Annotated in this window: 50 protein-coding genes and 8 pseudogenes (1 of these 58 running past the window's edge); 30 read left to right on the forward strand and 28 right to left on the reverse strand. The window is 63.7% G+C overall.

Annotation, left to right across the window (positions count from 1 at the left end):
* From gshB to ABIF91_RS15695, 5 genes are all read left to right on the forward strand, one after another.
* On the forward strand, positions 1–97 hold the 3' portion of the coding sequence (gshB, locus tag ABIF91_RS15675) for a glutathione synthase (protein WP_028178953.1). Its footprint begins 848 nt before the window's first position; the window shows 97 of its 945 coding nt (coding positions 849–945); its start codon lies beyond the left edge, outside the window; its stop codon occupies positions 95–97.
* Between the two features lie 366 nt (positions 98–463).
* Positions 464–1,282, forward strand: coding sequence for a Flp pilus assembly protein CpaB (cpaB, locus tag ABIF91_RS15680; protein WP_028178954.1), 819 nt, complete (start codon positions 464–466; stop codon positions 1,280–1,282).
* Between the two features lie 10 nt (positions 1,283–1,292).
* Entirely contained in the window at positions 1,293–2,810 is a 1,518-nt protein-coding gene (locus ABIF91_RS15685) for a type II and III secretion system protein family protein (RefSeq protein WP_028178955.1), read from the forward strand.
* A 56-nt stretch (positions 2,811–2,866) separates the two neighbouring features.
* Complete coding sequence (locus tag ABIF91_RS15690) at positions 2,867–3,601, forward strand: CpaD family pilus assembly protein (protein WP_028178956.1); 735 nt, start codon at positions 2,867–2,869, stop codon at positions 3,599–3,601.
* A complete protein-coding gene (locus tag ABIF91_RS15695; protein WP_028178957.1) occupies positions 3,598–4,887 on the forward strand; it encodes an AAA family ATPase in 1,290 nt (429 codons plus the stop codon). Before ABIF91_RS15690 ends, ABIF91_RS15695 begins: the two co-directional genes overlap by 4 nt.
* A 79-nt stretch (positions 4,888–4,966) precedes the next feature.
* Here the strand turns inward: ABIF91_RS15695 and ABIF91_RS15700 are convergent.
* Positions 4,967–5,737: pseudogene (locus ABIF91_RS15700) on the reverse strand (tetratricopeptide repeat protein).
* Between the two features lie 131 nt (positions 5,738–5,868).
* Complete coding sequence (locus tag ABIF91_RS15705; protein ID WP_018644993.1) at positions 5,869–6,114, reverse strand: PilZ domain-containing protein; 246 nt, start codon at positions 6,112–6,114, stop codon at positions 5,869–5,871.
* A 228-nt stretch (positions 6,115–6,342) separates the two neighbouring features.
* Here ABIF91_RS15705 and ABIF91_RS15710 point away from each other — a divergent pair.
* The 3 genes and pseudogenes from ABIF91_RS15710 to ABIF91_RS15720 all read left to right on the forward strand — a co-directional run.
* Positions 6,343–6,987, forward strand: a pseudogene (locus ABIF91_RS15710) (magnesium chelatase domain-containing protein); the annotation flags it as partial.
* A gap of 45 nt (positions 6,988–7,032) precedes the next feature.
* Positions 7,033–7,206 (forward strand): hypothetical protein, encoded by a 174-nt coding sequence (locus ABIF91_RS15715; RefSeq protein WP_018644991.1) that lies wholly within the window; start codon positions 7,033–7,035, stop codon positions 7,204–7,206.
* 9 nt (positions 7,207–7,215) lie between these two features.
* Positions 7,216–8,061, forward strand: a complete 846-nt coding sequence (locus tag ABIF91_RS15720; protein WP_051393909.1) for a recombinase family protein — start codon at positions 7,216–7,218, stop codon at positions 8,059–8,061.
* A gap of 76 nt (positions 8,062–8,137) precedes the next feature.
* Here ABIF91_RS15720 and istB (ABIF91_RS15725) read toward each other — a convergent pair whose 3' ends face one another.
* From istB (ABIF91_RS15725) to ABIF91_RS15735, 3 genes and pseudogenes are all read right to left on the reverse strand, one after another.
* The gene (istB, locus tag ABIF91_RS15725) at positions 8,138–8,899 is read right to left on the reverse strand and encodes an IS21-like element ISFK1 family helper ATPase IstB (RefSeq protein ID WP_011090937.1); all 762 of its coding nucleotides are present in this window, start codon (positions 8,897–8,899) and stop codon (positions 8,138–8,140) included.
* Between the two features lie 18 nt (positions 8,900–8,917).
* A pseudogene (istA, locus tag ABIF91_RS15730) lies at positions 8,918–9,829 on the reverse strand (IS21-like element ISFK1 family transposase); the annotation flags it as partial.
* A 168-nt stretch (positions 9,830–9,997) separates the two neighbouring features.
* Positions 9,998–11,106, reverse strand: a pseudogene (locus ABIF91_RS15735) (IS3-like element ISRj2 family transposase); the annotation flags it as partial.
* Between ABIF91_RS15735 and ABIF91_RS15740 the strand changes: the two are divergent.
* From ABIF91_RS15740 to ABIF91_RS15755, 4 genes and pseudogenes are all read left to right on the forward strand, one after another.
* Positions 11,070–11,474, forward strand: a complete 405-nt coding sequence (locus ABIF91_RS15740; RefSeq protein ID WP_424579232.1) for a transposase — start codon at positions 11,070–11,072, stop codon at positions 11,472–11,474. The pseudogene ABIF91_RS15735 and the gene ABIF91_RS15740 overlap by 37 nt on opposite strands.
* A complete protein-coding gene (gene tnpB, locus ABIF91_RS15745; RefSeq protein ID WP_018273742.1) occupies positions 11,471–11,827 on the forward strand; it encodes an IS66 family insertion sequence element accessory protein TnpB in 357 nt (118 codons plus the stop codon). Before ABIF91_RS15740 ends, tnpB begins: the two co-directional genes overlap by 4 nt.
* A 50-nt stretch (positions 11,828–11,877) precedes the next feature.
* A pseudogene (gene tnpC, locus ABIF91_RS15750) lies at positions 11,878–13,433 on the forward strand (IS66 family transposase).
* Entirely contained in the window at positions 13,430–14,080 is a 651-nt protein-coding gene (locus tag ABIF91_RS15755) for a UPF0149 family protein (RefSeq protein ID WP_063712394.1), read from the forward strand. Before tnpC ends, ABIF91_RS15755 begins: the two are co-directional and overlap by 4 nt.
* 246 nt (positions 14,081–14,326) lie before the next feature.
* On the opposite strand, the gene ABIF91_RS15760 is transcribed toward ABIF91_RS15755, so the two are convergent.
* The 5 genes from ABIF91_RS15760 to ABIF91_RS15780 all read right to left on the reverse strand — a co-directional run bounded on the left by ABIF91_RS15760 (position 14,327) and on the right by ABIF91_RS15780 (position 18,119).
* Positions 14,327–14,515, reverse strand: coding sequence for a hypothetical protein (locus ABIF91_RS15760; protein ID WP_424579233.1), 189 nt, complete (start codon positions 14,513–14,515; stop codon positions 14,327–14,329).
* Between the two features lie 211 nt (positions 14,516–14,726).
* Positions 14,727–16,070: an IS1380-like element ISBdi2 family transposase gene (locus ABIF91_RS15765; protein WP_208086440.1), complete on the reverse strand. Its 1,344-nt coding sequence runs from the start codon at positions 16,068–16,070 to the stop codon at positions 14,727–14,729.
* Positions 16,071–16,476: 406 nt separating this feature from the next.
* A complete protein-coding gene (locus ABIF91_RS15770) occupies positions 16,477–16,950 on the reverse strand; it encodes a hypothetical protein (protein ID WP_424579234.1) in 474 nt (157 codons plus the stop codon).
* Positions 16,951–17,022: 72 nt separating this feature from the next.
* Positions 17,023–17,783 (reverse strand): IS5 family transposase gene (locus tag ABIF91_RS15775; protein ID WP_110115998.1). Its coding sequence is split into 2 segments (ribosomal slippage): positions 17,023–17,444 and positions 17,444–17,783, totalling 762 coding nucleotides; the frame shifts between segments, so codons are not numbered across the junction.
* A gap of 45 nt (positions 17,784–17,828) precedes the next feature.
* Entirely contained in the window at positions 17,829–18,119 is a 291-nt protein-coding gene (locus tag ABIF91_RS15780; RefSeq protein ID WP_424579235.1) for an AIPR family protein, read from the reverse strand.
* 143 nt (positions 18,120–18,262) lie between these two features.
* Between ABIF91_RS15780 and ABIF91_RS15785 the strand changes: the two genes are divergently transcribed.
* The gene (locus ABIF91_RS15785; RefSeq protein WP_038952271.1) at positions 18,263–19,531 is read left to right on the forward strand and encodes an IS256 family transposase; all 1,269 of its coding nucleotides are present in this window, start codon (positions 18,263–18,265) and stop codon (positions 19,529–19,531) included.
* A 20-nt stretch (positions 19,532–19,551) separates the two neighbouring features.
* Here ABIF91_RS15785 and ABIF91_RS15790 read toward each other — a convergent pair whose 3' ends face one another.
* From ABIF91_RS15790 to ABIF91_RS15800, 3 genes and pseudogenes are all read right to left on the reverse strand, one after another.
* Complete coding sequence (locus ABIF91_RS15790; protein ID WP_424579236.1) at positions 19,552–20,334, reverse strand: hypothetical protein; 783 nt, start codon at positions 20,332–20,334, stop codon at positions 19,552–19,554.
* 305 nt (positions 20,335–20,639) lie between these two features.
* The gene (locus tag ABIF91_RS15795; RefSeq protein WP_424579237.1) at positions 20,640–21,908 is read right to left on the reverse strand and encodes an IS256 family transposase; all 1,269 of its coding nucleotides are present in this window, start codon (positions 21,906–21,908) and stop codon (positions 20,640–20,642) included.
* 133 nt (positions 21,909–22,041) lie between these two features.
* Positions 22,042–22,984: pseudogene (locus ABIF91_RS15800) on the reverse strand (IS630 family transposase).
* Positions 22,985–23,280: 296 nt separating this feature from the next.
* On the opposite strand from ABIF91_RS15800, the gene ABIF91_RS15805 reads away from it, so the two are divergent.
* From ABIF91_RS15805 to ABIF91_RS15840, 8 genes and pseudogenes are all read left to right on the forward strand, one after another.
* Entirely contained in the window at positions 23,281–24,624 is a 1,344-nt protein-coding gene (locus ABIF91_RS15805; RefSeq protein ID WP_424579238.1) for an IS1380 family transposase, read from the forward strand.
* Between the two features lie 380 nt (positions 24,625–25,004).
* Positions 25,005–27,554 carry a Ulp1 family isopeptidase gene (locus ABIF91_RS15810; RefSeq protein WP_245285600.1) on the forward strand — a complete coding sequence of 850 codons (2,550 nt, stop codon included), beginning with the start codon at positions 25,005–25,007 and terminating at the stop codon, positions 27,552–27,554.
* A 450-nt stretch (positions 27,555–28,004) separates the two neighbouring features.
* The gene (locus tag ABIF91_RS15815; RefSeq protein ID WP_424579239.1) at positions 28,005–29,348 is read left to right on the forward strand and encodes an IS1380 family transposase; all 1,344 of its coding nucleotides are present in this window, start codon (positions 28,005–28,007) and stop codon (positions 29,346–29,348) included.
* A gap of 407 nt (positions 29,349–29,755) precedes the next feature.
* Positions 29,756–30,658 (forward strand): annotated as a pseudogene (locus tag ABIF91_RS15820) (YifB family Mg chelatase-like AAA ATPase); the annotation flags it as partial.
* Positions 30,659–30,768: 110 nt separating this feature from the next.
* A complete protein-coding gene (locus ABIF91_RS15825; protein ID WP_028180737.1) occupies positions 30,769–31,236 on the forward strand; it encodes a hypothetical protein in 468 nt (155 codons plus the stop codon).
* Between the two features lie 125 nt (positions 31,237–31,361).
* Positions 31,362–33,624 (forward strand): annotated as a pseudogene (locus tag ABIF91_RS15830) (ATP-binding protein).
* 62 nt (positions 33,625–33,686) lie between these two features.
* Entirely contained in the window at positions 33,687–34,316 is a 630-nt protein-coding gene (locus ABIF91_RS15835) for a histidine phosphatase family protein (protein ID WP_028180738.1), read from the forward strand.
* A 233-nt stretch (positions 34,317–34,549) separates the two neighbouring features.
* Positions 34,550–35,575 carry an AI-2E family transporter gene (locus ABIF91_RS15840; protein WP_424579240.1) on the forward strand — a complete coding sequence of 342 codons (1,026 nt, stop codon included), beginning with the start codon at positions 34,550–34,552 and terminating at the stop codon, positions 35,573–35,575.
* Positions 35,576–35,661: 86 nt separating this feature from the next.
* On the opposite strand, the gene ABIF91_RS15845 is transcribed toward ABIF91_RS15840, so the two are convergent.
* From ABIF91_RS15845 to hisB, 8 genes are all read right to left on the reverse strand, one after another.
* Positions 35,662–35,901 carry a hypothetical protein gene (locus ABIF91_RS15845; RefSeq protein WP_028180740.1) on the reverse strand — a complete coding sequence of 80 codons (240 nt, stop codon included), beginning with the start codon at positions 35,899–35,901 and terminating at the stop codon, positions 35,662–35,664.
* 105 nt (positions 35,902–36,006) lie between these two features.
* Positions 36,007–36,963: a type I pantothenate kinase gene (gene coaA, locus ABIF91_RS15850; RefSeq protein WP_028180741.1), complete on the reverse strand. Its 957-nt coding sequence runs from the start codon at positions 36,961–36,963 to the stop codon at positions 36,007–36,009.
* Between the two features lie 105 nt (positions 36,964–37,068).
* Complete coding sequence (locus ABIF91_RS15855) at positions 37,069–37,395, reverse strand: phosphoribosyl-ATP diphosphatase (protein WP_028180742.1); 327 nt, start codon at positions 37,393–37,395, stop codon at positions 37,069–37,071.
* Between the two features lie 77 nt (positions 37,396–37,472).
* Complete coding sequence (gene hisF / locus ABIF91_RS15860; RefSeq protein ID WP_028180743.1) at positions 37,473–38,246, reverse strand: imidazole glycerol phosphate synthase subunit HisF; 774 nt, start codon at positions 38,244–38,246, stop codon at positions 37,473–37,475.
* Between the two features lie 10 nt (positions 38,247–38,256).
* A complete protein-coding gene (gene hisA / locus ABIF91_RS15865; RefSeq protein ID WP_035668992.1) occupies positions 38,257–38,991 on the reverse strand; it encodes a 1-(5-phosphoribosyl)-5-[(5-phosphoribosylamino)methylideneamino]imidazole-4-carboxamide isomerase in 735 nt (244 codons plus the stop codon).
* Positions 38,988–39,638 carry an imidazole glycerol phosphate synthase subunit HisH gene (gene hisH, locus ABIF91_RS15870; RefSeq protein WP_028180745.1) on the reverse strand — a complete coding sequence of 217 codons (651 nt, stop codon included), beginning with the start codon at positions 39,636–39,638 and terminating at the stop codon, positions 38,988–38,990. The genes hisA and hisH overlap by 4 nt, the downstream gene beginning before the upstream one ends.
* Positions 39,635–40,165, reverse strand: a complete 531-nt coding sequence (locus tag ABIF91_RS15875; protein WP_028180746.1) for a DUF2628 domain-containing protein — start codon at positions 40,163–40,165, stop codon at positions 39,635–39,637. Before ABIF91_RS15875 ends, hisH begins: the two co-directional genes overlap by 4 nt.
* Before the next feature lie 65 nt (positions 40,166–40,230).
* On the reverse strand, positions 40,231–40,824 hold the full coding sequence (gene hisB, locus ABIF91_RS15880) for an imidazoleglycerol-phosphate dehydratase HisB (protein WP_028180747.1): 594 nt from the start codon (positions 40,822–40,824) through the stop codon (positions 40,231–40,233).
* Positions 40,825–41,022: 198 nt separating this feature from the next.
* Here hisB and hslV point away from each other — a divergent pair, with 198 nt between their 5' ends.
* The 5 genes from hslV to ABIF91_RS15905 all read left to right on the forward strand — a co-directional run bounded on the left by hslV (position 41,023) and on the right by ABIF91_RS15905 (position 45,162).
* Positions 41,023–41,583 (forward strand): ATP-dependent protease subunit HslV, encoded by a 561-nt coding sequence (gene hslV, locus ABIF91_RS15885; protein ID WP_028180748.1) that lies wholly within the window; start codon positions 41,023–41,025, stop codon positions 41,581–41,583.
* Between the two features lie 3 nt (positions 41,584–41,586).
* A complete protein-coding gene (locus ABIF91_RS15890; protein WP_028180749.1) occupies positions 41,587–42,069 on the forward strand; it encodes a GNAT family N-acetyltransferase in 483 nt (160 codons plus the stop codon).
* Entirely contained in the window at positions 42,066–42,683 is a 618-nt protein-coding gene (locus tag ABIF91_RS15895) for a DUF2585 domain-containing protein (protein WP_028180750.1), read from the forward strand. Before ABIF91_RS15890 ends, ABIF91_RS15895 begins: the two co-directional genes overlap by 4 nt.
* A gap of 49 nt (positions 42,684–42,732) precedes the next feature.
* A complete protein-coding gene (gene hslU / locus ABIF91_RS15900) occupies positions 42,733–44,037 on the forward strand; it encodes an ATP-dependent protease ATPase subunit HslU (protein WP_028180751.1) in 1,305 nt (434 codons plus the stop codon).
* Between the two features lie 192 nt (positions 44,038–44,229).
* Positions 44,230–45,162, forward strand: a complete 933-nt coding sequence (locus ABIF91_RS15905) for a hypothetical protein (RefSeq protein ID WP_245285500.1) — start codon at positions 44,230–44,232, stop codon at positions 45,160–45,162.
* On the opposite strand, the gene istB (ABIF91_RS15910) is transcribed toward ABIF91_RS15905, so the two are convergent.
* Both istB (ABIF91_RS15910) and istA (ABIF91_RS15915) read right to left on the reverse strand, forming a co-directional pair.
* The gene (gene istB, locus ABIF91_RS15910) at positions 45,159–45,926 is read right to left on the reverse strand and encodes an IS21-like element IS1631 family helper ATPase IstB (RefSeq protein ID WP_038952109.1); all 768 of its coding nucleotides are present in this window, start codon (positions 45,924–45,926) and stop codon (positions 45,159–45,161) included. The two genes, ABIF91_RS15905 and istB (ABIF91_RS15910), sit on opposite strands and share 4 nt — an antisense overlap.
* Positions 45,927–45,930: 4 nt before the next feature.
* On the reverse strand, positions 45,931–47,688 hold the full coding sequence (gene istA, locus ABIF91_RS15915) for an IS21-like element IS1631 family transposase (protein WP_424579105.1): 1,758 nt from the start codon (positions 47,686–47,688) through the stop codon (positions 45,931–45,933).
* A gap of 147 nt (positions 47,689–47,835) precedes the next feature.
* On the opposite strand from istA (ABIF91_RS15915), the gene ABIF91_RS15920 reads away from it, so the two are divergent.
* The 3 genes from ABIF91_RS15920 to ABIF91_RS15930 all read left to right on the forward strand — a co-directional run bounded on the left by ABIF91_RS15920 (position 47,836) and on the right by ABIF91_RS15930 (position 50,236).
* The gene (locus ABIF91_RS15920; RefSeq protein WP_245285430.1) at positions 47,836–48,972 is read left to right on the forward strand and encodes a divergent polysaccharide deacetylase family protein; all 1,137 of its coding nucleotides are present in this window, start codon (positions 47,836–47,838) and stop codon (positions 48,970–48,972) included.
* Between the two features lie 76 nt (positions 48,973–49,048).
* Complete coding sequence (locus ABIF91_RS15925) at positions 49,049–49,555, forward strand: RNA pyrophosphohydrolase (protein WP_028177714.1); 507 nt, start codon at positions 49,049–49,051, stop codon at positions 49,553–49,555.
* A gap of 180 nt (positions 49,556–49,735) precedes the next feature.
* Positions 49,736–50,236 (forward strand): RNA pyrophosphohydrolase, encoded by a 501-nt coding sequence (locus tag ABIF91_RS15930; RefSeq protein ID WP_028177715.1) that lies wholly within the window; start codon positions 49,736–49,738, stop codon positions 50,234–50,236.
* A 171-nt stretch (positions 50,237–50,407) separates the two neighbouring features.
* Here ABIF91_RS15930 and ABIF91_RS15935 read toward each other — a convergent pair whose 3' ends face one another.
* From ABIF91_RS15935 to ABIF91_RS15955, 5 genes are all read right to left on the reverse strand, one after another.
* Positions 50,408–50,815 carry a F0F1 ATP synthase subunit epsilon gene (locus ABIF91_RS15935; RefSeq protein ID WP_028177716.1) on the reverse strand — a complete coding sequence of 136 codons (408 nt, stop codon included), beginning with the start codon at positions 50,813–50,815 and terminating at the stop codon, positions 50,408–50,410.
* An 87-nt stretch (positions 50,816–50,902) separates the two neighbouring features.
* Positions 50,903–52,336, reverse strand: a complete 1,434-nt coding sequence (gene atpD, locus ABIF91_RS15940; protein ID WP_028177717.1) for a F0F1 ATP synthase subunit beta — start codon at positions 52,334–52,336, stop codon at positions 50,903–50,905.
* A gap of 167 nt (positions 52,337–52,503) precedes the next feature.
* Positions 52,504–53,376, reverse strand: a complete 873-nt coding sequence (locus ABIF91_RS15945; RefSeq protein WP_028177718.1) for a F0F1 ATP synthase subunit gamma — start codon at positions 53,374–53,376, stop codon at positions 52,504–52,506.
* 150 nt (positions 53,377–53,526) lie between these two features.
* The gene (gene atpA / locus ABIF91_RS15950; protein WP_028177719.1) at positions 53,527–55,056 is read right to left on the reverse strand and encodes a F0F1 ATP synthase subunit alpha; all 1,530 of its coding nucleotides are present in this window, start codon (positions 55,054–55,056) and stop codon (positions 53,527–53,529) included.
* Positions 55,056–55,616 (reverse strand): F0F1 ATP synthase subunit delta, encoded by a 561-nt coding sequence (locus tag ABIF91_RS15955; RefSeq protein WP_028177720.1) that lies wholly within the window; start codon positions 55,614–55,616, stop codon positions 55,056–55,058. The genes atpA and ABIF91_RS15955 overlap by 1 nt, the downstream gene beginning before the upstream one ends.
* 650 nt (positions 55,617–56,266) lie before the next feature.
* Between ABIF91_RS15955 and ABIF91_RS15960 the strand changes: the two genes are divergently transcribed.
* Positions 56,267–56,767: a septal ring lytic transglycosylase RlpA family protein gene (locus ABIF91_RS15960; RefSeq protein WP_028177721.1), complete on the forward strand. Its 501-nt coding sequence runs from the start codon at positions 56,267–56,269 to the stop codon at positions 56,765–56,767.
* Positions 56,768–56,800 lie beyond the last annotated feature (33 nt).

The raw sequence follows: 56,800 nt of genomic DNA on the forward strand, positions 1-56,800 counted from the left end.
CACCTCGCCGACCGGCATCCGCGCCATCTCGCGGCTCGGCGGCCCTGACGTCGCAGCGAAGATCTGGGACGTGATCGAGCGGAAGCGGACGAAGTAGCGCTTTGCGATGATTGCGTTGGGGAGCGCACGAACTCTCCTCAACGTTGTCCCGGCGTTCGCCGGGACGACACCGATGTTGTGGGGCGTTGCTGCGATCCGTTGGCGCGCCATCACGCGCGCGTCGCTAACCACCCATTCACCATGAAGCCGCCCGCGTTCGTTCGAACGCAGGGGACGCACTGCGTGAAACTACGGAGCCGCTGGCGGATCGAATAACGCCACGTTCACCATCCGCCTAAAACCAGCATCGCGGCCGGCCATCGCATTCGGCCTCGCAACACCCCTTATACTTTTGCTCCCTACTCATCGACGCGGGGGAACACGCAAAGTGCAGTTCGAGTGCCCCGCGTAAGAGTAGAGGCGCATGAACACCGCACGCATCGTCGTTCTCGTCATCGCACTGGGCGCCGGCGGCGTCGCTGCGTATCTGGCGAGCGGCTTCGACAACAATCCCGCGCCTGCCCTTCCCGTCGCCGAGAAGCTGCCGACGGTCGAGGTGCTCGTCGCGAAGAACGATATCCAGCTCGGCCAGGCCGTGAAGCCCGACGACCTGCAATGGCAGGCCTGGCCGGCCGCGACGGCGAGCAGCGCCTTCATCCGCCGCGACGGCAGGCCCGACGCGCAGACCCAGATCGCCGGCTCGATCGCACGCGTGCCATTGATGCAGGGCGAGCCGATCCGTGAGCAGAAGCTGGTCAGGGCCGAAGGCTCCGGTTTCATGGCCGCGATCCTGCCGTCCGGGATGCGCGCCGTCTCCACCGAGATTTCAGCCGAAACGGGCGCCGGCGGCTTCATCCTTCCGAACGACCGCGTCGACATCATCCTGACCCGCCGCCTGAAGAATCCCGACGGCAACAGCGATGGCCCGACCGGCGGCAACGACCTCATCCTGTCCGAGGTCATTCTCACCAACATCCGCGTGCTCGCGATCGACCAGGCGCCGAAGGAAAAGGACGGCCAGAACGCCGTGCTCGGCAAGACCGTCACGCTCGAGCTCCGACCCGACCAGGTCGCAACGCTCTCGGCCGCACGCCAGGGCGGCACGCTGACGCTCGCGCTGCGCAGCATCGTCGATGCCAACGCATTCGAGGGCACGCCCGAGGACCAGGCGGTCAAGCGCCCGGGCGGCGTGAACGTGATCCGTTACGGCGTGCAGGCACGACAACTGACGTCACAGAAGTGATGGGGATAGCATGAGTTACGGGGGTGATCGGACGAGCCTGCGCATTCGGGGGAAGCGCGCGCGCTCGTTCCTGGCGGGGACGATGTTGATGCTGGGGCTGCTCGCAGCCTTCGACGCCGTCAGCGCTGCGGATGCGCCGGTTGGCGACCAGGCGCCGATGCAAGCGCCCGACCTCGGCGTGTCGCCGGTCTCGACGGTCGCAGCGGCGAGGACGCGATTCCTGTCGCTCGGCGTCGGCAAATCCGTCGTCATCGACCTGCCGCGCGAGGTCAAGGACGTGCTCGTGGCCGACCCCAAGATCGCCAACGCGGTGATCCGCTCGGCGCAGCGCGCCTATATCATCGGCGGCCAGGTCGGCCAGACCAACGTCGTGTTCTTCAGCGCCGACGGCCAGCAGGTCGCCTCCTACGACATCGCCGTGAAGCGCGATCTCAACGGCATGCGCGCTGCGCTGCGCCAGTCCTTGCCGGGCGTACAGGTCGAAGGCGTCGGCGACAGCGTGATGCTGACCGGCTCGGTGTCGAGCCCGGTCGAGGCTCAGCAAGCCGGTGACGTCGCCGCCAAGCTCGTCGGCAGCGCCGAGAAAGTCGTCAACAACATCATCGTGCGCGGCCGCGACCAGGTGATGCTCAAGGTCGTCGTCGGCGAAGTGCGCCGCGACATCGTCAAGCAGCTCGGCGTCGATCTCAGCGCCAGCCTGAATGCCGGCACCGCGGTGGTGAATTTCAATAACTCCAACCCGTTCTCGGTCTCCGGCGGCCCGCTCGTCAGCAGCAACGGGCTCGGTGTCACCGGACTCGCAAAAGGCGTGGCCACGGTCAACGCCACGATGCGCGCGATGGAAAGCGCCGGCGTCATGCGGACCCTGGCCGAGTCCAGCCTGACGGCGATCTCCGGCGAGTCCGCCACTTTCATTGCCGGCGGCGAATTCCCGATCCCTGCGGGCTATTCCTGCGATCCGGTCACCCATGTCTGTACCACCCAGATCACCTACAAGAAGTTCGGCATCTCCCTGAACTTCACGCCGGTCGTGCTCAGCGAGGGACGTATCAGCCTGCGCGTGATGACCGAAGTCTCGGAGCTGTCGAGTCAGAACGCCATCTCCGTGACGCAAGCGGTGTCCGCGGGCCAGACCAGCTCGATCACCATCCCGTCGATCCAGACCCGCCGCGCCGAGACCACGCTGGAAATTCCCTCGGGCGGGTCGATGGCCATGGCCGGCCTGATCCAGCAGCAGACCAAGCAGGCGATCAACGGCCTGCCCGGCGTCGACCAGCTGCCGATCATCGGCGCGCTGTTCCGCAGCCAGGACTTCGTCAACAACGAGACGGAGCTGATGGTGATCGTGACGCCCTATGTGGTCCGCGCGGTCGCCCAGAAGGAATTGTCGCGGCCCGACGACGGCTTTGCGCCGGCCTCGGATGCGCAGACGGCGCTGCTCGGCCGCATGAACCGCCTCTACGGCATCGCGCGCCGCGTCGATCCGATCAGCGGCACGCCGGGTGATTTCGGCTTCATCATCGACTGAGACGAACGCGCGGCGTGGGGACCGGTGCAGGAATTGGGGCAGGAGGGGATGAGGCGATGACGAAGACGACAGCCGATCGACGTCGCAATCTGGGCGTGGTGCTGGCACTGGCGGGGATCTCCGTCATGCTGGGCGCCTGCAACACCACCGGCGAGATCGTTACCCAGACGGTGCCGACCGATTATCGCCAGCGTCACCCGATCGCGGTGCAGGAGGGCAAGCGCTCGATCGTGATCTTCGTCGGCAAGGCGAGAGGCGGCCTCTCGGCCGCCCAGCACTCGGACGTCGCGGGCATCGCGCGGGACTGGGCGCGCGAAGGCACCGGCTCCGTCGTCGTCGACGTGCCTGTCGACACCCCCAATTCGCGCGCGGCTGCTGCGACCTACCAGGAAATCCGGTCCGTGCTGGCGTCGGGCGGCGTGCCGTCGCGTGCCATCGTCCAGCATCCCTATCGCCCTGAGGATCCCGGGCTGCTGCCCACCATCCGCCTGAGCTATTCGAAGATCGCGGCCGTCGCCGGCCCCTGCGGGCTGTGGCCGGAAGACGTCGGCCCCTCCATCCTCGACCCCGGCTACAACGAGAACCGGCCCTATTTCAATCTGGGCTGCGCCACCCAGCGCAATCTCGCGGCCATGATCGACAACCCGGCCGATCTCGAGCAACCGCGCGCCGAGACGCCCGCCTATACCGCACGGCGCAACATCGCGTTCGAACGCTATCGCAAGGGCACGACGACCACGACCGCCTATCCCGAATCCGACAAGGCCAAACTCAGCGACACCGGCCAATGACAAACTTCGACGACGAAGAAGCGGACGATCCGCGGCACCCCGAGGAACACATTGCACCGGTTCCTCGCATTTCCGTGCAAGCCTTTTGCGAGACCGAGCAGACGTTCAAGGCGATGACCGCGGCGGGCGAGGATCGCCGGCTCGCCAAGGCCCACCTCACCGTCAAGGACGGTGGCCTCGCCGCGGCGATCGAGGTCTATGAATCGATGCCGACGCCGAACGTGATCGTCATCGAGTCCGACGGCACGCGCGACATCCTCGAGGGCCTGGACGACCTCGCCGGCGTCTGTGATCCCGGCACCCGCGTGGTCGTGATCGGCAATCCCAACGACACCGCGCCCTATCGCGAGCTGGTGCGCCGCGGCGTCAACGACTACGTGGTCGGCCCGGTCGAAACACTCGATGTCGTTCGCTCGATCTGCAGCCTGTTCTCGGCTTCCGAGGCCATCATCACCGGCCGCGTCATCGCCGTGGTCGGCGCCAAGGGCGGCGTCGGTGCGTCCACCGTCGCGCACAATGTGGCCTGGACCATCGCCCGGGACCTTGCGCTCGATTCCGTCGTGATCGATCTCGACCTCGCCTTCGGCACGGCGAGCCTCGACTACAACCAGGATCCGGTGCAGGGCATCGCCAATGCGGTGCTGTCGCAGGACCGGCCGGACACGGCGCTGATGGAGCGCCTGCTCGCCAAATGCACCGATCGCCTCAGCCTGCTGGCGGCGCCGGCTGCGCTCGACCGGGTCTATGATTTCGGTGCCGAAGCCTTCGATGCGGTGTTCGACACGCTGCGCATGACCACGCCCTGCATCGTGCTCGACGTTCCCCATCAATGGTCCGGCTGGACGCGGCGCGCGCTGGTCAACGCCGACGACATCGTGATCGTGGCCGAGCCCGATCTCGCGAACCTGCGCAACACCAAGAACATGCTGACCGTGCTGAAGGCGGCACGCCCCAATGATCGCCCGCCGCTGTACTGCCTCAACCAGGTCGGCATGCACAAGCGCGCGGAGATCGAGGTCAAGGCGTTTGCCAAGACCATGGAGAGTCAGCCGATCGCGGTGATCCCGTTCGATTCGAAGTTGTTCTCGACCGCGGCCAATAACGGCCAGATGATCGCGGAGGTCTCCAAGACCCACCGCACCACCCTTCTGTTCCAGAACATGGCGAACCGCCTCGCCGGCCGCGGCGAGGTGAAGAAGCCGAAGCGCTCGCTGCTCGAGCCGCTCCTGAAGAAGCTGAAGGGCAGGTCGGGGCGCGGGTCAGCCCCGCATCGCAAGGCGTCGTAGGGACCAGAGGCGTTTTCGACGAAGTGGATGCCGGTTGCGTCACGAAAACGCGTCAGGATAACAATCCGGAAAGAGCGAGCTACTTGTCCGCCCGCTGCTGCTTCCGCGCCAGCAGCTGCCGCAACGCGGTGACCTTGGCTGCCGCCTGATCGGGCGGCAGATCGGCCTTCACGATGGCCTCGGCCTCGGCCTGCTTTCCTTCCAGCCCCAGCACGAGCGCAAGATTGGCGCGCACGCGGGAATCGGCGGGATTGCGCTCATGCGCGCGACGCAAGGTTTCCGCGGCCCGCGGCAGATTGTTCTGGAGCATGTAGGACAGGCCGAGATTGGACAGCACCTGCGGCTCGTCGGGCACGATCTACAAGGCGCTGGCGTAATATTGCTGCGCCTCCTCGTTGCGGCCGAGCTGATCGAGCGCCGCGCCCTGCGCCGACAGGATGCGCCAGTCCGGATGCTCAGGCGTATGCGCACGGCCGAGGACGTCGAACGCCTGCTGGAAATTGCCGTTGTCGGCGAGCGCGCGGCCATAGCCGGCGAGCAGCGCCTTGTTGCTGGGATGGCCGAGCACGGCCTGCTCCAGCACTGCGACGGCCTGCGCGCGCTGACCGGTCTCGCGCAGCGCCTTGCCATAGGCGAGCGCAACGCCGGGATCGCCGGGCCTGGCGCGATAGCGCTCGCGAAGCGCGTCCATATCCGGTTTGGCCTCGGCCTTGCCGGCCGGCTCCGACCTGACGCCGAGCGCGCCGGTGACATCCTCGATGCCATTGGTTTGACAACCGCCGAGGCCGAGCACCAGGAGCGCGGGAAGCAGGAATCTCGCCGGGGAGGCGAGGGACGAACGCTTGGACATACTCTGATCACTCGGCAACTGATCAGAGATGCTGACCCATTAACGCTAAAGTCCCGTTAAGGGACGCGGGTCGCTCTATCCTTTGCGCATGATCTTTTCGGAAAGCCGCTGCGCAGCTTTTCCGGATCACCCTAGTCGACGAATTCGGCGCCGAACTCGCAGCCGATGCGCCAGCGCAGGCGGCATTGGCGGGAATAGTCGGGCGCGAAGATGATGGTGAATTGCGGCGGCACTTCCAGGAATTCCGCCACCACCTTCACACCCCCATCCGAAATATCCGTGATCGTGCAGTCCCGCGGCAGCGAGCCCGCGCCAAAATGAATCTTGGCGAGCCGGCTGCACACCCGACGTTCGCTTCTCCGGCGATTTGCAAGCATTTGAACTGTTCACCCGTTAGACCACGGCCCATCCCGCAGGCCCAGGAGTAACGGACATTCGTTGGAATGTGCTGAGGACAGAAGCGAGCATTCGAGACGTAGTCTCCGCGTCGCGTTTACGACTGGTTAGGGTCTGCGCAGGCGTCGGGCAGTGTTCCCGTATTGTTCTTGCGGAAACAGCCGCCCTCTGCTACCCTCGATTGAGCAAAGGGGCAGGCTGGTTCGAGCATGGTTCAGCGGGTTTCTACCGTCGCCTTTGAGGGGATCGAGGCCCGTGCGGTCGATGTGCAGGTGCAGGTCGCCCCTGGCCTGCCGGCCTTCGCCATCGTCGGCCTTCCGGACAAGGCGGCGTCGGAGGCGCGCGAGCGGGTGCGCTCGGCGCTGATCGCCTCGGGGCTGGCGCTGCCGGCGCGGCGGATCATCGTCAATCTGGCACCGGCCGACCTGCCGAAGGAAGGCAGCCATTACGACCTGCCGATCGCGCTCGGGCTGATGGCGGCGATCGGCGCGATCCCGCCGGATGCGCTGACCGGCATCACCGTTCTCGGCGAGCTCGGCCTCGACGGCTCGATCGCCCCGGTGGCCGGCGTTCTTCCCGCCGCGATCGGCGCCAATGCGCGCGAGGAAGGGCTGATCTGCCCGGCGGCCTGCGGCTCCGAAGCGGCCTGGGCGAGCCCGGACATCCAGATCGTCGCGGCGAGTTCGCTGATCCAGATCGCCAACCATTTCAAGGGCACGCAGGTGCTGTCGCGGCCCTCGCCGAAGGTGCACGAGGCCGCCGCCTCCACGCTCGACCTGCGCGACATCAAGGGCCAGGAGAGCGCCAAGCGCGCGCTGGAGATCGCAGCCGCCGGCGGGCATCACCTGCTCATGTGATCTTCCCAATGCCCAAAGTGGGCGCTATAGGGAAGACCAGACATGAACCGCATCACCACCGCAGCCATCAAGTTCAGTTGGGCCGTACAGATCCCAGGGGAGCGCAAGCAAGCCCTTGGGGAACGCGTGGAGGCGTGGGCGCACCGCTTAGCCGTCCGGTGGGGTTGCGTCGATACCGTACTCGCCACGGTCACACGCGAAGCTCTGAGCCGCTGAGGGAAGCCCATGGACACGCAGCGGCTCCCGAGGGCGTACAGCTACGTTCGGTTCAGCACACCTGAGCAGGCCAAGGGCCATTCGCTCCAGCGTCAGACCGATGCAGCGCGGGCGTGGGCCGCTGCAACCAAGGTCACCTTGGATGACGAGCTGACTTTTCAAGATAAGGGCGTCTCGGGCTTCACAGGGGCCAATAGAGAGACCGGGGAACTCGGGGTGTTCCTTGAGCGCGTCAAGGACGGGACGATACCGCACGGCTCTTGGCTCTTGGTCGAGAGCCTTGACCGCATCAGCAGGCAAGCAGCGCGACGGGCGGTGCGGGTCATTGAAGACATCATCGAGCATGGGATCACCGTTGTGGACCTGTCCGATGGAGGACGGGAGTACAGCGCCGAGACGCTCGAAAAGGACCCGTTCCTCTTCATGATGATGGTGCTCAAATTCATCCGCGCCAACGAAGAGAGCGCCACCAAGGGCGTTCGTGTGGCCAAGGCGCACGCCGCCAGACGGGAGAAGTTCAGGGGGCAGGAGAAGCTCACCAAGCCCTACACCCTGAAGCTCCCCGCGTGGATCCGCTGGAACACCCAGACAGCAAGCTATGAGCTGATTGAACACCGAGCGAAGTTGCTGCGGTGGATGTTCGAGATGTCTGACGACGGAACGGGGGCTCACAGCATCGCTGCGCACCTCAACGATACCAAGGAGGACACATGGGGCGCGGGGAAGTGGAAGGCCAAGTATTGGCACCGCTCCTACATCCGCAAGCTCCTGACCAACAAGGCCGCCATTGGGGTCTTTGTGCCGCACACGGTGCGGAAGATTGATGGCAAGCGCTGCGGATTTCACGGATCGTGAGCATCGATTTCGCGCGATCGTGAGCACTGAATTCAGACGATCGTGAGCAGCCCGCTACGGCCGATGGGAGATAGAGTCAGTGTTCTGGTTGGCCGTCAAGGGTGATGGTTTTGGCGCTGCGTTTTCGCATGCTTTCTCCGGTGAGCTGGAGGCGGTGGGCGTTGTGGACGAGGCGATCGAGAATGGCGTCGGCGACCGTGGGGTCCCCAATGGCTCCATGCCAGGTGTCCACGGGGAGCTGACTTGTGACGATGGTGGATGCGCGGCCATGGCGGTCCTCGAGGATTTCGAGCAGATCGCGGCGTTCCGCGGCGGTGAGCACCGATAGTCCCCAATCATCCAAAATCAGAAGCTGAGCGCGGCCGAGGCTTTTGAGGAGCCGGGCGTAACGTCCGTCTCCGCGCGCGAGCGCGAGCGCCTCGAACAGCCTTGGAACGCGATGATAGAGGACTGATCGGTTGTCGCGGCAGGCCTTGTGGCCGAGCGCGCAGGCTAACCAACTTTTGCCCAGGCCGGTTGCCCCGGTGACGAGCAAATTCTCGTGGCGATCGATCCAGCGACCTTCGACGAGTTTGGCGAAAACGGCGCGGTCGATGCCCCGCGGGGTGCGCAGATCGACGTCCTCGACGCAAGCAGTCTGGCGCAGTGCGGCGATCTTGAGGCGCGTGGTGAGCCGCCTGGTGTCGCGTTCGGCGGCTTCGCGGTCGACCAACAGGCCGATGCGATCTTCGAACGGCAGGGCTTCGAGATCGGGCGATCGGCGCTGCTCCTCGAAGGCCTTGGCCATTCCGGTCAGGCCAAGCTCGATCAGCCGTTCGTGGGTTGGGTGGTTAAGCATGCCGGGTCTCTCCTTGCTTCAGTGGAAGTAGTCGCGTCCGCGGATGTTGCCGTGGCGCAGGGGCTGGTGCTCGAAAGATTCGTCGAAGAACGTGCGATCGAGGCCGTTCTGGAGGATCGATCTAATCGAGGCGACGGAGCGCGCCTTGATGAGGATGCCCCTCCGGCAGGCTGCGTCGAGGCGTTCGGCGCCGTAGCTTTTGACGAGCGCCAGAATGCCAAGGCAGGTTCGAAAGCCTTGTTCTGGATGGGGGCGGGCGTCGATCACGGCCTGGAAAAACGCTGCTGTCGAAGGACCGATCCGCTCGCCGGCGGCGATCACCGCGGCGGGGGTCCATTTGCCGTAGCGGCGATGGGCGCTGGGCATGTGGTCGGCGATGGTGGTGTGTCCGCGTCGGTTGGGCGCGCGGGCATGGCTGGCGATCCGCTGGCCCTTGTGGAAGATCTCGACCGTCCGATCGTCGATACGGGCATCGACCAGCTCGCCAATCAGACGATACGGCGCGGAGTACCAATGGCCGTCGACCTCGACATGATAATCGGGAGCGAGGCGGCAGCGCTTCCAGCGTGCGAAGGCATAAGGCTGATCTGGCAGCGGGGTTAGCTTGGGTTTGTCGAGTTCGGCAAACAGTTCGGCGCGGCTTGAGCCGAAGCCACGCATTTGACGAGCATTGAGTTCGTCGACGAGTGTCTTGATGGCGGCGTTGAGCTCGGCCCGGGAAAAGAAGCGCTGATTGCGCAGCCGGGCCAGAATCCAGCGCTGGGCGATTTGCACCGCGACCTCGACCTTCGCCTTGTCTTTTGGGCGCCGCGGCCGTGCGGCGAGAATGGCCGTGCCGTAATGGCTCGCCATCTCGGCATAAGTGCGATTGAGGCCGGGATCGTAGCGGTCGGGGTTGCTGACGGCGGCTTTGAGGTTGTCGCAGACCACAGAGCTGGCCCCGGTTGTTTGGACAGCGCCCCGCTGGATTTAAGTGGATTCCTGCCGGGTTATGCTGAACGCGGGGCTTTACGGTTTTGTCGTTGCGTCGGGAGGGCGTAGCCCGACCAGAGCGACGACAAAAACCGTCGGCGACGGCCATGCGGCCATCACCATAGCTTGCGTGCCGAAGTAAGCCTCGTCGGGCGTGCGCCCGTCAAGGCTCGAGTGAGGGCGTCCCTGATTGTAGAAGGCCAGATACTTGGCAATTGACGCTCGCGCCTCGGACACGCTGTCGTAGGCGCGGAGATATACTTCTTCGTATTTGACCGTGCGCCAGAGCCGCTCGACAAACACGTTGTCGCGCCAGGCGCCCTTGCCGTCCATGCTGATGGCGATCTTCGCGTCCAGCAGCACATCGGTGAACTCGAGGCTGGTGAACTGGCTGCCCTGATCCGTGTTGAAAATCTCGGGCCTGCCGTGCTTCGCCAACGCCTCCTGGACCGCTTCGACGCAGAAGGCCGCCTCCATTGTGATCGAGACGCGATGGGCCAGGACCCGTCGGCTGAACACATCGACGACCGCCGCGAGATAGACGAAGCCACGCCGCATCGGAATGTAGGTGATGTCCATTGCCCACGCATGGTCGGGCCGCTCGATCTTCAATCCGCGCAACAGGTACGGGTAGATCTTGTGACCCGGAGCCGGCTTGCTCGTGTTCGGGCGACGATAGACCGCCTCGATCCCCATGCGCTTCATCAGCGTCGCGATGTGGCGGCGACCGGCGTATACGCCCTCCCGCCGCAGCAACGATCGCAGCATACGCGCTCCCGCGAAGGGATAATCGAGATGCAGCTCATCGAGCCGACGCATCAAGGCAAGGTCCTCGGCCGAAACTGGCCGAGGTTCATAGTAGACCGTGCTGCGAGCCAGCTTCAGGACCTTCGCCTGGCGCACGATAGAAAGATCATGATCGCGGTCGATCATCGCTTTGCGCTCAGCAGGCCCGCCTTGGTGAGCGCGCCGGACAAAAAATCGTTTTCCAACGCCAGCTCGCCGATCTTGGCATGTAACGCCTTCAAATCGACCGGCGTCTCGGCCGATGTCTTGTCATGCCCAAACACGCCGGCGGCGCCTTCCAGGAGCTGGTTTTTCCAGATCGTGATCTGGTTCGGATGAACATCAAACAGTTGCGCCAGCTCCGCCAGTGTCTTGTCGCCTTTGACCGCAGCCAAAGCAACCTTCGCCTTGAATGCCGGAGAATGCGTCCGGCGGCTCTTCTTCGTCATCTTCGCTCCTGATTCGCAGCAAGAATCCTCGCCGCTGTCAGGCAGAAAATCCACTCAAGCTACTGTCCGAATTTGCGGGGCCAGCTCTCATTTCCGAGGTGGCTCGACGCAACGGGGTGAACCGGGGACTGCTCAGTGTGTGGCGGCGCCAGGCGCGGCTCGCGTCGAGCGAAGCGCCGCAGTTCGTGCAAGTCAGGCTCCAGGCCGCCGTCGAGGCGCAGCCGAACGCGATCGATAAGGCGCATGTTCTGACGGATCCGGCCGAGCGGATCGAGGTGATGATCGCGGGCGCGACGGTGCGCGTGCCCGTCGGCGTCGACGCCGCGACGCTGGAGCGCGTGCTGGCGGCGGTGAGATCGACGCGATGATCTCTTTCGGTCCAATGGTCCGTGTGTTCGTCGCGACGCAGCCGATTGACTTTCGTAAAGGCGTTCATGGCCTTGTCGCGCTGGTAGCGGAGGGATTAGGCGGCAAGCCCTACAGCGGTGACGTTTATGTCTTCCGATCGAAGCGATCGGATCGTTTGAAGCTACTGGTTTTTGACGGCTCGGGAATGGTTCTAGCGACGAAGTGGCTGGAGAATGGGGGCTTTGCCTGGCCACCTGTTCGCGAGGGTACGATGCCGGTGACGGGGGCGCAACTGGCGATGCTGATTGAAGGTCTTGCGGAGTGGTCGCGTGTGGTCCCGAAGGTGACGAAGCGGCCGACGAAGGTTGCCTGAAGCGTCTTGTTTTGCTGGCGATTGCGAGTGCGTTCGTGTAGCTCTGCGATATGGCGCTTCGCCCCGAAGATCTCCCCTCTGACCCTGCGGCTCTTGCCGAGATGGTGCTGGCTTTCGAAGGCGAGAACGATGATCTGCGCGCAGAGATCGCCACGTTGAAGAGCCTGATCTTCGGCGCACGATCGGAGCGCGCGGCGATCGTCTGCGCCGAACAGATCGCGTTTGATCTGGAACGGACCGCCGGCTCACAGCTCCCGGCCAATGACGACAAACCGGACGCGCCGCGGCCGGAGCGGCGCAAAGCGAAGCGCAACATCGGCGCGCTGCCGGCGCATCTGCCTCGGGTCGAGCGGGTGATCGAGCCGGCGTCCACGCTGTGCCCGTGCTGCACGGGTCAGATGCATCGGATCGGCGAGGAGAGCAGCGAAGCGCTCGATCGGGTTCCCGCGTGGCTGCGCGTGCTCCGCACGATCCGTCCAAAATACGCCTGCCGCTCCTGTGAGGGCCCGATTGTCCAGGCCCCGGCACCGGCGCGGCGCGGCTCGTCGAGGGCGGCATGGCAACGACGGCGCTGATCGCGCATATCGCCGCGGCCAAATATGCCTGGCAATCGACGCTCTATCGCCAGACGCAGATCCTGGCGGGTCAGGGTGTCGTCGTCGACCGTCAGACGCTGGCGCGCTGGATGGGGAGCGCGGCGTGGCTGGTCAGGGGCCTCTACGATCTGCAACTGAAGACTATGCACGGCTTCGAGCGGCTGTTCTGCGACGAGACGCCGATGCCAGTGCTCGATCCGGGACGCGGCCGCACGAGGATCTGCCAGTTCTGGGCGCACGCGACGGACGATCGGGCGTGGAAGGGGCCGGCGCCGCCGGCGGTCGCCTACGTGTTCGCAGGTGGTCGCGGCAAAAAGGAGATCGTGGCGCAGTTAGCCGGCTTCGAAGGCGTGCTGCAAGTCGACGGCTATGCCGCCTACGCCTCGCTGGCGGGCGATGCGATGATGTCGGGCCAGATCCAGCTGGCGTATTGTCTCGTTCACGCGCGCCGCAACTTCGTGAGGGTGCACAAGACGACGAACTCACCCTTCGCCGCGGAGGTCATCGAGCGCATTGCGGCCGTCTACGCGATCGAGGAGAGGATCCGCGGTCTCGATGCTGGGGAACGCCGCGCGACGCGACAGGCCGAGACGAAGCCGCTGATGGAGGCGTTGAGGGCCCGTCTGATCGCGGTGAAGGACGGGATCTCCCGCCGCTCGACGCTCATCAAGGCGATCGACTACATGCTCGAACGCTGGCAGGGCCTGACGACGTTCCTGGATGACGGGCGGCTCGAGCCGGACACCAACACGGTCGAACGATCGATCAGGCCAATTGCGATCGGAAAAAAGAACTCGTTGTTCAGTGGTGACGAAGGCGGGGGCGAGACCTGGGCGATACTCGCTTCGCTTCTTAACACAGCGAAATTGAATGGCCTCGACCCCGAGGCGTATCTCGTCGACGTTCTCGATCGCATGGTGAGCGGCGCCACGAAGACCAACCAGCTTCACGAACTTCTGGCCTGGAACTGGAAGGCCGCACGCGAAGCCGAAAAGCGGGCCGTGGCATGACGAAGCCGAAGCAAGGGCGGGGAACGCGAAAAGCACGCAAGACGACGATGGCGGACTATGCCATGTCGTTCGAACGGCTCGGGCAATGGATCAGCAAGCGCGCCAGGTCGCCGACGCTTCGGCATCCGCGGGCGACGTCGCTCTCCATGCTCGATGGCGCGGTGGCCGCGGTCGTCGCCGGGCCGGTCTCGATGGCGTCCGAGGAATGGGTGTGCCCGCTCCTCGGCGTAGATCCCGACGCCTTCAATCACGACACCGAGGAGTTCTCGGCAATCGCCGCCACGCTGATGCGCCACAACGCTATCAGCGAGACGCTGTCGACGAGACCGGAGAGCTTCGAGCCGCTGTTCGTGCGATCACCGGACGGCGAAGTCGACCCGCAGCCCTGGTGCATGGGCTTCTACGCCGTCATGAAGCTTCGGCTTCTCGTCTGGTCGCGGCTTCTCCCCCCGAATGGAACCGAACACCTTATGCTGCGGCCGATCTTGGTCCATTGCATCGACGACGCCGGTCGACCCTTGCTACCCCCGGCCCGGCGCACGCTGGGAACGCAGCCCATCATCCAAAACGCCTGGCGCAACATTCCAGCAACCGTCGAGGCCCTCCGGCAGTTCTGGATGCCTATACGCTTCAAGCGCGGTGCGTAGGCCGTCCGCACCAAGTCCGTGGCTCCGTGGGCCTCTCGTACCGTTTACGATCCATCCGGGGCGGGCTCTCCGCCATCAGAACGGCAGGAGCCGCATCGACCAGAGCATCGGCGGAAACAACCAGCCAAGGAACACGTCAAGGCGGCCCTGAAATCCGGCCGGGGCTTGAGGCCAAAAAGGGTACCCGCCGAACGAGGCTCAGCGATAGGAGACCCGCTGCACTACGAGAGGGATCCACCGCGGCGATTAATGGGCGGATCCTGCGGCAGCGCGGCCCTTTGCGACGCCGGCCACGTATGCCGTTATGTGATTGAAAAACGCGTTGCTCTTTAGCAGCACGGGCCAGCTCTTATCGGCCTTGTCTTTGTTGTTCTTGGCAAAGTCGATGATATGGAGCAAGTGCGCGCGAATTAGCTCGTCTGCCTCCATGCTCACGATTTTAGAGATGTCCTTTAGAGCCGTCTTTCTAATCTCAACTAGCCCGTCCTATTCGTGAGAGTGCGGCTTTTGGGCCCGATTGATGCGGCCGCACATCTTGTCTGACGAGGCGCACAGGATTGCCTTCGGCTTTTCGCCGCCTGACGACCGGTACTTTGCAACGCGCTTGAGGGATGGGTTGGGCGAACGGGGGCGGACGCCCCGCCGGTCAAGGACCGAGCGGCAGCAGCGCGCCGGGCAAGCCGCAGATCAGGTCGGCTTCGGGACATGCCGCGGCAAACGCAAGGCGAATGCGGCTCGTGGTCTCGACGACACGGGCGGCGATTTTCAAGAGCCGAAGACGCAGCGTCGCGAACTCGGCAGCGGCCAATTCCCGGGCTTTGGGAATGGCGTCGCGCACGGTCAGCATCAGCCAATAAGCGGCCGTATGGAGCACGAGACGGACCTGGTTGGCGAGCGCCGAACGGCAGCTGGTGCGATCGGAGGCGAGCTGCGTCTTATGCAGCTTGATCAGATTCTCGGCTTGGCCGCGCGCGCAATACAGGCTGTCGTAGATCCACTCGGCCGAGCCGACATCGAGGCTGGTGACGACGAAGCGGATGTCGAGGCCGAGCATCGTCGCCTCAATACGGGCGACAGTGCGCCGTTCGCGATCCCAGGACTTTGCCTTGTGGCGCGTCTCGGTATAGCCACGCAGAACCGGCAGGTTCTCGATGGCGCGTCGCGTGCGGATGTCGTCGGCGACCTCGTCGACTTTTCTGGCGAGAGGCTTGGTGCCGGACAGACCGAAGATGTAGTCGATGCCGTTGGTCTCGCACCACGCCATTGCCTCCGGCCGGGCATAGTGCCCGTCGCCACGGAACGTAATTTGCGTGTTGTGCCATCGCGTCCGGATATGCCGTACCAGGCGGCGCAGATGGGCACGCACCTCGACGCCGCCCGGCGTCTTGCCGGGCCGCAGCACGACGGCCACGGGCCGGCTCTTCTCCGTGTCGTAGACGTGGATCGGCAGGAAGCAGCGTTCGTCATAATGAGCGTTGAACAGCGAGAGCTGCTGATGGCCGTGGACGACGTCGCAGGTATCATCGATGTCGAGCGTGACGGATGCCGGCTCGCGCGGGTAGCTATCCATCCATGCGTCGACCAAAGTGTAGGTCAGCCGGATCACGTCGCGCAGGCGCGGAGCATTCTCCAGCCGCGACAGCGTCGGCTGGGAACACAAATCCCGGCCCGTGTCCGGTAGGCGACCGCAGGCCAGTTTGAATGCCGGATCGGACCTCAGATGATCGAGGTCGTCGGCGTCCTCGTAGCCGCAGCAGATCGCGAACATGCGAGCGCGGAACATATCGACCAGGCTGTGCACGACCCGCGTCGGATCGCGCCGATCCGGGAACACCCGGGCCAGATTGTTGGCCAAACCGAGACGCCGCTCGGCCATCGCCAGAAGCATCACGCCCCCGTTCGAGGTTAGGCGCCCACCATCGAAGGCAGCTGTGACTTTCTTGGCGTGAACGGCTGGAAACGAGAAGGGCGGAATCGTATCGTCGGTCATGGCGGGCGTGGCGTTCGCGGTTGGAGGTGATGGGGTTGGCTTCGCAACCGAATCCTACGCCGCATCAGCGCTTTACCCCTCAGGCGCACTCTTACGAATAAGACGGGTTAAGTTGAAGAAAGATTGAGTGACTCCCGATCATTTCTGTGCCGAAACGTGGAGTCGCGGTCGTGCCGCGTCCAAAGAAACCGGCGCGAGCGGCCTATTAGACGCGGTAGGTGCTCAGCCTCCGAAACGAGACTATCAAGCATGAAGAGATCGAGCGCGAGGCAGAGGTTTTATTTGTGTTGAATTCTTGCTTCTCGATAGTGGTCTGAAATCGTATCATCGGTCATGGCGGGCGTGGCGTTCGCGGTTGAAGGTGATGGGGTGGCTTCGCAACCGAATCCTACGCCGCATCAGCGCTTTACACCACGCTCGCCAGCCTCTCAGGCGCCCTCTCGCGAATAAGACGGGCTAGTTCCCTGTAGATTGTGCCGCAGATGAACAACGAGCATTGCGGGATCACTTGGTGCATCACGTCGCTGTGTTTCTGCGCTAGAGGCTCTCCTAGAATGGGTTCATAAACAGTCTTCAAGTTAGTCGAAGCCTGCGCTTTCCGCCTGATTGCGGTGAACCGCTTCACAAAATCGTCAAGCCTTTGCTTCAGGTCGTGAGCGATCACGATTTTCTCTGCGGTCATGTCACCGGAAAAGATGCGCTCGTAGTAACCGCCATCTTCGACCGAGAGGAAAATCTTCTTCACGTTCTTCTTCGCGATTTCCGGCTGGCCGTAAAATGTAGCGGTGTAGGCTTGCGCGCCGTCCTTTAGGCGAATGATGCGGCCGTCAAGATGATGGCCAATACGCCGCTCAAGAGCCACCCGCTCGGTGTCCGTCAAGCTAGTCAGTTCTCCCTCTCGCCGTTCCAGCAACCACCCAAGCGAGGCAAGCGCATGATCTAGGGTCCAGACTCAATTGAGCCAATATGCGACGAGAGCGGCGAGATGAACAGCGGCCAAAAAATTACGGGCGAGCTTGTCATATCGCGTGGCGATGCGCCGGAAGTCCTTGAGCCTGCAAAAGCAGCGTTCGATGACATTTCGTCCTTTGTAGGCGCGTTTGTTGAAGCGATGGATGACGACACGGTTAGATTTATTGGGGATTACGGGCTTGGCGCCACGACGAATGATTTCGCCGCGAAGCTTGTCGCCATCATACCCTTTGTCGGCGAGGAGCACGCTCATGGGTGGCGCGAGCGCCAGGACATCGGGAGCCGCAGCGATATCGGCATCCTGGCCTGGAGTCAGATGCAGGACGACCGGCCGGCAGAGCGGATCGCTCAGCGCATGGATTTTTGTCGTGCGGCCTCCGCGCGAGCGGCCGATTGCTTGATTGTGCTCCCCCCTTTTCCGCCGGAGGCACACCGGTGAGCTTTAATCGAGGTCGAGTCGAGCGACAGTACGACGCCGTCTTCGCCAGGCTTGGCCAGCGCTTCGAAGATTGCGCACCATCGTCCTCGCTTGGCCCAGCGATTGAAGCGATTGTAGATCGTCGTGTAAGGGCCGTATTCACGTGGACAATCACGCCATCGTGCACCCGATTGCAGCATGTGAATGATGCCGCTGACGATGCGTCGGTCGTCGTCCCGATCCGGCCCCGTCAGTCCCCTCGGCAGATGCGGTTCGATACGCGCCCATTGCCTGTCGTTCAGCCAAAACAAACCAGCGCGCATTCTCTCGCCCCCGAATCAACACGTAGGCAAGAGAATCACGTGGCGCTATTTAGGTACAGACCCTAGTTGAACGACGCGCTGATCGTTCGACCGCAGGAAGCCGGTGCCAACTTGGTTTTGGTTGTTTTGATTGACTGCGACATCGTTAGCGAAGTCCTTGTGACCACTTGACGTAATTGCTCTCGCTGGAACGATAACGTCTGACTTCAGCTTCCTTTTTTCGAGGGCTCGATGCAGCGCACGGATCGTTTGGCCACCGTTTACGACCTGAGCCCTCTCCAAGGTCAAGGTCTTTTGGAAAACGTCATAGAACGCTTTCTCACACAGGAACGTCACACCATTATTGAAGTGAAGGAAGTTAACAGAACCATCGCCCGTACACGAGCTATGGCGGAATCTGGGTGATGACGGTGTGAGGAAGGCGGCGTATCGAGGCGGGTGACGAGCCTGCCAGAACCTCTCGAGGAGAGCGATACGCCATGACCGAGACTACCAATGTTCTTGCTTTCCGTCAGCCGTCCGCGGTTGATGATCCACTGACCGATATCGTTCGTGCCGGCGCGCGGGACCTGCTTGCCAGGGCGATCGAGATCGAGGTTGGCGCGTTTCTGGCCAGCACGGCCAATCTGACGCTGCCCGACGGTCGAGCGCGCCTGGTCCGACATGGGCACGGTCCGGTGCGCGAGATTGCGACCGGCATCGGTCCGGTGGAGGTCGCTCGTCCCAAGGTCCGCGACCGCGGAGCGAGCGGGCCAGGCGACCGCCTCCGCTTCAGTTCGGCAATCCTGCCGCTATGGGCGCGGCGGACGAAGAGCCTGGATGCCTTGATCCCGGTCCTCTATTTGCGCGGCATCTCGACCGGCGACTTCCAGGAGGCGCTCTCGGCGCTGCTCGGCAAGGATGCGCCGAACCTGTCGCCTTCGGTGATCGCCGGCCTGAAGGCCGATTGGCAGGTCGAGTACGAACGCTGGCAGAGACGCGATCTGTCGGCGCGTCGCTATGTCTACATCTGGGCCGATGGCGTGTACCTGCAGGCCCGCATGGAAGATCACAGCGAATGCATGCTGGTGCTGATTGGCACCACGCCGGAAGGCAAGAAGGAGCTGATCGGCTTCCAGGTCGGCGTGCGCGAGAGCGCGCAGAGCTGGCGCGAACTCCTGATCGACCTGCGGCAACGCGGGTTACGGATTGCCCCGCAACTCGCCATCGGCGACGGCGCCCTCGGCTTCTGGAAGGCACTGGACGAGGCCTTTCCCGGCACGCGGCACCAACGATGCTGGTGCCATAAAGTGAGCAACGTACTCGACAAGGTCGCCAAATCCGTGCAGGGCCCCATGAAGAACGACCTGCGGAACATCTATCTGGCCCCACACCGGGCCGAAGCTGAAACCGCGATCGACGTCTTCGTCGAGAAATACCACGTCAAATACGGACGTGCGGTGGAGTGCCTGATCAAGGATCGCCATGCGCTGCTCGCCTTCTTCGACTTCCCTGCTGAGCACTGGATCCACCTACGCAGCTCGAACCCGATCGAGAGCGTCTTCGCCACGGTGCGCCACCGAACGGTGCGGACCAAGGGATCGCTGTCGCAACAAACTGCGAAGCTGATGGTGTTCAAGCTCATCGACGCCGCATCGAAGACCTGGCGGCGATTGAAGAGCACGAACCAGTTGCCGAAAGTCATCGCCGGTGTAAAGTTCATCGACGGAATCGAAGTCATTCCGAACACTGAAAGCCACGCCGCCTGATCAGGCCGCGTCACCCAAAATCAGCCATAGCTCCCCGTACACGTAGCCTCGATTGATCTGTTGGTAGCCGTATCGCGTTGATCAACCCGGATATTCCTCTGTAGCAATCCCTCTCCGTGTTGCGCGTACAGTTCGGCCAACGTGTTTCCAGGAATAGAGAACAGGTAGCAATCCGCAATGCCGGATCGTTGGGTGTAGGGAGTTACAGGAACGTCAAGTCGCAGCGGATCCTTAACAGCCGGAAGGGAGTGCTGGTAGAAGCGCTCTTGAAGGATTTCGATAGGTTGTTCATCCCACTCAATAAAGCTATCGGCGGCACGGCCCTTTAACGCCGTGACGAATGTGTCAAGTTTGAGCTTTGCCTCGGGAGCCAGCCCAGCGCCACTGCTAACGAAGTGAATGCGGTAACCGTTTGGGACCTGCTGATAGAGTTCCTCAAGTCTGGCCTTGAGATCAGGATTTGCTACCGCCTCGTGCTTTCGGTTCAAAATCAACCCCAAGCCAGAGATGACCTTATCTACGTCGCCAGTCGGGATCCCCTTGTCGATGCTCTGCGGGTTTTTGAATTGATAGAAGTGGACCAACTCATCATCGTCGATCCACAGAGCGTCGATGCCCAGATCCCCGCCACCGTCGCAGAACACTTCCTCGACGTCTGCGTCCATGAAATCATGGAGACGATTGAAATACCAATACAGGAGGGAATGGCCTCGCTCTGTAAGGCCATGGTGATCGGATAGCGTCTTGCACTCGGCCTCAAGTTGCTCCTTGAACAACGACAGCAGCGGATTGACGGCGGTCATGGGGTTCCTCTAGTGACGGCTTACAGTCGGGGCTAGCCCGTCTTAGTCGCGAGAGGGCGCCTGAGAGGCTGGCGAGCGTGGTGTAAAGCGCTGATGCGGCGTAGGATTCGGTTGCGAAGCCACCCCATCACCTTCAACCGCGAACGCCACGCCCGCCATGACCGATGATACGATTTCAGACCACTATCGAGAAGCAAGAATTCAACACAAATAAAACCTCTGCCTCGCGCTCGATCTCTTCATGCTTGATAGTCTCGTTTCGGAGGCTGATCGAGCTATGGCTGATTTTGGGTGACGCGGCCTGATCAGGCGGCGTGGCTTTCAGTGTTCGGAATGACTTCGATTCCGGCGATGAACTTTACACCGGCGATGACTTTCGGCAACTGGTTCGTGCTCTTCAATCGCCGCCAGGTCTTCGATGCGGCGTCGATGAGCTTGAACACCATCAGCTTCGCAGTTTGTTGCGACAGCGATCCCTTGGTCCGCACCGTTCGGTGGCGCACCGTGGCGAAGACGCTCTCGATCGGGTTCGAGCTGCGTAGGTGGATCCAGTGCTCAGCAGGGAAGTCGAAGAAGGCGAGCAGCGCATGGCGATCCTTGATCAGGCACTCCACCGCACGTCCGTATTTGACGTGGTATTTCTCGACGAAGACGTCGATCGCGGTTTCAGCTTCGGCCCGGTGTGGGGCCAGATAGATGTTCCGCAGGTCGTTCTTCATGGGGCCCTGCACGGATTTGGCGACCTTGTCGAGTACGTTGCTCACTTTATGGCACCAGCATCGTTGGTGCCGCGTGCCGGGAAAGGCCTCGTCCAGTGCCTTCCAGAAGCCGAGGGCGCCGTCGCCGATGGCGAGTTGCGGGGCAATCCGTAACCCGCGTTGCCGCAGGTCGATCAGGAGTTCGCGCCAGCTCTGCGCGCTCTCGCGCACGCCGACCTGGAAGCCGATCAGCTCCTTCTTGCCTTCCGGCGTGGTGCCAATCAGCACCAGCATGCATTCGCTGTGATCTTCCATGCGGGCCTGCAGGTACACGCCATCGGCCCAGATGTAGACATAGCGACGCGCCGACAGATCGCGTCTCTGCCAGCGTTCGTACTCGACCTGCCAATCGGCCTTCAGGCCGGCGATCACCGAAGGCGACAGGTTCGGCGCATCCTTGCCGAGCAGCGCCGAGAGCGCCTCCTGGAAGTCGCCGGTCGAGATGCCGCGCAAATAGAGGACCGGGATCAAGGCATCCAGGCTCTTCGTCCGCCGCGCCCATAGCGGCAGGATTGCCGAACTGAAGCGGAGGCGGTCGCCTGGCCCGCTCGCTCCGCGGTCGCGGACCTTGGGACGAGCGACCTCCACCGGACCGATGCCGGTCGCAATCTCGCGCACCGGACCGTGCCCATGTCGGACCAGGCGCGCTCGACCGTCGGGCAGCGTCAGATTGGCCGTGCTGGCCAGAAACGCGCCAACCTCGATCTCGATCGCCCTGGCAAGCAGGTCCCGCGCGCCGGCACGAACGATATCGGTCAGTGGATCATCAACCGCGGACGGCTGACGGAAAGCAAGAACATTGGTAGTCTCGGTCATGGCGTATCGCTCTCCTCGAGAGGTTCTGGCAGGCTCGTCACCCGCCTCGATACGCCGCCTTCCTCACACCGTCATCACCCAGATTCCGCCATAGCTCAGGCTGATCACCTACCGCGTCTAGAGCATGATGTATTTACACGGAACCATAGCCTGAGTTTTTGAAGTAGTTGGTGCACTCCTCCTGGGAGAAGAGATCGAGGAGTTCACCAACCTTCCGCCAGGTTGCCTCCACGTCACGAGGTTCTGCGGATCGCATGAGGTGTTTGAGTTTGGCGAAGACCTGCTCGATCGGGTTGAGGTCAGGGCTGTAGGGCGGCAAGAAGATAAGGTGGGCTCCTCTGGCGCGGATAGCTTGGCGAGCCGCTTTGCCCTTGTGGCTGCCAAGATTGTCGAGAACGACGATCTCGCCCGGTGCGAGGGTGGGTGCCAACACCTTCTCGACGTACAGCGTGAAGAGTTCACCATTGATGGGACCATCAATCACTCAAGGCGCACTGATCCGATCATGACGCAGCGCCGCGATGAAGGTCATGGTCTTCCAATGGCCGAAAGGTGCAGATGCTTGGAGGCGCTGCCCACAAGGCCCCCAGCCGCGTAGCGGCGCCATATTGGTCTTGATCCACGTCTCGTCGATGAAAACCAACCGCGTGACGTCAATCCTGCCTTGATGCGCTTTCCATCGGGTCCGCTTACGGGCGACGTCTGGGCGATCCTGCTCGGCTGGTAGAAGCGTTTTTTTTGAAGCTGAGCCCCTCGGCGTGAACAAAAGTCCACACCGCCCGCACGTCTGTCTTGATCCCCCGTGCAGCCAGCTCCTGCGTCAGCTTGCGCAAGGTGAATGGCCCCGAGCGAATGCGTTTGCGCAGCCAGTCGGCGTTGGCATCCGACAGAACCCGCTTCTTGTGGCCGCCGATCTGGCCGGGCGCCAGGCCTCCGGTATCACGCCTTAGGTTCTTCCACTTCGTCACGCACGAGGGGCTGATCTGTAGCGCCTCTGCGATCGAACGAACCGTCTCGCCCGCGTCAGCGCGAGCCAAGGCGCGTTCACGGATGTCTTCCGAATAGGGGCGCGTCATCCATGCTGGCCTCCGCACTCCAGCATGGAGCTTGAATCAGAAATCGCCCGCTCTGGGAACCCCGATTCCAGTCAAAAACATCACGCTCTAATAGGCCGCTCGCGCCGGTTTCTTTGGACGCGGCACGACCGCGACTCCACGTTTCGGCACAGAAATGATCGGGAGTCACTCAATCTTTCTTCAACTTAACCCGTCTTATTCGTAAGAGTGCGCCTGAGGGGTAAAGCGCTGATGCGGCGTAGGATTCGGTTGCGAAGCCAACCCCATCACCTCCAACCGCGAACGCCACGCCCGCCATGACCGACGATACGATTCCGCCCTTCTCGTTTCCAGCCGTTCACGCCAAGAAAGTCACAGCTGCCTTCGATGGTGGGCGCCTAACCTCGAACGGGGGCGTGATGCTTCTGGCGATGGCCGAGCGGCGTCTCGGTTTGGCCAACAATCTGGCCCGGGTGTTCCCGGATCGGCGCGATCCGACGCGGGTCGTGCACAGCCTGGTCGATATGTTCCGCGCTCGCATGTTCGCGATCTGCTGCGGCTACGAGGACGCCGACGACCTCGATCATCTGAGGTCCGATCCGGCATTCAAGCTGGCCTGCGGTCGCCTACCGGACACGGGCCGGGATTTGTGTTCCCAGCCGACGCTGTCGCGGCTGGAGAATGCTCCGCGCCTGCGCGACGTGATCCGGCTGACCTACACTTTGGTCGACGCATGGATGGATAGCTACCCGCGCGAGCCGGCATCCGTCACGCTCGACATCGATGATACCTGCGACGTCGTCCACGGCCATCAGCAGCTCTCGCTGTTCAACGCTCATTATGACGAACGCTGCTTCCTGCCGATCCACGTCTACGACACGGAGAAGAGCCGGCCCGTGGCCGTCGTGCTGCGGCCCGGCAAGACGCCGGGCGGCGTCGAGGTGCGTGCCCATCTGCGCCGCCTGGTACGGCATATCCGGACGCGATGGCACAACACGCAAATTACGTTCCGTGGCGACGGGCACTATGCCCGGCCGGAGGCAATGGCGTGGTGCGAGACCAACGGCATCGACTACATCTTCGGTCTGTCCGGCACCAAGCCTCTCGCCAGAAAAGTCGACGAGGTCGCCGACGACATCCGCACGCGACGCGCCATCGAGAACCTGCCGGTTCTGCGTGGCTATACCGAGACGCGCCACAAGGCAAAGTCCTGGGATCGCGAACGGCGCACTGTCGCCCGTATTGAGGCGACGATGCTCGGCCTCGACATCCGCTTCGTCGTCACCAGCCTCGATGTCGGCTCGGCCGAGTGGATCTACGACAGCCTGTATTGCGCGCGCGGCCAAGCCGAGAATCTGATCAAGCTGCATAAGACGCAGCTCGCCTCCGATCGCACCAGCTGCCGTTCGGCGCTCGCCAACCAGGTCCGTCTCGTGCTCCATACGGCCGCTTATTGGCTGATGCTGACCGTGCGCGACGCCATTCCCAAAGCCCGGGAATTGGCCGCTGCCGAGTTCGCGAGGCTGCGTCTTCGGCTCTTGAAAATCGCCGCCCGTGTCGTCGAGACCACGAGCCGCATTCGCCTTGCGTTTGCCGCGGCATGTCCCGAAGCCGACCTGATCTGCGGCTTGCCCGGCGCGCTGCTGCCGCTCGGTCCTTGACCGGCGGGGCGTCCGCCCCCGTTCGCCCAACCCATCCCTCAAGCGCGTTGCAAAGTACCGGTCGTCAGGCGGCGAAAAGCCGAAGGCAATCCTGTGCGCCTCGTCAGACAAGATGTGCGGCCGCATCAATCGGGCCCAAAAGCCGCACTCTCACGAATAGGACGGGCTAAGACGCACCCGCGCACCCCTTTTAGAGGGCCGCCCCTCAAGACTGCGGTGGGGGCCATGTTGGGCGCGCCCTACCGAGCCGTAAGGTGCCATACAGACGCACCCCGGGCAAGCCGAGCAACATCCTGCCGCGGCTCTACGCGGCCTCGTCAGCTTCTCGAAAGCTCGCGCGACTATAGGTCTGCTCAAGTGATCTTGGACGTGAGGCTAGCGTGGACCGGCAGAACTTTGATCCATCCAACGTAACAGCTTGGTCGCAAGTGCAGCACGACGTCTCGGAAGAGACGCACGCCGGCCAGGCCGGGCAAGAGGGCTTTGAGCAGCGCTTGGCCGAGGCGCGCCCGCCTGATCCGGCTCCTGTCTCTAGGGGGGCGAGCCGGAGCCACCATCCCAATCTCTCTACGGAAGATCGGGACATTATCGACAAGGCGATTGCTCAATATGCAGGTCCGCGAAAACCGACAACGGTCTATCAGTATGCTCGAGGACTCCGTCGATTGATAAACGAAATCCGCGGTCGTGGCCAATCGACCGATCTAAGGGATCACCAATCCCTGGCCGAGCACGCCAAAGCTTACTTTCCGTTAGACAATGCTATCGTAACGGGGTTGAACATCCTTCGTGCGTATTATGAGCCGGGCCATGTAGCTTATGGCGCGCGACGCGCTGCCCCCTCAGCGGAAGACGCCCTTCTCATAGAGCATCTGACTAATCCCGGCGGACTCAACGAGAGTTCCTTTGGTTTATATCAGAATGCTCTTCGCCAATTTTCTGACAAACTCAAGGGCAAGGGCCAGACGATATCTGAACTGGATCAGGATTCGCGAGTCGCGTTCGCTCGTAGGTTGCTTCCGACGCACGCAACTCTCATCTCCGCGTTGGGGACGTTGGGTGACCAGCTCGACGCGAAACAAGTTTCAGGTCCGGGCGGCCCTCGGGAAGCCGGGGGCGATGGTGTCCCGTCGCCCAGGTCAGGCGGGGTTCCGGCGGAAGTCTGGGGCCTGTTCGATGATGAGGCCGAGGAGCCGCCGGCCGATCCATCGGAACTTGAGCGGCTGGAGCATGAGCTTCGCGGGGAAATTCAGGGACGGCTAGGCGACCACCCCGCTCAGCCGCCCTTCTCCGTAGAGCCAGAGGGATTCACGTTTAATCCAGAGTCCCCTCCTGCGAAAGTTCGCCGATTGCTGGATGATCATTCCGCCCTGCCGCAAGTCTTCGTCAATCCAAACGACCTCAATGCAGACGCTGGCGTGCTGATGCGGGCTTCCCTCCACGAATTGGAGAGGCAGCCCACAATGCAGCAGAGCGGGCATGAACAACCTGCTGCACCGAGCAGGAGCAGCGTCCTCCCGAGCGGGGACAACCGACCGACCAGCTTCGTGATCAACACTGACCGTTACACGGCGTTGTTGGTGCCCGCGGGGATGACCAGGCAGAGCTTCCCGCTCCATCCTCGATCGGAAAACGCTCCGCAGCCCAGCGCGCCGTCGGGGAATCAAGCCTCGCCAGCACTGCCTTCACGCAGGATGGAGCAAGCCGCGCCGGCGTCCGACCGGGCTGAGGCGGTGTTCCCAGCGCTCGGCGAGACTTTTGATGCGTCTTTGTCCGCTCCCGAGGACTTCTCCCACGGCACCCAGCCTGCGCCGGGTATGATGCGGTCCAGGTTGGGCCGCTGGGGTCAGTTTCCGGATGTGGCAGAGCGGGTAAAGACCTACGACATTCGCGGTGAACGCTATACGGCCGTGTTGGGACCGGGAGGGCCCGATGATGTTCGGCTCATTCACCTGCGGTCTCCCGCTGTCGGCGATACATTCGATGTTTCGTTCGCCGTTCCCAAGGATTTTTCTCATCGCACCCAGCCGGCGCCCGACATGATGCTGTCCACGTTGGGCAAGTGGGACTTCTTGCCTGTCGCGGAACATCCAATCATGAACTACGAGATTGGCGGCGAACGCTACACGGCCGTTTTGGGACCGAAAGGACCCAACGACGTTCACCTCATCCATCATCCTCAAGTTGCTGATGAAGCTGCGCCAGCGGCACCGTCAGACGTCTACAACGTCCTTGATTTGCCGTCCACACCGGAGGAGCTGCCTGATTACGCGAACTATCTGTCGGCGTTCCCGCGCATACACTCCGGTGCCGAGATCGGGGCGTCGGGTCCGGCGGCCTCATCCCACGACCGTAGCGGGCGGGCTCTCGACCCCATGCAGTGGCTGGGCGACGAGCATATCCAGAGGGACTACGAGCTCCTGACGCAGGAGTTGCAAATGAATGATCCGAATCTTGCCGCCCGAACGCGGTTCGTCGATCCTCTCATTGCCTTTCGGTTGAGTTGGGGCGCCGAGCGCGACGCGCTCAGCGCATTGCAGCGCATCGTCTATGATCATGACAATGATGTAGCCGACTTCCTATTCCTGCCAGTGACCGATGCCAGTCCAACCCATCCTAACGGCACCCATTGGTCGCTGCTACTCGTAGATCGCTGCACGCGAGGAGTGCCGGTCGCCTATCATTACGATTCCGTCGAGGGACACAATGACGGGCCCGCAGAACGGCTCGCAGAACGGCTGGGCCTGACTCTGCAGCGAGCCGGAATGGCCCCGCAGCAGAACAGCTATGATTGCGGCGTGTTCGTGGTGGATGGCACACGGGAGCTGGTTCGACGATTGGCGCAAGGAGAGCGGCCACAAGCCGAGCCGCTGCACCTCGACAACCTCGTCGCCAATCGGCAGGAACTCCGGGACCGGCTTAGGGGTTGATGGCGATGCGCCCGTCCGGTAGGCGTGTCGATCTCCAGGGTTTTCGGCGGCGTTTCAGGACCGGCCGCTGTCGCCGCGAGCAAGCGCACGAAATCAGCTGAATGCAGGAGGACCTGTAAGGGTCGACGCCGTTAAAAAGGCAGTGAAGAGGGTTCACAACGCCGCCAGCGGCTATAAAAGCAAATCGTGCTGTGCGTCGGGCCGGCGGGTGGTTCCTGGAGAGACCATTCTGCCGGAGTTAGTTCAGCGCGAATCGTGACGAATTATTGCGATCACCTGCAGGGTGCTGCCTGCTACAGCGCAGAAGACGGCAAATCATGGATGTCCTAGCCCGTCTTATTCGTAAGAGTGCGCCTGAGGGCTGGCGAGCGTGGTGTAAAGCGCTGATGCGGCGTAGGATTCGGTTGCGAAGCCACCCCATCACCTTCAACCGCGAACGCCACGCCCGCCATGACCGATGATACGATTCTGCCCTTCTCGTTTCCAGCCGTTCACGCCAAGAAAGTCACAGCTGCCTTCGATGGTGGACGCCTAACCTCGAATGGGGGCGTGATGCTTCTGGCGATGGCCGAGCGGCGTCTCGGTTTGGCCGACAATCTGGCCCGGGTGTTCCCGGATCGGCGCGATCCGACGCGGGTCGTGCACAGCCTGGTCGATATGTTCCGCGCGCGCATGTTCGCGATCTGCTGCGGCTACGAGGACGCCGACGACCTCGATCATCTGAGGTCCGATCCGGCATTCAAGCTGGCCTGCGGTCGCCTACCGGACACGGGCCGGGATTTGTGTTCCCAGCCGACGCTGTCGCGGCTGGAGAATGCTCCGCGCCTGCGCGACGTGATCCGGCTGACCTACACTTTGGTCGACGCATGGATGGATAGCTACCCGCGCGAGCCGGCATCCGTCACGCTCGACATCGATGATACCTGCGACGTCGTCCACGGCCATCAGCAGCTCTCGCTGTTCAACGCTCATTATGACGAACGCTGCTTCCTGCCGATCCACGTCTACGACACGGAGAAGAGCCGGCCCGTGGCGGTCGTGCTGCGGCCCGGCAAGACGCCGGGCGGCGTCGAGGTGCGTGCCCTTCTGCGCCGCCTGGTACGGCATATCCGGACGCGGTGGCACAACACGCGAATTACGTTCCGTGGCGACGGGCACTATGCCCGGCCGGAGGCAATGGCGTGGTGCGAGACCAACGGCATCGACTACATCTTCGGTCTGTCCGGTACCAAGCCTCTCGCCAGAAAAGTCGACGAGGTCGCCGACGACATCCGCACGCGACGCGCCATCGAGAACCTGCCGGTTCTGCGTGGCTATACCGAGACGCGCCACAAGGCAAAGTCCTGGGATCGCGAACGGCGCACTGTCGCCCGTATTGAGGCGACGATGCTCGGCCTCGACATCCGCTTCGTCGTCACCAGCCTCGATGTCGGCTCGGCCGAGTGGATCTACGACAGCCTGTATTGCGCGCGCGGCCAAGCCGAGAATCTGATCAAGCTGCATAAGACGCAGCTCGCCTCCGATCGCACCAGCTGCCGTTCGGCGCTCGCCAACCAGGTCCGTCTCGTGCTCCATACGGCCGCTTATTGGCTGATGCTGACCGTGCGCGACGCCATTCCCAAAGCCCGGGAATTGGCCGCTGCCGAGTTCGCGAGGCTGCGTCTTCGGCTCTTGAAAATCGCCGCCCGTGTCGTCGAGACCACGAGCCGCATTCGCCTTGCGTTTGCCGCGGCATGTCCCGAAGCCGACCTGATCTGCGGCTTGCCCGGCGCGCTGCTGCCGCTCGGTCCTTGACCGGCGGGGCGTCCGCCCCCGTTCGCCCAACCCATCCCTCAAGCGCGTTGCAAAGTACCGGTCGTCAGGCGGCGAAAAGCCGAAGGCAATCCTGTGCGCCTCGTCAGACAAGATGTGCGGCCGCATCAATCGGGCCCAAAAGCCGCACTCTCACGAATAGGACGGGCTAGCACCTTAGTTCCACTGCAACCAAGCGCAATGCCCGAAAAGTTTAGACAGCCGCAAGATAACCGCAGTGACACAACGTGCGACAGCTAGGGGAAGCACACTGCTTGCGACACGTCGGCGGCGGCTGCGCCCTTTAAGCCGGACATTCGAAATTGGGGGGCCGGGGTCAACTAAAAAGGGGCCCCAGTGCGCGATAGGGGACCCGCTAGAAAGTCCCGTTTTCCCATTGACGAAACGGCATGCTCATGATCGGCGCGCCCGGCGCCGGCAAATCGATGCTGGCGGCGCGCCTGCCCTCGATCCTGCCGCCGCTGTCGCCGGGCGAGCTGCTCGAGGTCTCGATGATCGCGTCCGTCGCCGGCGAGATCGAAGGCGGGGCGCTGACGGCGCGGCGGCCGTTCCGCGCGCCGCATCATTCCGCCAGCATGGCCGCTCTCACCGGCGGCGGCATGCGCGCCAGGCCCGGCGAGATATCGCTCGCGCATCAGGGCGTGCTGTTCCTCGACGAGCTGCCGGAGTTCGATCCGCGCGTGCTGGATTCGCTGCGCCAGCCACTGGAAAACGGCGAGGTCGCGGTGTCGCGCGCCAATCACCGCGTCACCTACCCTGCCCGCTTCATGCTGGTCGCGGCGATGAACCCCTGCCGCTGCGGCAATGCGTTCGAGCCCGGTTATGCCTGCAAGCGCGGCCGCATCGACCGCTGCACCGGCGACTACCAGGCGCGTATCTCCGGTCCCCTCATGGACCGCATCGATCTGCGTATCGAGGTGCCGGCCGTGACCGCGGCGGACCTGATCCTGCCCCCGCCGGCGGAAGGCTCCGCCGAGGTCGCCGCGCGCGTGGCGGCGGCGCGCGACATCCAGCTCGCGCGCTATGCGGATGCCGGCCTGCCCAAAGTCCGCACCAATGCCGAGGCGCCCGCCTCGGTGCTGGAGGAGATCGCAAAGCCGGATGCGCAAGGCGCCAAGCTACTGCGCGATGCCGCCGAGACCACGCGGCTGTCGGCGCGCGGCTATCACCGCGTGCTGCGGGTGGCGCGCACGCTGGCCGACCTCGACAACGCCGACAAGATCGGCCGGCTGCATCTGGCCGAAGCGCTGTCCTACCGGGCACTCGCGGAGGATGTGCGGCAGATGGCGTGATCGCCTCGCTCATCAACCCGGCGGTAACGATTTTCCTTTACGCTCTGCAAACCATAAGGCCCGCGCGTTTCGCATCGTGAGTTCCTGAAGGGCCCGGCGAGTAGAGTGTCATGTTGCGTTTCAAGATCCTGGCCTCGGTTGTTCCCCTGCTGGCGGCTGCGGTGTTCGCCCGTGCCGAGATCGGATCGGTCTCGCATCCCTGCATCGCGCTCAGCGACACGACGGTCGAGCTCACATCCCTTTTCTGGACCGCCAACGTGCATGTCGCCTTCACCGACGATCCCGCGCAGGCCACGGTGCGGGTCCAGATCACCGATGACGCGGACGCCGCGGACTTCACCGTGGTGGACGACGGTCTCGGCTCCGAGCCGGACTCCTGCGAGCTCACCCCCTCGACACGGCTGATCTCGATTGCCGCACAGCCCGTCGACGGCGGGCCGGTGGTCTATCTCTCCAGCGAAGGACCGGCGGATTACCGCATCTATGTGCGCTCGAAGACGTTCTCGCAGCGCGAGGCTGCGGCGCTGATCGTCGGCGCCCGCGGCGGCCACCGCCAGCTCCAGGCCGCCTCGCTCTGAGCCGTTAACATCCCGTCAACCCTGTCGGAAGGCGGGGCCCAGGCCGCAAACTGTTCGCAAGGTCGGCGCGACATCGTGGCAGCCGGCGAACACAGGTTTCGAGCAAGAGAGTCGGGTCGGTGGCGATGGGTCGGACGTTCCGGATCAAGGTGCGCATGCGCCGCTTCAAGCGGCAGCACCCCCGCATTGCCTTCGCGATCCGCTCCTTCATGATCTTCTCGGCGACCTTCGGCGGCGCCTATGGTTTCGTGTCCGGCAGCCGCTCGGAGAATTCCGCCTACGATCCCCACGCCTTTGCGATCGGCGCGAGCTTCCTGTTCGCGCTCGCCTGCCTCGGCCTTGCGACGCTGAGCATGCGTCTGCGCTACGTGGGCAAGCGGCTGCGCACGCTCGCCGCCCACAATGAGGCCTTGATCGACCGCAATTGGGAGCTGAAGGAAGCGGAAGAACGCGCCCGCAGCCTGTTCGAACAGCAGGGCGACCTCATCGTGCTGCGCGACACAGAGGGCCGCATCACCTTTGCCAACGAGGCCTATTGCGCGGTCGCAGGACAGGCGCGCGGCGCACTGGTCGGCACGCGTTTCGATTTCGACGTGCTGGAGCAGGGCGACAATGCCCGCGAGAGCAACGGCACGCGCATCCACGACCAGAAGATCGCAACCCCGCTCGGCACGCGCTGGATCGCCTGGCGCGAGGGCTATGTCCGGCTCGATGCCGGACAGCCCGCCCGAACTGCAGAGCGTGGGACGCGACGTCACCGACCGCACCGAGACCGAACGCGCATTGTCCGACGCGCGCGACCAGGCCGATGCCGCCAACCGCGCCAAGTCGCGCTTCCTCGCGATGGCCTCGCACGAGATCCGAACGCCGCTCAACGGCATCATCGGCATGGGCGGCCTCCTGCTCGACACCACGCTGACGCCGGAGCAGGCGACCTATGCCAGGGCGGTTAAGACCTCGGGCGAAGCCTTGATGGCGCTGATCGAGGAACTGCTGGACTATTCCAAGATCGAGGCCGGCAAGCTCGACCTCGATCAGCGTCCCTTCGCGCTCTCGACCCTGGTCGAGGAAATCACCGAGCTGCTTGCGCCGCGCGCGCAGGCGAAGACGCTCGAGATTGCCGCCTATGTCGACGAGCGCCTGCCGCTCGAGGTGGTCGGCGACGCCGCGCGGCTGCGCCAGGTGCTGCTCAACCTCGCCGGCAACGCCATCAAGTTCACCGCGGGCGGCGGCGTTGCGCTGGTCGTCGAGCCCGGCATCTGGCCGAACGAGATCAGCTTCCTGGTCCGCGATACCGGCGTCGGCATCGCCGCCGAAGCCCAGCAGCGCATCTTCCGCGAGTTCGAGCAGGCCGACGAGCGCGTTGCCCGCACCTATGGCGGCACCGGGCTCGGCCTTGCCATCAGCGAACGCATCGTCAAGCGCATGGGCGGCCGGATCACGCTCACGAGCGAGCCGGGCAGGGGCTCGACCTTCGAGGTCGCCGTGCCGCTGCCGCCGTCGCAGGCCGGCGCCGGGCAGACGGCATTTCCGAGCCCCGATCTCACCGGCAAGTCGATGCTCCTCGTCGCCGACGGCATCGAGGCTTCGTTGATCGCGCGGCGCCTTGCGCGCTGGGGCGGCCAGACCTGCCTGGTTGCGGATGCGGCGGTCGCCGAAGCGCTGCTGCCGGAACGCTCATGGCACGCGGTGCTGATCGATCGCGCGATCGGCCCGGCCATTGCCGACCGCCTGGGTGACTCGGCCCGCGCGCATGCCTTGCAGCGGCTCGTGCTGCTGACGTCGAGCTCGCGCCACGAGAAGGTGTCGCCGGCCTTCACCGGCTTTCTGATGAAGCCGCTGCGGGCGGCCTCGCTCGCCGCGCGCCTCGCCCTGACGCCGGAGGTCGCCTCGCCCGATCTCGCGCCGGAGCCGCCGGCGGCATCCACCAGCCCAGCGCCGGCGAAGGGCCTGTCGATCCTCGTCGCCGAGGACAACGAGATCAACGCATTGTTGATGCGCTCGCTGCTGACCAAGCTCGGCCACCGCGTCGTCATCGCCGTCCATGGCGAGGCCGCGTTGGAATCCTGGCTCGCCGCCTCATCCGCCGGCACGCCCTACGATCTCGTGCTGATGGACATCCAGATGCCGCAGCTCGACGGCATCGAGGCGACCAAACGCATCCGCGCGCAAGAGGCCGCCACGGGCGGTCGGCACACGCCGATCCTGGCGCTCACCGCCAATACGCTGGCGGAGGATCGCCATGCCTGTTTCGAGGCGGGCATGAACGGATTTCTGATCAAGCCGCTCGACCGGGAGAAGCTGGACGAGGCGCTGGCCGGGCTGGCCGCATCGCGGCATCCGGCAGTCCCGGATCACGGGAACCCGATCCGGGCCGGCAATCGCTAATTGAAATCGCGCGCGTTGCGCGTCACCATCCTCGGGGGCATTTGCAAACGAGGATTTTGCGCATGAACGTGCTTTGCCGCCTCGCGCTTATTGCTCTCCTCGCTGGAATCTCCCGGCACGCCGCAGCCGATACGCCGGAACTCATCTCCTCGCTCAAGCAAGGCGGCTACGTCCTGATCTTCCGGCACACCGCGACCGACGACAGCCAGAAGGACGTCTACCCGTTCAAGTTCGACGACATGAGCGCCCAGCGTCAGCTCAGCGACAAGGGCAGGGACATGGCGCGCCAGATCGGGGCAGCGATCAGGGAGCAGGCGATCCCGATCGGCGACGTCTACACCAGCAGGCTGAACCGCGCGGTCGAGGCCGGCAAGCTGATCTCCGGCCGCGAGGTCAAGCCGGTCGATGCGCTCACGGACAGCAGCAATGCCAGCGCGTCGGGAATGGCAAACCCGACTGGTGCCAATACAAAGGCCGGGCAGGCCGTGCGTCAGCTCGTCGATGCGCCGCCGAAGGCAGACACCAACACGTTCCTGGTCACCCACAAGACGAACATCGCCGATGCCTTCGGCAAAGAGGCCGGCGACGTGCAGGAAGGCGAGGCCTTCGTCTACAAGGCCAACGGCTCCGGCCCCGCCACCTTCGCGGGGCGCATCAAGCTTGCGGACTGGAACGCGAAAGCCGGCAGGTGAGAGCCCTGGCCTCCGGCCGGGACTGCCGGCGCGAGGGAAAGTCCAGTCTTTCTCAGCCCTGATCGCGTAACGACGTTCCCGCGAACTGTCGGAGCGCTGCCGCGACGTGGCGCAGCGATTGGCTCGGCACAACTTGCCGCTCCGCCACGTTGTTGTGATACGGACGTCTTATGACGAGCGACTGAAAGGCTGGCAAATACGTGAGAACATCAGAAGACCGCTCATTCCTCATCTTGCTTGCCGCGATCTCCGTTGTGTTCGGCTGGGTGCTTTGGCCATTCTCCGGCGCATTGTTGTGGGCCACGCTGCTGGCCATCATCTTCGCACCGCTTTATCGACGCGCCCTGGAAACCATCCCGGGAAGGGACAACGTTGCCGCATTGTTCACTGTCGTCGTCGTGATCGTCATGGTCCTGATCCCCGTGGCGATCGTCATCGCTTCGCTCATAGACCAGGGTGGCGAGCTTTATCAGCGCGTCCAGAACGGAGAGATCAGTTTCGCGCATCCCCTGCAGCAGCTGAGGTCCGCGCTGCCCGACTGGGCTGGTTCCATTTCGGATCGCCTGGCCAGTATCGATCTTTCGGCCCTGAAGGAGCGCCTGTCGGGACTGGTCGTTCCGGCCGGACAACAGATCGCCGGACATGCGCTCAACATCGGTCAGTTGACGCTGGAGTTCGTCGCGAGCTTGCTCGTGATGCTCTACCTGCTGTTTTTCCTGCTGCGCGACGGTGACGAGCTCAACGCACGCATCCGTGACGCGCTCCCGCTGCACCCGAGCTATACCGCCGAGATTTTGAATGCGTTCACGCTCGCCGTTCGCGGGACGATCAAGGGGATCGTGCTCGTCGCCCTGATTCAGGGGGCGCTTGGCGGGCTGATTTTCTGGCTGCTCGGCTTGACTGCGCCCCTGCTGGCGGGCGCCCTCATGGCGCTGCTTTCACTCCTGCCCGTGCTCGGCTCCGCGCTGGTCTGGGTTCCGATCGCACTCTATTTGCTTGTCGCAGGCTCAGTCACGAAGGGCATCATCCTGCTCGCCTTCGGGACATTCGTGATCGGCCTTGCGGACAACTTTCTCCGCCCGATCCTGGTCGGCCAGTCTATCCAAATGCCGAGCTATGTTGTGCTGATCGCCACCCTGGGCGGCCTTGCGGCCTTTGGAGCGAACGGCTTCGTCATCGGCCCACTCGTCGCCGCGATGTTTCTGACGGCGTGGCAGATTTACATCGGCTCGAAAGCGCAACGGGAAGCCCGGAAATGACCGTCATTCCGGCACCCGGACGGGTGAGTCACAAGCGGCGCGAGCGCCAGCCGGAATTCGAATCTGGCCGGCCCGGAAGAGTCTGATTACGCGGCACAGGCGACAAAGCGCGGCGCAGACAGCTTGTCGGGCGGCGCCTGGCTTCCCCGGAAGATGGTGTCTACCTTGGCCGCACGCTTGCAATGCGGGCACACGAACAGATGCGCGATGATCGGGGTCGGCTCGTCCGCGAGCAGCTCGGAGCGGAACCACTTCATCTCGACATGGCAATCGGGACAGATCGGCGCTTCGAGTTGCTCCGCAGCGCTTCTGAGACGATCGACCATGGTGCCTTTCCCGCCGTTTCCAAAGGAATAGCGGAATACCGATTATTGGTCTGCAACAAAAGATACTTATCGCGCAAACCAGCCAGCGCCGTGTTCAGGTCGCCGTCATAGCCGCCTGAGCGCCACGCTCTCCACCGTATGGTCGGCGCCCTTCTTCAGGATCAGCGTCGCCCGGGGGCGGGTCGGCAGGATGTTGTCCTCGAGATTGGCGAGGTTGGTACGTTCCCAGATCGCGATCGCGGTGGCCGTGGCTTCCTCGTCCGACAGCAGCGCGTAGCGGTTGAAGTAGGATTTTGGATTGGTGAATGCGGTGTCGCGCAGCGCCAGGAAGCGCTTGATGTACCATTGCCGCAGCGCCGCCTCGTCGGCGTCGATGTAGACCGAGAAATCGAAGAAGTCGGAGACGACAGGCACCGCCTTGCCGTCACGCGGCAGCTTGCCGGTTTGCAGCACGTTGACGCCCTCGACGATCAGGATGTCGGGCTGGTCGATCTCGGCCCACTGGTTCGGCACGATGTCGTAGGTCAGATGCGAATAGACCGGCGCGCGCACGTGGCGGCGGCCGGCCTTGATGTCGGAGAGGAAGCTGAGCAGCAGCGGCAGATCGTAGCTCTCCGGAAAACCCTTCTTCTGCATCATGCCGTGCCGCTCGAGCACCGCATTGGGATAGAGGAATCCGTCGGTGGTGATCAGCTCGACCTTCGGCCGCGGCGACCAGCGCGCCAGCAGGGCCTGAAGAACGCGTGCCGTGGTGGACTTCCCGACCGCAACCGAGCCAGCGACGCCGATGATGTAGGGGACCTTGCGATCCCGGATGTTGAGGAACTGGCGCTCTGCGTAATACAGGCGCTGCATGGCGTCGACATAGATCGACAACAAGCGCGACAGCGGAAGATAAATGTCCTCGACTTCCTGGAGATCGAGGCGATCGTGCAGCGAGCGCAACCGGTCGAATTCACCCGGCTCCAGCGTCATCGGCGTATCGTCGCGGAGGCGCGCCCACTGCTCGCGCGTATAGACGCGGTACGGATTATACTGCTGCTCGGGTGCGCGGATATCCATAACGCCGCCTTTCCGTTACGACCAGAGCATGATCCGGACCCGAAGGGCCGCGTTAGCGAAAAGTGTGAAGCGTCTTTCCGAAAAGACCATGCTCAAACAAACCCTCTAGCTACCGCTCTTGCGCGACGCCTTCTCTTCCAGCCCTGACATATTCGTCCGCTTGTCCAGCGCGGCTTCGACCTCTTCCAGCTTTACGCCGCGTACCTTGAGCAGCACAAGGAAATGATAGAGCAGGTCGGCGCTTTCAGCGATCAGATGTGCGCGATCGTTTTCGACTGCAGCGATTACGGTTTCGACTGCTTCCTCGCCGAACTTCTTGGCGCAATGCTCGGCGCCCTTGTCGAGGAGCTTGCGGGTATAGGAGGCTTCGCCACCGGAGGCCGCGCGGGCGTCGATGGTCTCGGCCAGATCGTGGATCGTGAAACGCGGCATCGGACTCACTCGGAAACGCACAGGACCATGGACGGCCATCCCGTCCGTCAATCTAGCATTGTTATGAACCGGAGTCGTCAGGCATCGAGGCGCATCGGCAGCCCGCGCCGCGCCATGTGCTCCTTGGCTTCGCGGATGGTGAATTCCCCGAAATGGAAGATCGAGGCGGCCAGCACCGCCGTGGCGTGCCCGTCGCGGATGCCGTCGACGAGATGGTCGAGATTGCCGACGCCTCCCGAGGCGATCACGGGAACGGGAATACTGTCGGCGATCGCACGGGTCAGCGGAATGTCGAAGCCCTGCCTGGTGCCGTCGCGATCCATCGAGGTGAGCAGGATTTCACCGGCACCGAGCGAGACCACTTCCTGGGCATATTCGATCGCGTCGATGCCGGTGGAGTTGCGACCGCCATGGGTGAAGATCTCCCAGCGGTCGCCGCCCGGGCGCTTGACGCGCTTGGCGTCGATCGCGACCACCACGCACTGCTCGCCGAATTTTTCGGCAGCTTCCTTGACGAACTCGCGCCGCGCCACGGCGGCGCTGTTGATCGAGACCTTGTCGGCACCGGCGCGCAGCAGCGTCTTGATGTCGTTGACCTCGCGCACGCCGCCGCCGACGGTGACAGGCATGAAGCAGGCTTCCGCCGTGCACCGGACCACGTCCAGCATGATGCTGCGGTTCTCATGGGTCGCGGTGATGTCGAGGAAGGTGAGCTCGTCGGCGCCGGCGGCGTCATAGGCGATCGCGGCCTCGACGGGATCGCCGGCATCGCGCAGATCGACGAAGTTGACGCCCTTGACGACTCGGCCGTCCTTGACGTCGAGGCAGGGGATCACGCGCACCTTGAACATGGGCCAGCTCCTACGCGCGCGCGTTGCGGATCAAGGTGAGGGCGGCGGCGGGATCGAGCCGGCCGTCGTAGAGCGCGCGGCCGGCGATCGCGCCGGCGAGCTTCTCGGCGCGCGGCGCCAGCATCGCCTTGACGTCCTCGATCGAGGCGAGGCCGCCGGAGGCGATCACGGGAATGGAGATGGCGTCGGCGAGTGCGATGGTCGCATCCAGATTCAGGCCCTTGAGCAGGCCGTCGCGCGCGATGTCGGTGAAGATGATGGCGGCGACGCCGGCATCCTCGAAACGCCGCGCGATCTCGAGCACCGTGACCTGCGAGGTCTCGGCCCAACCTTCGACCGCGACCTTGCCGTCACGCGCGTCGAGCCCAACCGCGACGCGGCCGGGAAACTTCTTCGCCGCAGACTTCACCAATTCAGGATCGCGCACCGCGGCGGTGCCGATGATGACGCGGGTGATGCCCTTGTCGAGCCAGGCTTCGACCGTGGCGAAATCGCGAATGCCGCCGCCGAGCTGCACCGGGATCTTGATCGTCTTCAGCATCGCCTCGACGGCCTGCGCGTTGACCGGCTTGCCGGCGAAGGCGCCGTCGAGATCGACGACGTGGAGATATTCGAAGCCCTGCTCGGCAAAGCTCTGCGCCTGCGCGGCCGGATTGAGGTTGAACACGGTCGCACGCGCCATGTCGCCCTGCTCGAGGCGCACGCACTGGCCGTTCTTGAGGTCGATCGCGGGAAAGAGAATCACGGCTTCCATCGCAAAAAATTCGAGATCAGGGCCAGCCCGAAACGCTGGCTCTTCTCGGGGTGGAATTGCGTTCCGATCGCGGTCTCCTTCGCCACGATCGCGGTGACGGGGCCGCCGTAATCGGCGCGCGCGAGCACGTCCGCCTCGCTGGTGGCATTGAGGTGGTAAGAGTGCACGAAATAAGCGTGCTGGCCCTTGGGGCCGAGCGGCAGCTTGTTCAGCACCGGATGTTCCTGCAGCACGTCGAGCGTATTCCAGCCCATGTGCGGGATCTTCAGGCTTTCATCACGTGGCGTGATCTTCTCGACGTCACCGCCGATCCAGTTCAGGCCTTCAGTGATGACATGTTCCTTGCCCCGGCTCGCCATCAGCTGCATGCCGACGCAGACGCCGAAAAAGGGCCGCGCCTTGACCCGCACCGCCTCGGTGATCGCCTCGACCATGCCGTTGACGGCATCAAGGCCGCGCCGGCAATCGGCGAAGGCGCCGACGCCCGGCAGCACCAGACGATCAGCGCTGTAAGCCTGGTCCGGATCGCTGGTGACGAAGACCTTTTGCGGGCTCTCCAGGCTGCGCGCGGCGCGCTCGAACGCCTTGGCGGCGGAATGCAGGTTGCCGGAACCGTAATCGATGATGGCGACGCTCATCTTGACCCTCCCGGTTCTGGAAACAATCCAATGATGCCGCCGGCCGGAATTGGCGGCGGGTTCGAAAACGACTGACCCTGCGTGTTGCGGGTGGGCGGCGGACCGCCGCGATCGATGGCCCATTGATCGTTGACGATGCCGTGCTGCTTCTGGCTCCAGCGCTCGAAGAAGCGGCGCTCGGCGGTGTCGCCGTTGTCGGCGACCACCACGTCGAGCTGCCGCCATTTGCCGCGCGACAGCGTCCAGCGGCGCAGGCTCGAGGCTTCGAACCCCATCAGCAGCGCGATGACGAGATTGGCAAAGACGACCGAGCTGCGGCCGACACCGAGGCTGGACAGCCCCGCGCTGAACGCGGCCGTGAAAAGCACCCAGCCGATCAACGCCAGCCACAGCCGATTCCACAGCAGCCAGAACGGACCGAAGACCATCGCCCAGAAATGGAAGCCGTCGCGCACGAAGACGAACTTGTCGGTCGCGCGCAGATCGGCTCCGCCAGGGAAGGGAGCGTGAACTGTGTAGACAGGCATGATGATGCCCCGTTCTCTGAATTCAGTGATGCCGCCGGCAGCGTTTTGCCACCGAGACGAAGATGTCAGCCGCCGAGCGAACCCTTGGTGGACGGGATTTCGCCCGCCGCCTTCGGATCGATCGCGACCGCCGCGCGCAGCGCCCGCGCCAGGCCCTTGAAGCAGGACTCGGCGATATGGTGGCTGTTATCGCCATATAGTGTCTCGACGTGGAGAGTCACGCCGGCGTTGATGGCGAAGGCCTGGAACCACTCGCGCACCAGCTCGGTGTCGAACTCGCCGATCTTGTCGCGGGGGAAATCGACCTTGAACACCAGGAACGGGCGGCCCGAGATGTCGATGACCACGCGCGAGAGCGTCTCGTCCATGGGCATGTGCACGCCGGCATAGCGGGTGATGCCCGCCATGTTGCCGAGCGCCTGCCTGACCGCCTGGCCGAGCGCGATGCCGGTGTCTTCGGTGGTATGGTGATGATCAATGTGCAGATCGCCCACCGCCTTGACCGTGAGGTCGATGCGGGAATGGCGGGCGAGGAGATCGAGCATATGGTCGAAAAAGCCGATGCCGGTCGCGATATTGGACACGCCGGCGCCATCGAGGTTCACGGAAACCTCGATGTCGGTTTCCTTGGTCTTGCGCTTGATCGTCGCGGTGCGCATTGAGAGCTTTCGCTATGGTTTGCCCGAAAACGGCGGTCTTTTAACAGCCAAATGACGGCTTCGCTACTGCGGGAACGCTTCGGCAGGCCGGCACTTCCGCCTATGGTGAGCGAAATCTAGGGCCGGAACGGCCCGTTGTGCCCAGGTTGTGCCCTTTGCCCCGACCGCCTAAATCAGGCCGGACAACGAGGATCATCCATGCAGGCTTCCCAGAACAGCTCGCCGGTCTGGCACGGCACCACGATCTTGACGGTCCGCAAGGGCGGCAAAGTGGTGGTCGGCGGCGACGGCCAGGTCTCGATCGGCCAGACCGTGATCAAGTCCAATGCCAGGAAGGTCCGCAAGCTCGGCAAGGGCGACGTGATCGGGGGCTTTGCCGGCGCGACCGCCGACGCCTTCACGCTCTTCGAGCGGCTGGAAGCCAAACTCGAGCAATATCCGGGACAGCTGACCCGGGCCGCGGTCGAGCTCGCCAAGGACTGGCGCACGGACCGCTATCTGCGGCGGCTGGAGGCCATGATGATCGTCGCCGACAAGGACGTCTCCCTGGTGCTGACGGGCACCGGCGACGTGCTCGAGCCCGAGGCGGGCGTGATGGCGATCGGCTCCGGCGGCAACTATGCCCTTGCGGCGGCACGGGCCCTGCTCGACACCGACAAGGACGCCGAGACCATCGTCCGCCGCTCCCTCGACATCGCCGCCGACATCTGCGTCTACACCAACCGGAATGTGACGATCGAAAGCCTGGCGACGGGCTAGGCCATGGCGCATGCCTACACCTTCCGCCCGATGACCAGGGCCGACATGCCGCTGATCCGGCGGTGGCTGGACGCACCGCATGTCGCCGAATGGTGGCATGATCCGGAGACGCTTGAATTCGTCGGCGGCGACCTCGATCACCCTGACCTGGCGCAGTTCATCGTCAGCAAGGACGGGCAGGCCTTGGCGTATCTGCAGTGCTACCAGCTCGGCGAATGGCACCTCAGCTTCGGTCCGCAGCCGACAGGAACACGCGGCCTCGATCAGTTCATCGGCGAGGCCGACATGCTCGGATGCGGCCACGGCTCCGCTTTCATCCGCGCGTTCATCGAGGAGCTCTTCGTGCGCGGCGTGCCGCGCATCGTGATTGATCCGAATCCCGCCAATACCCGTGCGATCCGTGCCTATGAGAAGGCCGGATTTTTGCCGCAGCATATCATCGTCACGCCCGACGGTCCGGCACTCCTGATGATCCGAGACCCATGACGCTCGCCGTGACCCCCACCGCCAAGACCGCATTTCCGCCGCTCGCCTGGGTCGGCATCGCGCTGCTGCTGCTGGCGCTGCAGGCCTCGATCCTGCTTGCGATGGGGCGCGTGCCGATCTGCACCTGCGGCACCATCAAGCTCTGGCATGGGGTGGTGAACAGCTCGGAAAATTCCCAGCAGATCGCCGACTGGTACAGTTTTTCGCACGTGCTGCACGGCTTCCTGTTCTACGGCCTGACCTGGCTGCTGTTCGCACGGCTGCCGTTCCTGCCCTTGTCCTGGCCGGCCCGGCTGATCGTCGCCATGCTGATCGAGGGAGCCTGGGAGATCGTCGAGAACTCACCGTTCATCATCGAGCGCTATCGCGCCGGCACGATCTCGCTGGATTATTACGGCGACAGCATCGTCAATTCGGTCTCGGACAATCTGGCCATGATCCTGGGGTTCCTGGCCGCACGCGTGCTGCCGGTCACAGCGACCGTCCTGCTCGGCATCGCCTTCGAGATCATGCTGGCGCTCCACATTCGCGACAATCTGACGCTCAACATCCTGATGCTGATCCATCCGATCGAGGCCGTGAAACAATGGCAATCGGGGCCGCCGATCATCTGACCTGAAATCCGGCTTGTCCCGGCCCGCATCTGACCCTAGCTAAGCACACATGACAGACTTCTCTCCCCGCGAAATCGTTTCCGAACTCGACCGTTTCATCGTCGGCCAGGGCGACGCCAAACGCGCCGTCTCGATCGCGCTGCGCAACCGCTGGCGGCGGCAGCAGCTCTCCGGCTCCTTGCGGGAGGAGGTTCTGCCGAAGAACATCCTGATGATCGGCCCCACCGGCGTCGGCAAGACGGAAATCGCGCGACGGCTCGCCAAGCTCGCGAACGCGCCGTTCCTGAAGGTGGAAGCGACGAAATTCACCGAGGTCGGCTATGTCGGCCGCGACGTCGAGCAGATCGTGCGCGACCTCGTCGAGGTCGCGATCGCCCAGGTACGCGAGAAGAAGCGCAAGGACGTGCAGGCGCGTGCCCAGCTCGCCGCCGAGGAGCGCGTGCTCGATGCCTTGGTCGGCGCCAATGCGAGCTCGGCGACGCGCGAATCCTTCCGCAAGAAGCTGCGCGCCGGCGAGCTCAACGACAAGGAAATCGAGATCGAGACGCAATCGTCCGGCGGCGGCATGCCGATGTTCGAGATCCCGGGCATGCCGGGCGCGCAAATGGGCGCGATCTCGCTCGGCGACATTTTCGGCAAGTTGGGGGGACGCAGCAAGACGCGGCGGCTCACGGTCGAGAGCTCGCACGAGATCCTCGTCAACGAGGAATCCGACAAGCTGCTGGACACCGAGCAGCTGACGCTGGAGGCGATCAGCGCGGTCGAGAACAACGGCATCGTGTTCCTGGACGAGATCGACAAGATCTGCGCGCGCGACGGCCGCGTCGGCGGCGACGTCTCGCGCGAGGGCGTGCAGCGCGATCTCTTGCCGCTGATCGAAGGCACCACGGTCTCAACCAAGCACGGTGCGGTCAAGACCGACCACATCCTGTTCATTGCATCCGGCGCGTTCCACGTCGCCAAGCCGTCCGACCTGCTGCCGGAATTGCAGGGCCGCCTGCCGATCCGCGTCGAATTGCAGGCGCTGACCCGCGACGACATGCGCCGCATCCTGACCGAGCCCGAGGCCTCGCTGATCAAGCAATATATCGCGCTGATGCAGACCGAGGGCGTGACGCTCGACATCACCGACGGCGCAATCGACGCGCTTGCCGACGTCGCCGTGGCCGTCAACTCCACGGTCGAGAACATCGGCGCACGGCGGCTCCAGACCGTGATGGAGCGGGTGCTGGACGACATCTCGTTCACCGCCCCCGACCGCAGCGGCGAGACGATCAAGGTGGATGCGGACTTCGTGCAGAAGCACGTCGGGGACCTCGCCAAGAACGCGGATCTGAGCCGGTTCATTTTGTAATTTTGGTTCAGTCCGCTATCTATCCGCGGTCGTCCCTGCGAAAGCAGGGACCCATGACCACCAGCGGTCCTTGTTGAAGCAGATGGCGGCTCCGATCCCGGCACAAACGACCGCCTGTGGTTATGGGTCCCAGGTCGCGCTTCGCTTGCCCGGGACGACAGCGGAGGTTGCTCTCACCAGTTCGGGTGGGGCGTGACCGTACGCATCCTGCAAAATCCCTGGCGGCTTCTGCTCGCGATCAACGCGGCGGTCATCGTTGGCGTCTTCATCCACAAGATCCAGCTGCCGCCTTACGTCCCCTACATCCACCTCCTCGTCGACTATCATTTCGGCTTCATCAAGCGCGCGCTGATCGGTGCCGTCGTCGCCCTCTTCACCGACAAGGTGCCGGTCTGGCTTGTGTTCGCCCTCGGCGGGACGACGTGGCTGGTGACATCAGCGCTTTACGCAAGGCTGTTTCAGAAGGCCTTCGGCTTCACCGCGAGGACGCTGCCGCTGTTCGTCTTCACTGCGGGCTCGCCGTTCTTCCTGAAGAACTTCATGCACACGCTCGGCCATTTCGACATCTATGGCTGTGCGCTGGCGATCATCCTGCTGCTGATACCCTCAGGCTCGCTGCTGTTCGTTGCCACGGCCGCGCTGTTAGCGATCGTTCTCGTGCTGATTCACCACATCCATCTCTTGATGTATGTGCCGACCATCATCACCATCGTCGTGATCCGGCACTACCTTTCCCACGGCTGCAATCGCGCCGACGTCGCGTTCGGCATCGTCGCCCTCGCCCTGGTCTCCGCGCTGTTCCTCGCCGCGCAGTTTCTCGGAACGATGCCGATCCCGGAGGCGGACTTCGTCGCGTATCTCAAAACGCGGATGGCCAATCCGTCCCGCACCGACCTGCTGCAATTCGCCTACATCTGGTACCAGCCGCTGGCGAAGGAGGTTGCCGACACCTGGGGCCGCCTGCCGCACAACATTCTCGGCGTGCCCGTATTCGTCCTGCTGATCTGGCTGCACACGCCGCTGTGGCGCTATCTTGCGAACCTGATCCCCGCGGGTCACTTCAAATTCCTCCGGGTGTGGTCAGTCAAATTCCTCCACCCGCGAGGCAGGACAAGGGACTGTTAGTTTGAGTTTGTTTCCCGGGCAAGAGCTTCAGCGGCTTCTTTGAGCCGATAGCTGCGTCCGTCGAACTCAAGCAGATGGCAATGATGCATAAGGCGATCGAGGATCGTCGTGCTCATAGTGTTGTCCCCAAGGTATGCCCCCCAATCCTGCACGACGCGATTGGAGGTGACGATGACGCTGCGGCGCAGTTTGTAACGCTGATGGATCAGGGTCTGCAGCAAAGTGCCGGCGTCGTCGGGGATGGCGCGTGCGAGGAATAGATCGTCCAGCACGAGGAGATCGCAGTCGATGATGGTTCGCAGCCGGACCTCGCGTTGTGCCGGAGAGTTCAGGGCGTAGCGGTGGAAGAAGTCGTCGGTCTCAAGATACTGGACCTTGTGGCTTTGCAGGATCGCCTGATAGGCAATCGCCTTGGCGATGTGCGACTTCCCGGTGCCAGGTTTGCCAACAAGCAGAGCGTTCTCGCCAGCGGCAATGAACGCCAGGGTGTGGAGCTGGAAGCAGGTCTGACGTGGCAGTTTGGGATTGAAGGACCAGTCGAACTCGGCGAGCGTCAGCTTTTCGTCGAGCCCGGATTGCTGGTATCGCCGCTCGATAAGACGGGACTGACGACGGTCCAGTTCATCCTGCAGGATAAGGGAGAAGGTCTCGAGGAAGGGCTGGTTGGCGCCCTGCGCCTGGAGCACGCGCGTCTGCAGCGTGTCGCGGACACCCGACAGGCGCAGCTGTCGTAGGCAACGCTCAATTTCCGGCATGGTCATCATGTGGCTAGGTCTCCAGTTTAAGGTGAGAAGGTGCAGCGGGAGCGCTCGTGGCGCCGGAGTTGGCCGGGGTTGCGCAGGCGACACGAGCGCGGATTGCCGTGGCGTGATCGTCGTGAGCCTCGGCCTGCCGACCATTGTCGTCGGCGTCGCGCCGCACAGCGCGGCTGAAGAGGTCGCCGTATTCCGCGGGGGTACGGATCAGCGGATGATCCTGGGTGAGCGGCGATGCCGGCTGTGGCGTCACTCCAACCTGCTCGATCGCCTGTTCGAACAACCGCTCGACGGTCGCACGCACGTGCTTGTAGCGGTAGATGCGGTTGTCGATGGCGTGCGCGCAGGCCTGCTCGACCAGCCGCGCCGGATACTTCCGGCCCAGCCCGACAATGCCCCACATCGCGCGCTGTCCGGGGCGCCCTTCGGTGTCGAACACCTGCTGGCACAAGGCCCTGGTCTGCGGTCCGATGCGCTCGGCGCTCGCCAGCAGCACGGCGGTTTGCCGCGACGGGTTGAACGGCCGTTCGCTGGTCGGCAGGACGACAGAACCGGGGTGCGCCATCCGGGAATGAACACGCAGCAGCGCACGGGTGTGGCGATCACGGATCTCGATCGTGGTGGTGTAGATGCGCACGACGACCTGGCTGCCGATCGGCGCGGGCCGCGCGGCGTAATAGCTGTTGTCGACGCGTACGGCGGTGTCGTCGCAGACAGTCCGGACGACTTCGGTGAAGATGCGGAAGGGAGCGACAGGCAGCGGCCGCAGGTGCGGCTTCTCTTCCTGGAACATCGCCTCGACCTGACGGCGCGTGCTGCCGTGGATGCGTTTGGAAGCCCAGTTCTCCTCCCAGTGCCTCAAGAACTCGTTTTGCGCCTCCAGCGTCTCGAAGCGCCGTCCGGCCAGCGCAGTGCCCTGGGTATGTTGAATCGCATTCTCGACGCATCCTTTCCGATTTGGATCGGCCACGCGCGCGGGATCGGCGACCACGGCGTAATGAGCCAGCATCGCGCTGTAAATCGGGTTGAGCTGGGGCTCGTACAAATCCGGCTTGAGGACGCCTTCCTTCAGGTTGTCGAGCACGACATAGCTGGGGACCCCGCCAAAATACCGGAACGCCTCTTCGTGGAGCTGCGCCCAGACTTGTTGGCTGGACTTCCAGACTACCCGCCGGAAGCTGCGCCGCGAGTAGCGTAGCGTCATCACGAACAGGCGGGGACGACGGTACCGCCCGCTCTTCGGATCAACCGTCGGCGCGCCCTCGCCATAGTCGACCTGAGCTTCCTCGCCGGGGAGGAACTCAAGACGATCAAACTGCTCAGGATCAGCGTGCCGCAACCGGCGCACAAACCGCTTGACACTCTGGTAGCTGGACGGAAAGCCAAATTGATCAACCAGGTCCTGGTAAATCGCCTGCGCGTTCCGCTTCAGCCGGACCTGTTCTTCGATCCACGTCCGATGCGCTTCGCAAGCCGAACGGGCCAGGCTGCTGGTGACCGTCGCTTCCGATGTCCCAAAAGCCGGTGGTCGGGGTGGAGGAATTTGGCCGTCCGCGCTCACCGAGCCGGTGGTCACTTCCCCGGGGGAATTTGCCTCCGCACCGGCCCGCAGCGCCTGATAACGCCGGATCGTCTTGCGATCGACACCCGTCAGCCGGTGAATCTCGCGCTGGCTGGTGTTGCGATCAAGTAATGTAAGTACGGTGCTTTGCAGATGTCGCTTCAAGACGTTCAACTCCCCGGCCCCTTGCTGGCTAAAGGGGTCGAACATAAACGTCCTGCCTGACCGGCTACTGCTGTTCAGCGGCGCTGACGGCGATCATCAGGTGGGGGAGTTTCAAGTGACCATACCCGGGGGATTTTGACCGACCCACGGGGGCCGCGCCGGAAACGCCGGCTGCGGCTGCCGTTCACGGCCATGCAGCTGCTTGCCGTCCTGCTCGGACTTTTCCTCCTCACCTTTGCCGGCTTCGCCATCTTCAACAAGGATCCGCTCGGCGGCGAGCCGATGACCCGGATCGCGATCCGCGCTCCCGATGCCACGGACGAGAAGCCGGCGGCCTCCGGCCACGGCTCGGAGAGCAAGCCAGAGGGCAAGCACGAGACCAAGGAGGCGCCGAAGCAGGCCGCCCCCGGTGAGCAGAAGACCATCACCATGATCGACGGCTCGACCGGCGCCCGCCACGACGTGGTGATCGGCGGTGGCGATGCCGCCGACAAAGGCGAGGCGGCAAACGCCACGCCCTCCGTCATGGCCGGGATCAATCCGAAGCTCTTGGAGAAATCGCGCTACGGCATGATCCCGGTGGCCGCTGACGGGCTGAAGCCGTTCAACGTCTATGCGGCGGACGCCGACCGCGCCAAGGCTGCCAAGATGCCCGTGGTGGCGATCGTGATCGGCGGCCTCGGCGTCGGCGCCGCCAAGACCACCGACGCGATCATGAAGTTGCCGCCGGCAGTGACGCTGGCCTTCACGCCCTATGGCGCCGACCCCGGCAAGCTCGCCGAGCGGGCCCGTGCGCAGCACCACGAGATCTTCCTCCAGATCCCGATGGAGCCCTATGACTTCCCCGACAACGACCCGGGACCGCAGACGCTGCTGACCTCGCTCAGCCCCGACCAGAACATGGACCGTCTCTATTGGCACCTGAGCCGGATGCAGGGCTATGCCGGCCTCACCAATTTCATGGGCGCGCGATTCATCGCGACCGAGCCGGCGATGCAGCCGATCATCCGCGAGGCCGCCAAGCGCGGCCTCGGCTTCTTCGACGACGGCTCCTCGCCGCGCAGCATCGCGCCCCAGGCCGCGGCGAACCAGGCCATGCCCTTCGGCAAGGGCGACATCCCCATCGACGTGGTGCCGACGCCGACCGAGATCGACCGCGCCCTCAACAAGCTCGAAGCGACCGCACGCGAACGCGGCATCGCTGTCGGAACGGCCTCCGCCCTGCCCGTCTCGATCGAGCGCATCGGCGCCTGGACCAAGACATTGGGCGACCGAGGTATCCTTTTGGTGCCATTGACAACCGCGATGCTGAAATCAAAATCCAGCTAAATCAACGAATTGGTACGGCACGGCTCCCGCGGGGCCGCATCAAGCCGGACCTGAGGCATGCGAGAGGTCTGGCGGAATGGCGCGTTACGAGGATCTGCCCTACCGGACCTGCGTCGGTGTGATGCTGCTCAATCCAAAGGGACTGGTGTTCATCGGCCGCCGCGCCGGCGGCATCGAGCATGTCGACGACACCCATGTCTGGCAGATGCCGCAGGGCGGCGTCGACCCCGGCGAGGACACCTGGGAAGCCGCCAAGCGCGAGCTCTACGAGGAGACCAGCGTACGCTCGGTCGAGCGGCTCGGCGAGGTCCCGGACTGGCTCACTTACGACATTCCACGCACGGTTGCAGGGCGCGCCTGGAAGGGCCGCTACCGCGGCCAGCGCCAGAAATGGTACGCGGTGCGTTTCACCGGCAAGGACAGCGAGATCAACGTCGAGAAGCCCGGCGGTGGCGGCCACAAGGCGGAATTCGTGAGCTGGCGCTGGGAATCGATGAAGAATCTCCCTGGGTTGATCATCCCCTTCAAGCGCCCGGTCTATGAGCGCGTGGTGAAGGAATTTTCTGCGCTGGCGGATGAATGATCCACTGTCGCTCCACCCTCGCTCGTCATCCCCGCGAAGGCGGGGATCCATAACCCCAGGCGGCAGTGGTGGGCCGAATATCACTACGAGCTTCCAACCGTCGACTGCCTGTGGTTATGGATTCTCAGATGCGCAATTGCGCATCGGAGCTCGCGCTCCGCGCGCCCCGGAATGACAAAGATGACCAATGAAAAGCCCTACCGTCCCAACGTGGGCATCGCCCTGTTCAATGCTGGCGGCCGTGTGCTGATCGGACACCGCTTCAAGGGCGATGGGCCGGAGATCATCCTGCCGGGGCTCGACTGGCAGATGCCGCAGGGCGGCGTCGACGAGGGTGAGAACCTGCGCGATGCGGCGATGCGCGAGCTCTGGGAGGAGACCAGCGTGGTCAGCGCCGACTATCTCGGCGAGACCGACTGGTTCACCTACGAATTCCCGCCTTACGACGGGCCGCAGACGCACCGGCTGGCGAAGTTCCGAGGCCAGCGCCAGAAATGGTTCGCGCTGCGCTTCACCGGCCGCGACGACGAGATCGATCCGCTGACACCGCGAAACGGCCAGCCCGCCGAGTTCGACGCCTGGCGCTGGGAGCGTCTCGACCGCGTCGCCGATCTCGTGGTGCCGTTCCGCCGCGATGTGTATCGCGCCGTGGCGCGAGAGTTTGCGGTGTTCGGAAACTGAAAACCGCTAAAACAACCCCATGCACAGTAGCGAAGTGTTTGATACATCGCGATAAAATCGGCGGCAGCTCCAGCGATCCCGCAACAAGGTTTCAGCGCCCGCCACGGTGGTGACGAGCGCTGATCCTGTTCAGGAATTCCAGGCTTGAGCCCCGGAGCGGTGCCCCGGGGCTTAGTGCATAGCCGTGGAGCTGAGCTGCTGCTGGATGCTCTTGAAGTGGTCGAGCCGCTCGATGGCGTGATCAAGCTCGCCGCCTTCGTGCTCCTTCAGTCCCTCTTCCATCTCCGCAATCGTCTCGGCGAACTGGGCACGGTCGAGCTCGGCCAGCGACGTCGCGACGTCGGCGAGCACGGTCAGGCCCTTGTCGGAGACCTCAGCGATGCCACCGAGCACGATGACCTTCTCGTGCCTGCCGCCGCTGGTGATGGTGAGAATGCCCGGGCGGATCGCGGCCACGACCGGCGCATGTCCGGCCAGCACGCCGAAATCACCCTCGACGCCGGGGATGTCGACTTGATCGACCTCGCCTGAGAAGGCGAGCTTTTCCGGAGAGACGAGATCGAAGTGGAAGGTGGCCATGGGAAACCTGCGAATAGCGAGTGGCGAATAGCGAGTGGCGGTCGGGAGCAGCGGACTATTCGCTACTCCCCATTCGCCATTCGCCTCTTAAGCCGCTTCAGCGGCGAGCTTCTTGCCCTTCTCGACGGCTTCTTCAATGGTCCCGACCATGTAGAAGGCGGCTTCCGGCAGGTGATCGTACTTGCCTTCGACCAGGCCCTTGAAGCCCTTGATGGTGTCGGCGAGCTCGACGAACTTGCCCGGCGATCCCGTGAAGATTTCGGCGACGTGGAACGGCTGCGACATGAAGCGCTCGACCTTGCGGGCGCGGGCCACCGTCAGCTTGTCCTCTTCCGAAAGCTCGTCCATGCCGAGAATGGCGATGATGTCCTGGAGCGCCTTGTAGCGCTGCAGCACCTGCTGGACCTGACGGGCGACCGCGTAGTGCTCCTCGCCGACGACCAGCGGGGAGAGCATGCGCGAGGTCGAGTCGAGCGGGTCCACCGCCGGGTAGATGCCCTTTTCGGCGATCGAGCGCGACAGCGTGGTGGTCGCGTCAAGATGCGCGAACGAGGTCGCCGGCGCCGGGTCGGTCAAGTCGTCGGCCGGAACGTAGATGGCCTGCACCGAGGTGATCGAGCCCTTCTGCGTGGTGGTGATGCGCTCCTGCAGCGCGCCCATGTCGGTGGCGAGCGTCGGCTGATAACCCACGGCGCTCGGAATACGGCCGAGCAGCGCCGACACTTCCGAGCCGGCCTGGGTGAAGCGGAAGATGTTGTCGACGAAGAACAGCACGTCCTGGCCCTTGTCGCGGAAGTCTTCCGCGATGGTGAGACCGGTGAGCGCGACGCGGGCACGGGCGCCCGGCGGCTCGTTCATCTGGCCGAACACCAGCGCGCACTTCGACTTCACGCTCGGATCCGGATTCTTCGGATCGGCGTTGACCTTGGACTCGATGAACTCGTGATAGAGGTCGTTGCCCTCGCGGGTACGCTCGCCGACACCGGCGAAGACGGAGTAGCCGCCGTGCGCCTTCGCGACGTTGTTGATCAGTTCCTGAATCAGCACGGTCTTGCCGACGCCGGCGCCGCCGAACAGGCCGATCTTGCCGCCCTTGGCGTAGGGAGCGAGCAGGTCGACGACCTTGATGCCGGTGACGAGAATTTCTGCCTCGGTCGACTGGTCGGTGTAGCTCGGTGCCTCCTGGTGGATGGCGCGCAGGCCTTCCGACTTGACCGGACCGGCTTCGTCGATCGGCTCGCCGATGACGTTGATGATGCGGCCGAGCGTACCTTCGCCGACGGGAACGCGGATCGGCGCGCCGGTGTCGCTCACTTCCTGGCCGCGGACGAGACCTTCGGTGGTGTCCATCGCGATCGTGCGCACCGTGGATTCACCGAGATGCTGGGCGACTTCGAGCACCAGCCGGTTGCCGCCGTTCTTGGTCTCGAGCGAGTTGAGAATGGCCGGGAGGTGGCCTTCGAACTGCACGTCGACGACGGCGCCGATGACCTGGGTGACGCGACCGACCTGGGCTGCCATTGAATGTCTCCTTCGATCCGAATTCAGCTCATGATCGGATCATGAGCTAGTTTCACTTTTGAGCATGATCTTCGGGAAAACCGGTTTCCACTTTCCCGGATCATGCTCGGTAGACCACGGTCAACTTGACCGGGATGTTGCGTGTGATGGGTACCGACGCGCCTTGATCAGACGGCCTCGGCGCCCGAGATGATTTCGATCAGTTCCTTGGTGATCTGCGCCTGACGCGTGCGGTTGTAGACCAGCGTCTGCTTGCGGATCATTTCACCGGCGTTGCGCGTCGCGTTGTCCATCGCGCTCATCTGCGCACCATAGAACGAAGCGTTGTTCTCGAGCAGCGCGCGGAAGATCTGGACGGCGAGGTTGCGCGGCAGAAGGCGGGTGAGGATCTCGTCCTCTTCCGGCTCGTATTCGTAGGACGTGGTGCTCGCAGCAGCGCTCTCCTCGACGACCAGCGGGATCACCTGCTGGGCGGTCGGGATCTGCGCGATCACCGACTTGAAGCGCGAATAGAACAGCGTGCAGACGTCGAACTCGCCGTTCTCGAAACGCGCCAGGACCTTCTTGGCGATGTCCTCGGCATTGACGAAGCCGAGCTGGCGGACGCTGCGCAGATCCAGATGCTCGACGATCTGCTTGTCGAACTGGCGGCGGAGCTGCTCGTAGCCCTTGCGGCCGACGCAGAAGAATTTCACGTCCTTGCCCTGCGCCATCAGCGCCAGGGCACGTTCGCGCGCCAGGCGCACGATCGAGGAATTGAAGGCGCCGGACAGGCCGCGCTCGCCGGTGCAGACCAGCAGCAGATGAACCTGGTCCCTGCCGGTGCCGGCCAGCAGAACCGGCGCGCCGGGCGAGCCCGCGGCGGCGCTGGCGATGTTGGAGATCACCGCGCTCATCTTGTCGGCATAGGGACGCGCCGCTTCCGCGGCGGTCTGCGCACGGCGCAGCTTCGAGGCTGCGACCATCTGCATGGCCCTGGTGATCTTTTGCGTCGCCTTGGTGGAGGCGATGCGGACGCGCATGTCTTTAAGTGACGCCATTCTTCGTTCACCCCGGCGGTTCGACCATTACGGCCAAGCCACTAGCCTATCCCAGTCGTCATGCCCGGGCTCGTCCCGGGCATCCACGTCCCGTCTTCCACGCCAATAGACGTGGATGGCCGGGACAAGCCCGGCCATGACGGTTGTTTCTTAAGCGAAGCTCTTCGCGAAACCTTCGACCACCGACTTCAGCTTGGCAGCGGTGTCGTCGGCGAGGTCGCGGCTGTCGCGGATCGTGTTGAGGATGTCGACGTGCTTGCCGCGCAGCAGCGAGAGCAGGCCGTCCTCGAAAGCGCGCACCTTGTTGAGCGGCAGCGGATCGAGATAGCCGTTGGTGCCGGCCCAGATCACGCAGACCTGCTCTTCCATCTTCAGCGGCGAGAACTGCGGCTGCTTCAGGAGCTCGGTGAGGCGCGAACCGCGGTTGAGCAGACGCTGGGTCGAGGCGTCGAGGTCGGAGCCGAACTGCGCGAACGCCGCCATTTCGCGGTACTGCGCGAGCTCGCCTTTGATCTTGCCGGCGACCTTCTTGGTGGCCTTGGTCTGCGCCGAGGAGCCGACGCGCGACACCGACAGACCGACGTTCACGGCAGGACGGATACCCTGGAAGAACAGGTCGGTTTCCAGGAAGATCTGGCCGTCGGTGATCGAGATGACGTTGGTCGGGATGTAGGCCGACACGTCGTTGGCCTGGGTTTCGATGACCGGCAGCGCGGTCAGCGAGCCCGAGCCCTGGTCCTTGTTCAGCTTCGCCGCGCGCTCGAGCAGGCGGGAGTGCAGATAGAACACGTCGCCCGGATAGGCTTCGCGGCCCGGCGGGCGGCGCAGCAGCAGCGACATCTGGCGGTAGGCGACAGCCTGCTTGGAGAGGTCGTCATAGATGATGACCGCGTGCATGCCGTTGTCGCGGAAGTACTCGCCCATGGTGCAGCCGGTGAACGGCGCGATGTACTGCATCGGCGCCGGATCGGAGGCGGTGGCGGCGACAACGATCGAATATTCGAGCGCGCCCTGCTCTTCCAGCACCTTCACGAACTGGGCGACGGTCGAACGCTTCTGGCCGACGGCGACGTAGACGCAGTACAGCTTGATGTTCTCGTCGGGCTGCGCGTTGAGTGGCTTCTGGTTCAGGATGGTGTCGAGCGCGATCGCGGTCTTGCCGGTCTGGCGGTCGCCGATGATCAGCTCGCGCTGGCCGCGGCCGATCGGGATCAGGGCGTCGATGGCCTTGAGGCCGGTCGCCATCGGCTCGCTCACCGACTTGCGCGGAATGATGCCGGGCGCCTTGACGTCGACGCGCATGCGCTTCTCGGCCTGGATCGGACCCTTGCCGTCGATCGGGTTGCCGAGCGCGTCGACGACGCGGCCGAGCAGCCCCTTGCCGACGGGCGCGTCCACGATGGCGCGGGTGCGCTTGACGGTCTGGCCTTCCTTGATCTCGCGGTCGGCACCGAAAATAACGACGCCGACGTTGTCGGTTTCGAGGTTCAGCGCCATGCCGCGGGTGCCGTTCTCGAACTCGACCATTTCACCGGCCTGGACGTTGTCCAGACCGTAGACGCGGGCGATACCGTCGCCGACGGACAGAACCTGTCCGACTTCGGAGACTTCAGCTTCCTGGCCGAAATTCTTGATCTGGTCCTTCAGGATCGCGGAAATTTCCGCGGCGCGGATGTCCATCAGCCTGCCTCTTTCATCGCGTGCTTGATCGAATTGAGTTTGGTGCGAAGCGAACCATCCACCATGCGGCTGCCCAGCTTGACGACGAGGCCACCGATGATCGAGGGATCGACTTTCACGTTCAGCGCGACGTCCTTGCCGGTCACCGACTTCAGGGCAACCTTGAGGGCATCGAGATTCTTGTCCGAGAGCGCTTCCGCCACGGTGACGTCGGCCGTCGTCTCGCCCTTGAACTTGGCGACGAGGGCGCGGTAGCCGCGAATGACGTCGGCCACCACGAACAGGCGGCGGTTGGCGGTCAGCACCTTGAGGAAGTTGGCGGAGATGCCGGCGATGCCGGCCTTGGCCAGCACGGCCGAGAGGGCCCGAGACTGGGCCTCGGCCGCGAACACCGGGCTGCGGACGAGGCGCTTGAGATCCGCGCTTTCGTTCAGCAAGGCATCGAATTTGTCGAGATCGGCTTTGACCTCGTCGACCACTTTCTGGTCGCGGGCCAGTTCAAACAAGGCCGTTGCATAACGGCCGGACACACCGGAAACGGACGTATCTTCTGCAGCCACAGACGCGCTCTTTTTGCTGTCAAACTCGCAAGGGAAAAACCGTCGCCACGAAGCGGCGCCTAGCGATCCAAGCCCTTGGAATTCAAGCGGGACTTCGATTTTCGACCAGCACGGGAGGTGCCGGGCTCGTTAAAATCGCGGCTTTGCTAACATAGCAGGCGCGCACGTGCAACATGACGCCAAATTAAAGGCACGCGGCTCTCCCGCCAGTTCGTCGCAGCGGACGACACCGCGAGGGCGGCGCTGACGCGTTCGGACCGATGACCTCCCGCGCCACGGAAATTGCCGGGAGCATTCCCGCGGTTGGTTCCTGCCCCCAGCGCATAGCGGCCATGAACACGGATCGCTGAGGCGCGATTCCGGAGTGGCTGGTTCCACCGGCCGAATACTTACCGAATTCTGAACAATCGAAACAATCACTTCGCTTTACAGTATTACGAAGTAATAATGAGGTTAATGAATCGTTAAAGCCGAAGATTACGGAACATCCGCTGATTATCGGACAACGGTGACAAGATGTTTCATGACGAAACATACTCAATTTACTGCCCAATTCACGCCTCATTGGGAATCGAAACGCCAACCCGCTCACAAACTGATGGGGGCTCCACTAGCCACATATGTGGCAATACTAGCTTAGGGACCAGTAAATGCTGTCTTTGAAGACGCTGGGCTTTGTGACCCGGCCGCGCACGGCGCTCGCTTTCGTCGCCGCAACCCTTCTCATCGGTGGAACCGCCACCGAAGCTTCCGCCAAATCCCGGCATCACCGGCATCATCATCACCGCCACCACGCCCAGACCGACACCAACGCGACCTCCGATTGGCGCAACGCCAATGCGTCGATGACGCCGACCTCCGGCACGAGCCACAGCTTCTCCGGCATGGCTTCCTTTTACGGCAACGAGTCCGGCAGCCGGACGGCGTCGGGCCAGCGCTTCAACCAGAACGCCATGACCGCGGCGCACCGTTCGCTGCCGTTCGGCACCAAGCTGCGTGTCACCCATCGCGGCCAGAGCGTGGTCGTCACCATCAATGACCGCGGTCCGTTCATTCGCGGCCGTGTCCTCGACCTCTCCACCGGCGCTGCCCGCGCCATCGGCCTCACCGGTGCCGGCGTCGGCCGCGTCACCGCGGAAGTCGTCTCCTAAAGGGGCGCTTCAAGCGCCTCTCCTCGCACGCGC

Origin of the sequence: Bradyrhizobium sp. USDA 241, from assembly GCF_049739505.1 — a bacterium.
Taxonomy (GTDB): domain Bacteria; phylum Pseudomonadota; class Alphaproteobacteria; order Rhizobiales; family Xanthobacteraceae; genus Bradyrhizobium; species Bradyrhizobium liaoningense.

Bases quoted from the DNA above. Each gene is read 5' to 3' on its own strand.
- cpaB (WP_028178954.1), top strand. From the start codon at position 464: ATGAACACCGCACGCATCGTCGTTCTCGTCATCGCACTGGGCGCCGGC.
- ABIF91_RS15685 (WP_028178955.1), top strand. From the start codon at position 1,293: ATGAGTTACGGGGGTGATCGGACGAGCCTGCGCATTCGGGGGAAGCGC.
- ABIF91_RS15690 (WP_028178956.1), top strand. From the start codon at position 2,867: ATGACGAAGACGACAGCCGATCGACGTCGCAATCTGGGCGTGGTGCTG.
- ABIF91_RS15695 (WP_028178957.1), top strand. From the start codon at position 3,598: ATGACAAACTTCGACGACGAAGAAGCGGACGATCCGCGGCACCCCGAG.
- ABIF91_RS15705 (WP_018644993.1), bottom strand. From the start codon at position 6,114: ATGCTTGCAAATCGCCGGAGAAGCGAACGTCGGGTGTGCAGCCGGCTC.
- ABIF91_RS15715 (WP_018644991.1), top strand. From the start codon at position 7,033: ATGAACCGCATCACCACCGCAGCCATCAAGTTCAGTTGGGCCGTACAG.
- ABIF91_RS15720 (WP_051393909.1), top strand. From the start codon at position 7,216: ATGGACACGCAGCGGCTCCCGAGGGCGTACAGCTACGTTCGGTTCAGC.
- istB (WP_011090937.1), bottom strand. From the start codon at position 8,899: ATGCTTAACCACCCAACCCACGAACGGCTGATCGAGCTTGGCCTGACC.
- ABIF91_RS15740 (WP_424579232.1), top strand. From the start codon at position 11,070: ATGCCGGAGAATGCGTCCGGCGGCTCTTCTTCGTCATCTTCGCTCCTG.
- tnpB (WP_018273742.1), top strand. From the start codon at position 11,471: ATGATCTCTTTCGGTCCAATGGTCCGTGTGTTCGTCGCGACGCAGCCG.
- ABIF91_RS15755 (WP_063712394.1), top strand. From the start codon at position 13,430: ATGACGAAGCCGAAGCAAGGGCGGGGAACGCGAAAAGCACGCAAGACG.
- ABIF91_RS15765 (WP_208086440.1), bottom strand. From the start codon at position 16,070: ATGACCGACGATACGATTCCGCCCTTCTCGTTTCCAGCCGTTCACGCC.
- ABIF91_RS15785 (WP_038952271.1), top strand. From the start codon at position 18,263: ATGACCGAGACTACCAATGTTCTTGCTTTCCGTCAGCCGTCCGCGGTT.
- ABIF91_RS15790 (WP_424579236.1), bottom strand. From the start codon at position 20,334: ATGACCGCCGTCAATCCGCTGCTGTCGTTGTTCAAGGAGCAACTTGAG.
- ABIF91_RS15795 (WP_424579237.1), bottom strand. From the start codon at position 21,908: ATGACCGAGACTACCAATGTTCTTGCTTTCCGTCAGCCGTCCGCGGTT.
- ABIF91_RS15805 (WP_424579238.1), top strand. From the start codon at position 23,281: ATGACCGACGATACGATTCCGCCCTTCTCGTTTCCAGCCGTTCACGCC.
- ABIF91_RS15815 (WP_424579239.1), top strand. From the start codon at position 28,005: ATGACCGATGATACGATTCTGCCCTTCTCGTTTCCAGCCGTTCACGCC.
- ABIF91_RS15825 (WP_028180737.1), top strand. From the start codon at position 30,769: ATGTTGCGTTTCAAGATCCTGGCCTCGGTTGTTCCCCTGCTGGCGGCT.
- ABIF91_RS15835 (WP_028180738.1), top strand. From the start codon at position 33,687: ATGAACGTGCTTTGCCGCCTCGCGCTTATTGCTCTCCTCGCTGGAATC.
- ABIF91_RS15845 (WP_028180740.1), bottom strand. From the start codon at position 35,901: ATGGTCGATCGTCTCAGAAGCGCTGCGGAGCAACTCGAAGCGCCGATC.
- coaA (WP_028180741.1), bottom strand. From the start codon at position 36,963: ATGGATATCCGCGCACCCGAGCAGCAGTATAATCCGTACCGCGTCTAT.
- ABIF91_RS15855 (WP_028180742.1), bottom strand. From the start codon at position 37,395: ATGCCGCGTTTCACGATCCACGATCTGGCCGAGACCATCGACGCCCGC.
- hisF (WP_028180743.1), bottom strand. From the start codon at position 38,246: ATGTTCAAGGTGCGCGTGATCCCCTGCCTCGACGTCAAGGACGGCCGA.
- hisH (WP_028180745.1), bottom strand. From the start codon at position 39,638: ATGAGCGTCGCCATCATCGATTACGGTTCCGGCAACCTGCATTCCGCC.
- ABIF91_RS15875 (WP_028180746.1), bottom strand. From the start codon at position 40,165: ATGCCTGTCTACACAGTTCACGCTCCCTTCCCTGGCGGAGCCGATCTG.
- hisB (WP_028180747.1), bottom strand. From the start codon at position 40,824: ATGCGCACCGCGACGATCAAGCGCAAGACCAAGGAAACCGACATCGAG.
- hslV (WP_028180748.1), top strand. From the start codon at position 41,023: ATGCAGGCTTCCCAGAACAGCTCGCCGGTCTGGCACGGCACCACGATC.
- ABIF91_RS15890 (WP_028180749.1), top strand. From the start codon at position 41,587: ATGGCGCATGCCTACACCTTCCGCCCGATGACCAGGGCCGACATGCCG.
- ABIF91_RS15895 (WP_028180750.1), top strand. From the start codon at position 42,066: ATGACGCTCGCCGTGACCCCCACCGCCAAGACCGCATTTCCGCCGCTC.
- hslU (WP_028180751.1), top strand. From the start codon at position 42,733: ATGACAGACTTCTCTCCCCGCGAAATCGTTTCCGAACTCGACCGTTTC.
- istB (WP_038952109.1), bottom strand. From the start codon at position 45,926: ATGATGACCATGCCGGAAATTGAGCGTTGCCTACGACAGCTGCGCCTG.
- istA (WP_424579105.1), bottom strand. From the start codon at position 47,688: ATGTTCGACCCCTTTAGCCAGCAAGGGGCCGGGGAGTTGAACGTCTTG.
- ABIF91_RS15920 (WP_245285430.1), top strand. From the start codon at position 47,836: ATGCAGCTGCTTGCCGTCCTGCTCGGACTTTTCCTCCTCACCTTTGCC.
- ABIF91_RS15925 (WP_028177714.1), top strand. From the start codon at position 49,049: ATGGCGCGTTACGAGGATCTGCCCTACCGGACCTGCGTCGGTGTGATG.
- ABIF91_RS15930 (WP_028177715.1), top strand. From the start codon at position 49,736: ATGACCAATGAAAAGCCCTACCGTCCCAACGTGGGCATCGCCCTGTTC.
- ABIF91_RS15935 (WP_028177716.1), bottom strand. From the start codon at position 50,815: ATGGCCACCTTCCACTTCGATCTCGTCTCTCCGGAAAAGCTCGCCTTC.
- atpD (WP_028177717.1), bottom strand. From the start codon at position 52,336: ATGGCAGCCCAGGTCGGTCGCGTCACCCAGGTCATCGGCGCCGTCGTC.
- ABIF91_RS15945 (WP_028177718.1), bottom strand. From the start codon at position 53,376: ATGGCGTCACTTAAAGACATGCGCGTCCGCATCGCCTCCACCAAGGCG.
- atpA (WP_028177719.1), bottom strand. From the start codon at position 55,056: ATGGACATCCGCGCCGCGGAAATTTCCGCGATCCTGAAGGACCAGATC.
- ABIF91_RS15960 (WP_028177721.1), top strand. From the start codon at position 56,267: ATGCTGTCTTTGAAGACGCTGGGCTTTGTGACCCGGCCGCGCACGGCG.